A 57,671-nucleotide genomic window follows, 5' to 3' on the forward strand; every position below is an offset into this window, starting at 1 on the left:
CTGCCGCTTGGGGCGAGCTCGAATCAGCAGCGCGGCTGGGTGTTTCAGAAAGACGGCAAGGTTGTGCAGATGCGGGTCTCGGGCACCATGGAATGCTCGGACGGCGCTGTGCTGCATGAGTGGTGTCTCGCCGGATACGGGCTGGCGTGGCGCTCATGGTGGGAAGTCGGCGATGACATCGCAGATGGGCGGCTTGTCAGCGTGCTCGATGCTTTCGCAGCACCGCCTATCGGGATTCACGCAGTGTTTCCGCAGCGCCGGCATTTGCCGCTGAGAGTGCGTCTGTTTCTGGACCTGCTCAAACACACGTTCGGCGCGCCAGGGTATTGGGGCTGATTTGCAGGCTGCCTGCCTTGATTCAGTTACTACAATGAAAGTGCACGAGTGCCACTGCCAAGGAGTCGACCATGTTCAAGCACATTCTGGTTCCGACGGATGGATCAGTCCTTTCACAGAAAGCGATTGATGGGGCAATCGATCTTGCCCAGTCGGTGGGTGCGCGGCTTACGGCTTATGCGTGCTTGCCGCTTTACCCGTATTCACCTTTCGCCGATGTCGCCGTCGAGCCGCCCGGAGATTTTCATGAGCGCGCCGAACGAGAAGCGCGGGAACATCTTGGCGCTGTCGAACAAGCCGCTGCCGCCGTCGGCGTTTCCTGCAATTCCGTTACCAGCGTTGAATCCGCGCCGTATATTGGCATTATCGATATTGCGGAGCGAGATGGCTGCGACGTGATTTTCATGGCGTCGCATGGGAGGAGGGGGTTGGGGAGTTTGCTGATCGGCAGCGAGACTCAACGCGTGCTGACCCACACGAAGATTCCCGTGATTGTTTATCGGTGAAAGGCGGGTATTCCGAATCGACCAGGCTGGTCAGCTTTCGCGCCAACGCGAGGGAAGCGAGCACTGCGCGGTCTGATCAGCACGCTCGTTCCCTCAGCCGGAAGGTGTTATGCGGCCGTGATCTTGGTATGGTTCAGGCAATGCGCATAAATCTTATACATGAAAATGATATAGCCAAAACCCAGTGTGACAATGCTGATAATTGCCCAAATCACAATGTTCCCAATGATGCTTGCCAGATCAATGGTGCATTCCAGCCGGCCAATCCGCATGCCGCTTGCATCGACTACGATGGTCCGGCTAATGATAAAGCGCGCCATATAATAGGGGAAAACAAACAAAGCCAATCCGCACGTTACGATTGATAAAATTATCCAGATAATCGCATGTCCGATAATATCTCCGACAGATAGATCGGATTTCAAAATTCCAGCTTGCATGCTTAACCCCGTGGTTTTATTGTTACGTTTTGTAAGAATTCGGAATAATACATGATCATTGCGAAATTCGAACATCATTCATGTCATTTTTTAAATCACTGTGGAGTTATTTTCTAACCGCAGGGAAGTGCGAAATCATGTTGACGTTCCATCTACAAAAAAAGGCGCATGGCCAATGGCCATGCGCCTTATACCCGCTTAAAGCAGCTGCAGCTTATTAAGCGACTTTCTTTTCGAAGAACTGTTCGTCTTCGGTTGAACCATGCAACGCGGTCGTCGATGCGTCTTTTTCAACCGCTTGCGTCACTGCATCAAAGTATCCAGTGCCCACTTCACGCTGATGCTTCACTGCGGTAAAACCCTTCTCAGCCGCCGCGAATTCCGCTTCCTGCATCTCGACGAACGCACTCATCTGATTACGTGCATAACCGTGCGCGAGATTGAACATCGAGTAATTCAGCGCATGGAAACCGGCCAGCGTGATGAACTGGAACTTGTAGCCCATCGCGCCAAGTTCTTTCTGGAATTTGGCGATAGTCGCATCGTCCAGGTTCTTCTTCCAGTTGAATGACGGCGAGCAGTTATACGAGAGCAGCTTGCCCGGGAATTCACGATGAATCGCCTCGGCAAACTTCTTTGCGTACGCCAGGTCCGGCTTGCCTGTTTCGCACCAGATCATGTCGGCATACGGTGCGTAGGCGAGGCCACGCGACACGGCTTGTTCCAAGCCCGGTTTCGTGCGGAAGAAGCCTTCAATGGTGCGCTCGCCGGTCAGGAACGGCCGGTCGTTTTCATCGACGTCGGACGTCACCAGATCTGCCGCTTCCGCATCGGTGCGGGCGAGCAGAATGGTCCGCGTACCGGAAACGTCAGCCGCGAGACGCGCAGCCGTGAGTTTCGCGATGTTTTCACGCGTCGGCACCAGCACCTTGCCGCCCATGTGCCCGCATTTCTTCACCGATGCCAACTGATCTTCGAAGTGCACGCCCGCGGCGCCGGCTTCGATCATCGCCTTCATCAGTTCGAACGCGTTCAGCACGCCGCCGAAACCGGCTTCAGCGTCGGCCACGATCGGCTGGAAGAAGTCGAGATACCCTTCGTCGCCAGGATTCTTGCCTTCCGACCACTGGATCTGATCTGCACGCGTCAGCGTGTTATTGATGCGCTTGACCACCAGCGGCACCGAATTTGCCGGATACAGCGACTGGTCCGGATACATTTCACCCGCGACGTTGGCGTCGCCTGCCACTTGCCAACCGGACAGGTAAATCGCCTTCAAACCGGCCTTGACCTGCTGCATGGCCTGATTGCCGGTCAGCGCGCCGAGTGCGTTGACGAACGGCTCGTCATGAATCGATGCCCACAACTTCTCCGCGCCCCGTTTCGCCAGCGTGTGCTCGACAGGCACCGAACCGCGCAGCCGCACGACATCGTCGGCGGTGTAGCTACGCTTGATGCCCTTCCAGCGCGCATCCGTGTCCCATTGCTTTTGAAGTTCCTGAGCTTGTTGTTGGCGCGACATGGCGTTTCTCCTTTGAATACCTGACTGATGACTAATGGTGGGTCGTCCAGTTGAGCAGTCGATAAGTCTCGGTGCTTCTTGTTGCTCAACTCTTATATAAGAGTCTAGGGAAAGGAGGATAGGGGAGCCAGTCGTTTAGCGAAGTTTTTGAATATAAATTATTGTTTTAAATCAATGGCTTGATATTTGCATTTCACAATGTAAAACGATCTTTCCTATGCTGGGAAGAGCTGACTTGTGCCATGCACCAACAATTTCGCGCCGCAAAAGGTCTTTTCACATTGTGAAGTTCGGGGTGTGGACGAAAAAAAACCGACGCATGAGGCATCGGTTTTCTTTTTGCTGGCGCGCAAGAAGCGCGCCGTACTCACTAAGACTTAGCTGCCACGACGCGGAGCGCGCGGGCCGTCGTTGCGACGTGCTGCATAGCCGTCACGCGAACCGCCACCGAAGCCCGAACCACCGTCACGCGATCCACCACCGCTGCGATAACCGTCACGCGAGCCACCGTCGCGCGAATCGCGAGCACCACCGGCGCTTGCCGGCTTGTTGCCCCAGCCGCCCGGCTTAGCCGTTCCGCCGTTGCCAGCACCGCCGCTACCGAAGCGACGACCTGCGCCACCCGCACCAGCGCCACCGCCCGGACGGCCGCGGCCGCCAAAGCCAGGACGACCACCGCCACCGCCGGCCGGAGCCGAGCGACGCGGTTCAAAGCCAACAATCACGCTCACATTGAGCGGCACGCGAACGAAACGCTCAATGCGCTTCAGCGCGCCTTGCTCAGCGTGGTGCACGAGGCTGATAGCCGTACCCGTACGGCCGGCACGGCCCGTACGACCGATACGGTGAACGTAGTCTTCCGCAAACTTCGGCAGATCGTAGTTGAACACGTGCGTGATACCGGGGATGTCAATACCGCGAGCGGCGACATCGGTTGCCACCAGCACGCGCACTTTGCGCTCGCGCAGTGCACGAATCGTGCGGTTACGTGCGCCTTGCGGCAGATCGCCGTGCAGTGCAGCCGATTCAAAACCTGCGTCCGACAAACGGATAGCCAGTTGGTCAGCGTCGTTCTTGGTTGCCGTGAAGACGATAGCCTGATCCAGGCCGGCGTCGCGCAACAGATGGTCGAGCAGACGATCCTTGTGATCGCGGTCATCGACGTAATGCACGGTTTGCGCGATGTTGTTTTGCGCTTCGAGCTTCTGAATGATCTCGATGCGTTCCGGGTTCTTCAACAGGCGGCCGGTCAGCGAGCTGATCTTGCCGTCGATGGTTGCCGAGAACAGCAGCGTCTGACGCGTGGCCGGCGTAGCAGCAACAATAGTTTCGATATCGTCGATGAAACCCATGTCCAGCATACGGTCGGCTTCGTCGAGCACGAGGATTTGCAGTTGCGACAGATCAATACGGCCGCGTTCCAGGTGATCGAGCAAACGGCCCGGCGTAGCAACCAGGATTTCCGGGTTCTTTGCGAGCAGCATCAATTGCTGGCCATACGCGACACCGCCGAGAATGCTGACCGTGCGCAGACGGCGCAGGTGCTTGCCGTACGTGGTGGCGGCAGCGGTAACTTGCATCGCGAGTTCGCGGGTCGGCGTCAGAACCAGCATGGTCGGACGAGCAACCGGCTGGGTGCGGCGGGCCGGGCGGGCGTTCGGGTCATGCGGCTCACGCGGAGCTGAAGCCTTGGCCTTTTCGAGCTGCGAGAAACGTTCGATAGCCGGCAACATGAATGCTGCGGTCTTGCCCGAGCCGGTCGGGCTGGAAACCAGCAAGTCGCGGCCGGCGAGCGCTGCGGGAATCGCGCGCTGCTGAACCGGCGTCGGCACTTGATAGCCAGAGGCCGTCAACGCAACAATGATCTCAGGCGAGAGGCCGAGCGACTCGAAGCTCGGGCCAGTCTGCACAGCGATAGCAGCGGCGACAGGCGCAACTGAAGAAATAGGGGCGGGAATTGCGGGATGAGCAGATGCGGCCGGCGAAACAGATGCTGCCGGCGCGGCGGGTGCGTCTTCGCCGAGTGCCAGTGCAGCGATGGAGTCCAGCGGGCTATGGGTGTTGCTCGAAGTCATGTCGATCCTTGAAACGGGGAATAAGGCGTATGGCGCCAATCGGCATACCCAAGTCGTCAGATTCAGCGAGCAAAGAAGCAGCGAGCAAATCGAAAAACGGGGGCAGCTCGCAACAATAAAGGCGAGCTTTTCGTTAGAAGCTGTATCGGATTCGACAGGCCGAGGCGGCGTTGTCGTCAGCCTGATGCATGATCGGCCGCGAAAGGCCTAGCAGGGAGGGGACAGTTTCTAAACTGGATTGGAGCAAAACGCTACGAGGCGCCGCGCTGCGTGCGATGAATCGACTAAAACCACCAATTCACCCGGTCACAGTGAAGCGCAGGCAACAGTATAGCGGCAATTGTTGCGCTGCGCCAGATTTTAAGACAGTTTGATTCAACTTGCAGTTTGCCGGCACGCGGGATGTCAGCTTGATCTATTTTGCCGACCTCTTAATAAAGCGCCGCAGGGCGCTCAACCCGCTCAAACAGCGCCGGCTGGCGCTGAAAGGCCCGTTTTTACGCCGATGCGCCGCTTTTCAGCGATTCCACCAGCCCGATATATTGCTGCTTTGCGGTGTCCTGCGGCGTGCCCGCGAGAGCGCCCCAGGCGTCATATTTGTATTTCCCGGCGATATCGGCGAAACCCGGCTTGTCGCCTTGCACATCGCCCAGGCTCGCTTGTTTGTAGAGCGCGTAGAGGCGCAGCAGCGTCAGGTTGCCCGGACGTTCGGACAATTCCTTGACGTCGGCCTGGGCAAGCGCAAATTGCGCATCGAGTTCGTTGATTCCGCTCATTCGGTTCTCCGGACATGCTGGTTTAGGATCGGCGATCATAGCAAGCCGGTTGCGCGCGCTTGTCGAGGGTTTCTTCCAGAATTCCCGGGCACGCGGCTTAGGTCCCGCACGAGCGGGCATTGTCCGCGGCGCGCATTGGAACCTCACGGCTCACGCGTTACCGCGGTTCACGTTACATCACGCATTACAATAGCGGCCATGACACGTACCGTTTTGCTCGCCCTCGATACCTCGACCGAATTCTGCTCAGTCGCGCTGCTGATCGCCGACGCGACGGCCGCAGGCACCGCGACCGCCGCACCAACCGCCTGCGAAAGCGCGCCGCATTACTCGGCCGGTGAAGTTCACGTCTGGTTCAGCCATGAATTGACGGGACCGGTTTCCAGCACGCGCTTGCTGCCCGCAATCCGCGAATTATTCGATACCGCCGGCCTGACGCTCAAGGATTGCTCCGCGATCGCGTTCGGCGCCGGGCCGGGCTCATTTACCGGTTTGCGCACGGCAACCGGCGTCGCACAAGGACTGGCGTTCGGCTTGAGCGTGCCGGTGGTGCCGATCGGCACTTTGCTAGCATGCGCGGAGTTCGCGCGCTTGCATGACCCATCGGCGACGCGCGTGCTCGCGGCACTCGACGCGCGCATGAACGAGGCGTACTGGGCCGATTTCCGCTGGGAGGTTTTGACGGGCGCGGTGGGAGAGTGGACCACGGTCCGGGCGGCATCGCTTGATCTGCCCGAGGCAATTGTCCGGCCGGACGAGCCATATACGCTGGCGGGCAACGCGGCGGCGGCTTTTGGCGAACGGTTGCCGATGCCGGCTGCCCCGGCATGCCGCATCGATTTCGACGCGCTGCCGCATGCGTTGCCCGTGGCGCTTGCCGGATTGCGCGCGCTGCGTGCTGGCAGGACGGTCGCGCCGGATCAGGCCGCGCCGGAGTACGTACGCAATAAGGTCGCACAGACCACCGCCGAGCGGATGGACGCGCGTGCAGCCAAAGCAGCGACCGCCGCTGCGGAAGATCAAGCCCATCATGCCGCCACGGCCGCGCCGGTCGTTCAAACGACGGAGCCTCTACGGTGAGCGGCGTGTTGATGGCGGATCGTTATCTGTCGTCGATGACGGAAGCCGATCTCGATGAGGTCGCCGCCATCGAAAAGCTCGCTTATGAGTTTCCCTGGACCCGTGGCAATTTCCAGGACTCGCTGCGTAACGGCTATTTCGGCTTGTGCCTGCGTCATGTCACCGGGACCTTGCTGGGGTATTGCGTGCTGATGCCGGTCGTCGATGAAATGCATTTGCTGAACCTGTGCGTCGCGCCCCAGGCACAACACGCCGGCGCCGGGCTCACGTTGTTGCGTGAAGCGGTGCGGGTTTCGCGGCAGCAGAAACTCGAGGGCGTGCTGCTGGAAGTGCGGCCGTCGAATCCGCGCGCCATCCAGCTTTACGAGCGCTTCGGTTTCGCCACCATCGGACGGCGCAAAAACTATTACCCCGCGCGGCACCGATCGCGCGAGGATGCACTCGTCATGCGTCTGACGTTTTCAAAGGAGGCCGTGGATGGCGCTGCATAAGTCGATACTGGAAGAGTTCGGGCTGGGGACGGTCTGGGTGACGCGGGGGGCGGCTTCGGCTTCAGCTTCAGCTTCGGTTGATGCATCCGCCGCTGTGCCTGCTCAGTCGACAGACTCGACGGCGATCGCGTTCGAGCGTAAAGCGGCGCCTGAGGTGCAGCAGCCGGCTTCGCGCCTGCCGGTCGAAGAAGCGCCCGCGTCCGTGGCCCGGAAAGCTGATCCCGTCGATACCCTCACGGCGCTCGATGCCGCTCTTTCCGCCGCGCAGGCGAATCAGGGCAACGCGCATCAAACACCGTCTGCAAAGATCGACTCGCCCCGGATCGATGCCGCCGAACCGCCTGTCTTCGATGACCTCCCCTGGCTCGACGATGTGCCGCCGCAATCACTTGCTGCTTCGGAAACCGTCGATGACACGGCCGCCGATATCGCGACCCTCGACTGGGACACGCTGGCCGCTCGCGTCGCCGTGTGCGAACGCTGCCGTCTGTGCGAGCGTCGCACGAACTCGGTGTTCGGCGTGGGTGACCGGGACGCGGACTGGATGCTGATTGGTGAGGCGCCCGGTGAGAATGAGGACAAGCTGGGTGAACCGTTCGTCGGCCAGGCGGGCAAGTTGCTCGACAGCATGCTGCACGCGGTGGCGTTATCGCGTGAGGACAATGTGTTCATTGCAAACGTGATCAAGTGCCGGCCGCCCGGTAACCGCAATCCGGAACCGGATGAAGTCGCGCGCTGCGAGCCGTATTTGAAGCGGCAGGTCGAGCTGGTGAAACCCAAGCTGATTGTTGCGCTTGGACGGTTTGCCGCGCAAAGCCTGCTCAAGACGGAGGCGAGTATTTCGTCGCTGCGTGGACGGGTGCACGACTATCAAGGTGTGCCGGTTATTGTCACGTATCACCCGGCCTACTTGCTGCGCAGTCTCCCCGATAAAGCCAAGGCGTGGGCCGATCTGTGTCTCGCCCAGACTACTTATCGCAAGTCGTTGCAGGCGGCAGACGGCCCGTGACGGCCGCGGACGCAATCACGTCATTCCACGATCCCGCCGTGCGCGATCTCGCGTGGCTGCTGTTCTCGCCGGACTTGCTGAGCGCGTCGCGTGCGGGCGCGCCGCTCGCATGTCCTGCGGCAACCGAGAAAGAGCGCGAAACCACGCTAGTCTGGCTCACCGCGCTCGACCGCGACCCCGCTGCGCTTCATGCACAGGTTCACAAACCGTCGCTGACGCGGCTCGGCTTCTACGCCGAAGCATTGCTCGAACACTTCCTGACGCATGGCCCGCACGCGCGGCTGATCGCGGCGAACATCCCATTGCGCACGGCTGAACGTACGCTCGGCGAAGTCGATTTCCTGCTGGAGAACGTGCGCGGCGAACGGCTGCACTGGGAACTCGCTGTGAAGTTTTATCTGCATATCGGCGAGGGTGACGGGGCCGCTACCCTCGCTCACTACGTCGGCCCGAATCTGCAGGATCGCTTCGATTTGAAGCACGCGCGGCTTTTGAATCATCAACTGGGTTTGAGCGCGCACGATGAGTTTGCATCGCTCGGTTTCGAGGGCCCGTGGCGCGCCGAGTTGTTCGTCAAAGGGCGCTTGTTTTATCGCGATGACAGTCTCGGTTCCGGTCTCAGTCGCAATCTCGCGTTGAACCCGCCGCCCGAACTTGCTGTCGATCATCTGCGAGGCTGGTGGAAAACGGCGTCGGAGTGGCAGGATTCGAAGGCGGACGGAGTGTTTGCTTCGTTGCCCAGATTGGGATGGATGGCAGAACGAACGTTATCGGCGCAAGAGGGTGAAGCGCTCGCTGCGCAGACGGCGGTCTTGTCCGAGCGCGTGGCAACGCTGACGTCGCCGATCATGGTCGCGCGTTATGAACGTTACGAGGGTGGTGAGCGTGACGCATGCGCGACAGGCGATGTCTGGCGCGAGCATTCGCGCGGTTTTATCGTCCCCGATGAATGGCCGGAGCGCGCGGCTGACTTTGCGGGTTAAGCGGGGTTTAGCCAGCCTAGTCGAGGCTCGGCAAAGCGAACCTCACCACCACCTGAAAAAATGATGCACCGGGCCAACCCCGTGCCCGACGTCCAGTCGCACGCTCTGTTCGATCGCGCCGGTCAGATAGAGCTTGGCATCGGCGGTGGCGCCGGTGAGCGATTCGCGTTGGGGCAGCAAAGCCGCAATCGATGACGACAACGTGCACCCCGTCCCATGCGTGTTCTTCACCGGCACACGGGGGCCGCCGAGCCGCAACGGGCCGCTGTCCTCGATCAGCCAGTCCGGGCTATCGGCGGAATTCAGATGGCCGCCTTTCATCAACACCGCCCGCGCGCCCAATGCGCGCAGCGCTTCGCCCTGGCGCACCATCGCGTTTTCATCTTCGGCTGGTGCCACGTTCAGCAACGCAGCCGCTTCCGGCAGGTTTGGCGTGATCAGCGTCGCGAGCGGCAGCAGTTCATCGCGCAACGCAGCCACGGCATCCGGTGCAAGCAAAGCGTGATTGCTCTTGGAAATCATCACGGTATCAAGCACCACATGCACTGGCCGATATCGACGCAACGCCGCCGCTACCGCGCGCACTACATCGGCATTGGCGAGCATGCCGATCTTCACGGCATCGATGCGGATGTCATCGAAAACGGCGTCAAGCTGAGCGGTCAGGAATGAGGCGTCGGGCGTATGGATGGCCGTCACGCCGCGCGTGTTCTGCGCGGTGAGGGCGGTGACAACGGACAAACCGTAAGCGCCGAGCGCCGAAAACGCCTTGAGGTCGGCCTGGATGCCCGCGCCGCCACCGGAATCGGAACCGGCGATGGTGAGGACGTTGGGGATCGGATGGGTCATGAGCTTTTCAGGAAGATGCCAGCAATTGTTGCGCGGCGAGACGCGGGTCGGCAGCGGTGCAGATCGCCGATACCACCGCGATACCGCCCGGTCCCGCGCGTTTGACATCGGCGGCGTTGTGCAACTGGATTCCGCCGATAGCCACCGTCGGATGAAGTGAGCGCGCGCACAGCGCGGCGAGGCCGTCGACACCACATGCCGCCGATGCGTCAGGTTTGGTCGGTGTATCGAATACCGGTCCCACGCCGACGTAATCGATCATGGCGCCCAGCGTATTGGCGTGATCGACCTGCAGCGCATCCGATACCGACAACCCGATCAGCGCGTGCGCCCCCAACAGCTTCCTGGCGACATCCGGCGGCAAGTCGTTCTGGCCGATATGCACGCCATCGGCGCCGGCCGCGAGCGCGACATCCAGATGGTCGTTGATGATGAGCGGCGCGCCGTACCGGCGCGTGAGCGGCAACAGGTCGAGCGCGAGATCGAGCCACGCACGTTTGTGCCACTCGGGCGCGCGAAGTTGCACGATCGTGACGCCGCCATCGAGCGCGGCCCGGGTCACATCGAGCGCGCGTGCATGGCCGCCGCATTGGACGGGATCGAGGACGAGATACAGCGCGAGGTCGAGGTTCATCACGCAGTTGGCGCGATGTCGCGTGACACGAGCGTCGCGGCGAACAGGTTGGCATCGAGCGAAGCCAACCGGTCGAGATACGCGACCGCAAAACTGCCGGGCAACGCAGCGTCGCACGATGCCAATTCACCCGCAATGCTCGAATAGGCGATCGCGGCGACTGTCGCGGCCCAACGGTCATCGTTATCGGCCGCGCCCACAAACGCCGCGACCGTCGCTGATAACGCACACCCAACGCCCGTCACGCGCGTCATCAACGGCGATCCATTCGATAACGCGACTGTCCGGCGGCCATCGGTGACGTAGTCGGTTTGACCCGTGACCGCGACCACAGCGCCGGTATTCAACGCGAGGAGTTGGGCGGCGTCGAGCGCGGCTTCGGCTAAAGCGGTGCTATCGACGCCGCGTGCGGTCGATTCACCGCCCGACAAGCTGATGATCTCCGACGCGTTGCCGCGAATCACGGTCGGATGTGCATCGAGCAGATCGAACGCGAAGGCGGTGCGAAAACTCAGCGGGCCGACCGCGACGGGATCGAGTACCCACGGTTTATGCGCACGATGCGCGGCCTCGACGGCGGCGCGGATCGCCTTGCTTTGCGGCAAGTCGAGTGTGCCGAGATTCACCGATACCGCGTTGGCGAGCGGCACGAATTCGCCCACTTCCTCGCGGGCGATGACCATCGCAGGCGCGGCGCCCAGCGCGAGCAGCACGTTCGCCGTGAAGTTCGTGACGACGAGATTTGTCAGGCAGTGGACGAGCGGCGCGCGTTCGCGCACGCGCACGGCGAACGAATAGAGATCGGCGGCGAGCATGGTCGGGGTGTAAATAAAATGGTGATAAACGGGATTATCGCGCGCCGGGCGGCTGAGCGCCCGGTGTGATTTCAGGCTTTGTCTGGTCCGGCCAGGCGTGATCCAGACGCACTAGCCACCGTTCAAAGCCACCGCTCAATGCCTCGACTCGCCGATCAGCGCGACCGAATCGAAGGCCCGCTGATTCGCCTGATGCCGCCGCATGACAAAGTACATCATCAGGCAGACGAAGGTGCCGAACAGCACGATCACGAATTGAATCGGTACGTCGAGCCAGACGAGGACCGCATACAGGCACAACATCACGAGCACCGAGAGATTCTCGTTGAAATTTTGAACGGCGATAGAGTGACCCGCCGACAACAGCACGTGGCCGCGATGCTGCAGCAGCGCATTCATTGGCACCACGAAAAAGCCCGAAAGGCCGCCCACGATCATCAAGAAGATATACGCGACGATCAGATAACCCGGGATGTGCATCCGGCCGAAATAGATGCCCCAGTGCACGGGAAACAGATGCTTTGAATAGAACGCGAGCAGCATCACCGCAATGCCCATCATGATGCCGACCGGCAGCACGGAAAGTGACTTCTTCAGCGGCACGCGGGCGGCTGCAAGAATAGCGCCGACCGCCACACCGACCGCGATGATCGCCTGCAAAATGGCCGCCTCGGACAACGACATGCCGAGCGAGACTTCTGCCCATTTCAGCACGATGAACTGCAGCGTCGCGCCCGCGCCCCAGAAAAGCGTAGTCACGGCGAGCGAGATCTGGCCGAGCTTGTCGTGCCAGAGCGCGTTGAAACAATCGGCGAAATCGGTGATCAGTTTGATCGGACGATGTTCCTGCTTCGGATAACGCGCGCCGGTGTCGGGAATCCGCAGGTTGAAGAGGGCGGCGACAATGTACATGAGCACGATCACGAGCATCGCGGCTTCGGCGGGGGTTTCGACCTTGGGGATGTGCAACTGAAGAATGTGCGAGGCAATGTGCGGACTGATCAACGCGCCACCCATGACGGTGCCGAGAATGATCGAACCTACCGTCGTGCCTTCGATCCAGCCGTTCGCCGCGACCAGACGGTCAGCGGGCAATAGCTCGGTGAGAATGCCGTATTTGGCGGGCGAATACGCAGCGGCGCCGAATCCGACAATGCCGTAGGCGAGCAACGGATGCGCACCGACCAGCATCGTCAGGCAGCCGACGACCTTGATCGAGTTGGTGACGAACATCACGTGGCCCTTCGGTCTCGAGTCTGCAAAGGCACCCACGAAAGCGGCCAGAACTACGTATGACAGCACAAAAAACAGCTTGAGCAGCGGTGTCATCCAGTTCGGAGCGTGAAGATCTTTCAGCAGTGCGATCGCAGCGATCAGAAGGGCGTTGTCGGCCAGCGACGAGAAAAACTGCGCGGCCATGATGGTGTAAAAACCTTTTTTCATCTGATCCGATGCTAGTCCGCACTGCGGGTAATCCGCCCCGTTCGCACACGGCGCGCTCGTCGCTCGCGTCCGGCTTTGCGCTCAGGCTCCCGTTCAGGCAATTTCTGTTCGAAATGGGTTGTGTGCACGGCTTTATAACACGAAAATAGGCGCATTCTGACTAGCAGTAACCTGCATGACAATTCGCAGACGTACAGGCCCGAACGTCACCGGTCTGCAAGGTAGCGATAAGGTATTGATTCGGGTACTGATTCAGCTATTGGCTCGCCAAATCGGGTATTTTCGAATTTATCACCGTGTGCACGGTCTGTTACCAACCGGCCATCATATGCAATGATGGATCGCTGACTGATCGACCCCAAGCCGCGATTGTTTTCCATAGATCATGCTTCCAAGAGATGATGAATAGGGCACGATCGGCCGCCTCCGTTCCGAGTTAAAGCGCGGCCCTCAGGTACCTTCAGGCAACCGTCAACTGCGGTCCGTTCTTGCATAATCACCTGTTTTTTCCAACCGAACTCCCATGCCGCGCCCCATATCCGCCACGATCCACACCGCAGCACTTGCCAGCAATCTCGCCGTCGCACGCCGTCACGCGCCGAAATCCAAGATATGGGCCGTGGTGAAGGCCAATGCATATGGCCACGGTGTGGCGCGAGCGTTCCCCGGATTGCGCGCAACGGACGGCTTCGGTCTTCTCGACCTTGAAGAAGCAGTTAAGTTGCGTGAACTGGGTTGGGCCGGCCCCATCCTGCTGCTCGAAGGGTTTTTCCGCCCAACGGATATCGACGTGATCGATCGCTACAGTTTGACCACGGGCGTGCATTGCGATGAACAGTTGCGGATGCTTGAAATGGCGCGGCTGTCGAAGCCGGTCAATATCCAGCTGAAAATGAACAGCGGCATGAATCGGCTCGGTTATACGCCGGAGCGTTTCCGGGCAGCGTGGGAAAGGGCGCGGGCCGTGCAAGGCATCGGCCAGATCACGCTGATGACGCATTTCTCCGACGCCGACGGTCCGCGCGGCATCGATCATCAACTCGAAGCGTTCGAACGCGGTGCCGAAGGCATTTCGGGCGCGCGCAGCCTCGCCAATTCCGCGGCCACGCTGTGGCATGCGGCGGCGCATTTCGACTGGGTGCGGCCCGGTATCATTTTGTACGGCGCTTCGCCTTCGGGCAAAACCGCTGACATAGCCACCGCTGGATTGAAGCCTGCCATGACGCTTGCTTCCGAGCTGATCGCGGTGCAGACGGTGCCGGCGGGTCACTCGGTCGGCTACGGTTCGGTGTTCTCAGCCACAGGTCCTATGCGGATCGGCGTAGTGGCGTGCGGTTATGCGGACGGTTATCCTCGAGTGGCGCCTGAAGGCACACCGGTTATCGTCGATGGTGTAGCAACGCGGATTGTCGGCCGTGTTTCGATGGACATGCTGACCGTCGACCTGACCCCGGTCCCAACTGCGGGAATTGGTACGGCCGTGGAGCTGTGGGGCGCGAAGCTGCCGATCGACGACGTGGCCGCTGCGTGCGGCACGATCGGTTATGAGTTGATGTGCGCGGTGGCGCCGCGTGTGCCGATGCGGGCAGAGTAGAGCGTTCGCTGGTTTGTTTCAGTAGGTAGCGACGGAAATAACGACGGAATTCAGGAAGGCGAGTGGCGAAAGTAGCGAAGGTCAAGACACTGTACGTATGTACCGAATGCGGCGGCCAGGCGCCGAAATGGCAAGGTCAATGTCCCGCATGCGGAACGTGGAACACGCTGGTCGAGTCGGTGGCGGAGACGCCGTCGGCGCACCGCTTCCAGGCGCTCGCAAAGACCTCGCCGGTGCAGCGCTTGTCCGAGATCGAAGCGTCGGACGTGCCGCGCTTTACCACGGGTATTGGTGAATTCGACCGGGTGCTGGGCGGCGGTTTGGTGGCCGGCGGCGTCGTGTTGATCGGCGGTGATCCGGGTATCGGAAAATCGACGCTGTTGCTGCAATCGCTGGCGGAGATCGCCCGTGAGCGGCCCGCGCTTTATATCAGCGGCGAAGAGTCCGGCGCGCAGATCGCATTGCGCGCGCAGCGGCTCGGCCTGCTCGGCGAACCGGGCAAAGCCGCGCCTGATTTGCGTTTGCTGGCGGAAATCCAGCTTGAACGAATCCAGGCGACTATCGATACAGAACGGCCGGAGGTTGCGGTCATCGATTCAATCCAGACTGTTTATTCCGAAGCGCTGACCTCGGCGCCGGGATCGGTCGCCCAGGTGCGCGAATGCGCGGCGCAACTCACGCGGATCGCAAAGCAAACGGGCACGGCCATCATCATGGTCGGGCACGTGACGAAGGAAGGCAATCTCGCTGGACCGCGCGTGCTTGAGCACATCGTGGACACGGTGCTGTACTTCGAAGGCGACACTCATTCATCGTTCCGGCTCGTGCGCGCGTTCAAGAACCGTTTCGGCGCGGTGAACGAACTCGGCGTATTCGCGATGACCGAGCGCGGTTTGCGGGGCGTGGCGAATCCATCGGCGCTGTTTTTATCGCAGCATGAGCAGAGCGTACCGGGTTCGTGCGTGCTGGTGACGCAGGAAGGCTCGCGGCCGTTATTGGTGGAAGTGCAAGCGCTTGTCGATACCGCGCATGTCCCGAATCCGCGCCGTCTCGCCGTAGGGCTGGAGCAGAACCGGCTCGCATTGCTATTGGCCGTGTTGCATAGGCATGCGGGCATTGCGTGCTTCGATCAGGATGTGTTTTTGAACGCGGTGGGCGGCGTGAAGATCACGGAACCCGCGGCCGATCTGGCTGTATTGCTCGCGATCCATTCGTCGATGCGTAACAAGGCGCTGCCCAAGGGTCTGATCGTGTTCGGCGAAGTAGGGCTGGCGGGTGAAATCAGACCGTCGCCGCGGGGTCAGGACCGCCTGAAGGAAGCCGCGAAACTGGGGTTTTCGATCGCGCTGATTCCAAAGGCGAATGCGCCGAAGCAACCTATCGAAGGGCTGGAAGTGATCGCGGTGGATCGGATTGACGAGGCGATCGATCGCGTGCGGTCGCTGGCCTGAAGTTGCTTAGCAGCGCGCGGGGGTCACGTTGCGAGGGCGTCGTCGATCAGTCCCTTAGTAATGTCGTGTAAAAAACCGCGAGGTTCGTGTAACCCACGCGGGGCGTGCTTTTTCTATCCTTGTATCGCGACAAACCCGGATACGAGCGGAAAAGGAAAAAGGACCACGCCTTGAAACACGCAGATCAAACTTTGTCTCGCCCAACATTCCATCTGCGCGGCTGCCGTGTCTCCGCGCCCATCCAGCAGCCATGGGGCGGCGGTTGCCGGATTGTCGAGTGGATCGACGCTGAAGGACAGATATCGCGTCGGGTCGTGGCCGAAGACGTGACCGAAGATGAAGTGGTGGCGACCATCCGGTGCCACGTGAAGGGTCGCAAACACGTACTGGTCGACGACGAAGGAATGCCGCGGCAAACGCTGCCGCGACGTTAGTTAGCGTGGAGCGAGAACGGCGGCCTTTCAGCCAATCTGCTCCAGTTCCTCGTGCGCCTCTAGCCATTGCGCTTCGAGCGCTTCTAGCTGACCGTTCACATCGGCCTGACGGCGAATGGCTTCTGTGAGTCGTGTCTTCATGGCGGGCTCGTAACTGGCGGCATCGGCCACGAAAATATCGAGCTGCGCTTTCTCGGCATTCAGCTTGTCCATCTCCTTCTCGATCTTCGAAATCCGCGATTGCAGCGGCTTTTTCAAATGCGAGAGTTTCTGCCGCTCTTGTGCCTCCAGGCGCCGCTGCTCCTTGCGGTTCTGTCCTGATTCCAGCGAATCGTCCGCTAATCCACCATTGCCGTTGCTGACCATCTCCTTGGCGGCAGCCCGCTGCTCGGCCGCGTGTTGCAGCAGCCAGTCGCGATAGTCGTCGAGATCGCCGTCGAACGGCTGCAGCCGATGTTTCGCCACGAGCATGAAATTGTCCGTGGTGGCGCGCAGCAAATGCCGATCGTGCGACACCAGGATCAAGGTGCCTTCGAACTGCGCAAGCGCCATGGTCAGCGCATGACGCGTTTCGAGATCCAGATGGTTCGTCGGTTCGTCGAGCAGCAGCAAATTGGGCTTTTGCCAGATGATCAGCGCAAGCGCGAGCCGGGCCTTTTCTCCTCCGGAAAACGGCGCGATCTTCGCGGTCGCCATTTCGCCGGAAAAATTGAAGCCACCGAGGAAATCGCGTAATTCCTGTTCGCGTGTGTCGGGCGCGAGCCGTGCCACATGCTCTAGCGCGGAGTCTTGAGGGCGCAGGGTTTCCAGCTGATGCTGCGCGAAATAGCCGATCCGCAAGCCCTTGCCCTCGCGTACCTTCCCGCTCAGCGCTTCAAGCGTGCCCGCCAGCGTCTTGATAAGCGTCGATTTCCCCTGTCCGTTCGCGCCCAGCAAGCCGATTCGCTGACCGTTCTGGATGGACAGCGTGACGCCTTCCACGATCGGCACTTCACCGGCTTCCGTGTGATAGCCGCAGCGCACGGATTCCATCACCATCATGGGGTTCGGCGCGGCATCGGGCGTGCGGAATTCGAACGTGAAAGGCGAAGAAGCATGCGCCGGCGCGATGAGTTCCATGCGTTCCAGCGCCTTCACGCGGCTTTGCGCCTGCTTCGCTTTGGTGGCCTGCGCCTTGAAGCGGTTGATGAAGCTTTGCAGATGCTCCACCGTCTTTTGTTGCTTTACATACGCGCTTTGCTGCAACGCGATCTGCTGCGCGCGCAGGATTTCGAACTGACTGTAATTGCCGCCGTAACGCTTGATCTGCCGGTTCTCCAGATGCAGCGTCACGTTGCAGACGGAATCGAGGAATTCGCGATCGTGAGAAATCACAATCAGCGTTCCCGGATAGCGATGCAGCCAGTCTTCCAGCCAGATGATCGCATCAAGATCCAGGTGATTCGTGGGCTCGTCCAGCAGCAGCAGGTCCGAGCGGCACATCAGCGCTTGCGCCAGGTTCAGGCGCATGCGCCAACCGCCGGAGAAGCTCGCCACGGGGTCCTGGGTTTGCGCGAGCGTGAAACCCAGGCCGATCAGCAGGGTTTCGGCGCGGGCGGGCGCGGTGTAACCGTCGGCGTCGGCGAACGCGGCGTGTGCGTCGGCTTCAGCTGCGCCATCGTGGGCCGCCGATGCCGCCGCAATCCGCGCTTCGATGCGCCGCAATTGCGTGTCGCCGTCAAGCGTGTAGTCCAGCGCGGTGCGGTCCACGGCCGGCGTTTCCTGCGCGACGTGCGCGATTTGCCACGACGGCGGCATCGAAAAATCGCCCCCGTCCGAGTGCAGATCACCGCGCAGCACGGAGAAGAGCGTGGACTTGCCCGCGCCATTAGCGCCGATGAGCCCCGCCTTTTCGCCAGGATTGAGCGCGAACGTGGTCTGTTCGAAGAGCGGTTTGGTGCCGCGGGCAAGGCTGAACTGGTTGAAGCGAATCACGGCGTGGAGACCCAGACATGTACGGGAAAACGCTATTTTAGACCGGCCCGGGTGCGGGCCGCCCGCTCATTGACGTTGGTGCGCCGTTAGCCGTTCGGTCAGATGTTTTTTAACCCGCGTTTCGCTTAGACTGGATTTTTTCAAGCGGAGCATCGAATGAACCCTATCTACTCGTTTTCAGCGGACACCCTCGGCGGTGAAACCGTCAGCATGGAAAACTATCAGGGCAAGGTGCTGTTGATCGTGAACACTGCGAGCGAGTGCGGATTCACGCCGCAGTACAAGGGTTTGCAGGAGCTGTACGAACGTTACGCGGATCGCGGCTTTGCAGTGCTGGGCTTTCCGTGCAACCAGTTCGGCAAGCAGGAGCCGGGCGACGCGGCTCAAATTGGCAGCTTTTGCGAGCAGAACTACGGGGTCACGTTTCCCATGTTTGCGAAGATCGACGTGAACGGGGCGAACGCGCATCCGCTATTCCGTTATCTGACCGAGGAAGCGCCGGGCGTGCTGGGGACCGAAGGCATCAAGTGGAACTTCACAAAGTTTCTGGTCGACAAGGAAGGTAACGTGATCACCCGATTCGGCTCGGTGACGAAGCCGGATGCGCTTTCCAGCGATATCGAAAAGCTGCTCTAACGCCTGATTTGCGTCAGCGACTTGATCCGACTGGCGTGAAGACGCCGGTCGAGTGCGTGGTCGCATTGTCTGGTTTCTAAAAGGGCGCCGTCCGGCCGGGCGACGCCGATCAACATTTTTTACTATGCGTTCCCGGGCAAACCCCCGGGCGCTTTTGCACGCCTGTACCGATCGGGCGGTTTGCGTCTCAGGGGCGGGTTATAGGTGGCTCAACGACCTCGCCAGACAGCCTGCTGCGATCAGTAACCGCTTTCGTCCGTTACTGTAAATGTGAAATTATGTCGTACATATTCCGTGTACTTCCGGGAATTATGTATGATTTAACTTTCCCGCCAACACCCGTTTGCCGCCGCGATGAAACCAGAAACCGCAGGCTCGCCAACCATGACGAAGCTGCATGAGGCGATTGTTGTCCATCTAGTCGACGCGATTGTCTCGGGCGTCTACCCGGTTGGCGCGTCCTTGCCGAACGAAATGGAACTCGCCGCCGCGCATGGCGTCAGCCGCACGGCGGCGCGCGAGGCGATGCAGAAGCTCGCTTCACTCGGGCTGATCGAGAGCCGGCGACGCAAGGGCGCGACCGTTCTCGCGCGAGAGTCGTGGAAGTTACTGGACGCGTCGGTGTTGGGCGTGGCGGTCTTGCGCGTGGAAGATGTGTCGTTTTTCCAGGCACTGGTCGAGGCGCGTCTTTTGATCGAACCTCGTGCCGCCGAACTTGCTGCGGCAAGGGCGTCCGAACGTGATCTTGACCGTATCGAAACCTCGCTGAACGCTATGGCCAGCGAGGCCGACGGCACGCGCGGTGCGGGCTGGGCGGCAGCGGATGTCGCTTTCCACGCGGGCATTATCGAAGCGGCCGGGAATTGGGTTTTCACGCAATTGATCGGCACGGTGCGGGCCGCGCTGGACGCAGGTATTCGCCTGACCGGCAAGCAAGCGCTGTCGGCACAGGCGTCGCTGGAACAGCATCGGGAGGTGTTCGATGCAATCCGGCGCCGCCAGCCCGCCGAGGCGCACGCTGCAATGATGCGCTTGCTGCTTGCCACCCAACGTGATTTCAATGCATTGGAGAAGGGCGCAGCCCGTGCTGCGGTTTCGGCCGGTGATCAGGCGACCAGCCAGCCGGACTCACAGAAACACAAAATTGGGTGATCGCGCGTAGTCCTCGAACCGGCGCATCCATCCTTAACAACAACCCACAACAATCCATAGCCACCCACAACGGCCCCACGCGCCAGGAGACACGGCATGCGCAAGCTTCGCTCGCAACAATGGTTCGGTACACACGGCAAGGATGGTTTCATTCACCGCTCGTGGATGAAAAACCAGGGCATTCCGCACGACAATTTCGATGGCCGCCCCGTCATCGGCATCTGCAACACCTGGTCGGAACTGACGCCCTGCAATGCGCATTTCCGCGAGCTGGCCGAGTACGTGAAACGTGGCGTTCGGGAGGCGGGCGGACTGCCGCTCGAATTCCCGGTGATGTCCCTCGGCGAGTCGAACCTGAGACCGACCGCCATGCTGTTTCGCAATCTCGCGTCCATGGATGTGGAGGAGTCCATTCGCGGCAACCCGCTTGACGGCGTGATCCTGCTTGTCGGCTGCGACAAGACCACGCCTGCGTTGCTGATGGGCGCGGCATCGTGCAACTTGCCTGCGCTCGCCGTGTCCGGCGGACCGATGTTGAACGGCCGGTATCGCGGCAAGCCGATCGGCTCGGGCACCGGGGTGTGGCAGATGTCGGAGGAAGTGCGGGCGGGAACCATGACGGAAGAGGAATTCACTGAAGCCGAGTCGTGCATGAACCGTTCGCGAGGACATTGCATGACGATGGGCACCGCTTCCACCATGGCGTCGATGGTCGAGGCGCTCGGCATGGGCTTGCCGCATAACGCAGCCATTCCTGCCGTCGATGCCCGCCGTCAGGTGCTGGCGCATATGGCGGGCCGACGTATTGTCGATATGGTGCACGAAGACCTCACCATGGACCGTATTCTCACGCGTGAAGCCTTCGAGAACGCGATTCGCACGAATGCCGCAATTGGCGGATCGACGAACGCGGTGGTGCATCTCATCGCACTGGCCAAGCGGATTGGCGTGCCGTTGACGCTCGACGATTGGGAACTCGGTTCGGACGTGCCGTGCCTCGTAAATCTCCAGCCGTCGGGGGAGTACCTGATGGAGGACTTCTACTACGCAGGTGGTTTGCCTGCCGTGCTGAAGCAGCTTGGCGAACAGGGATTGCTGCACAAGGACGCGCTGACCGTGAACGGCAAGACGATCTGGGACAACGTGTCCAGCGCTCGCAATGATGACGAAAAAGTCATCACGCTGTTTGCTACGCCGTTCAAGCCGAAGGCGGGTATCGCCGTGCTGAGGGGAAATCTCGCGCCGAATGGCGCTGTGATCAAACCATCGGCGGCGACGCAACATTTGCTCAAACATCGCGGCCGCGCAGTCGTGTTCGAGACCGTGGAGGAGTTGCACGCGAAGGTGGACGACGAAACGCTCGATATCGACGAGCACTGCGTCATGGTGTTGAAGGGCGCTGGGCCGAAGGGTTATCCGGGGTTCGCTGAAGTCGGCAACATGCCGCTGCCAAAAAAAGTGCTGCAAAAGGGCATTACAGACATGGTTCGCATCTCCGATGGCCGGATGAGTGGTACTGCGTACGGCACGGTTGTGTTGCACGTGTCGCCGGAAGCGGCGGCGGGCGGTCCGCTTGCTCTGGTGCAAACCGGCGACATGATCGAACTTGATGTCGAGGCGCGTCGCCTGCATCTTGAAGTCTCCGATGAAGAACTCGAACGGCGACGAGCGTTGTGGTCCAAGCCGGCTTCGCCGCTGCGCGGTTATGTGAAGCTCTACGTCGATCATGTGCTGCAGGCGGACGAAGGCGCAGATCTCGATTTCCTGGTCGGTTCAAGCGGCGCAGCCGTACCGCGCGACTCTCATTGAACCCCTCTCATTGAACCACTGAACATTGAAGATCAGGTTCGACGAATATGACTTTAAAGACCGACACGTCCCCCGCCGGCATCTGGCCGGTCCTCTACGCCTATTTTGATCAGTACAACCAGCTTGATCGTGACGCCATGCGCGTGCAGGTCGAGCGGACCATTGCCGCCGGTGCGCCCGGCATCGTGATACTCGGTCTTGCAACCGAGGTGCAGCGGTTGTCGCGCCCTGAGCGTGAGCAGCTTGTGAACTGGGCGCGCGAGGATATCGCGGCTCGCGTACCGCTGGCGGTTACCGTCACCGGCGACACCGTCGTGGAGCAGACCGAATTCGGCAACTGGGCCGTGGCGCACGGTGCGCAATGGCTGATCCTGCAACCGCCCTCGACACGTACCGAACCCGAGCGTTTTTACTTCGATTTCTTCGCATCCGTCATGAAGGGTTTGACGGACACGGCCCGCGCGGGCATTCAAAACGCGCCCGAGTATCTGGGTGTCGGTTTGTCGCCGGAAGCGTTGGCCGAACTAGCGCAGCAATGCCCGAACTTTCGCTGGTTGAAGGGCGAGGGCGCGGCGACAGGTTTGCGTACGACCATCGACTGCCTGGCGGTGGCCGGCAGCACAATGCCCGTCTTCAACGGGCGCGGCGGTCAGGAGTTGCTGGACAACCTGCGCGCCGGCTGCGCGGGCATGATCGTCGCCCCGGATAGCTTCGATCATCAGGTGGAGATCTATCAGGCATTCGCGCACGATCCGGCCGAGGCGCAGCAGCACTATGAGGAGGTGTTGCCGGCGATTGTCTTCGTCATGCAGTCACTCGACGCGCTCACTTGTTACGGCAAGCGCATTGCGGCATGGCGGATGGGGTTTGAAGTCCAGCACGATCGGGGGATTGCACCGAGCGCATTCGGACTGGAATGTGCAAGACGATTCGCCGATAGCCTCGGACCGTACAAGGGCTAAAAGCGCTGGTTAAAACCACGTCAAAGAATGGGTGAAAACAAGCGCGCGACGTGCATCGCCATACGGCGCCATGCGGGTGCGCCGAGATAATCGTCGCGGCTGATTTCCCACGATTGCGCGAAGTCATCGAGTAGCATTTTCTCGACTTCGCTCGCAAAGCCGCGATCCACGGTCAGGACCATGATCTCGAAGTTGAGGCGAAACGAGCGGTTGTCGAGATTCGCGCTGCCGATAGCGGCAGACATGTCGTCCACCAGCACCACTTTCTGATGCAGGAAGCCCGGGCGATATCGAAAGATTTTCACGCCTGCGAGCAGCGCATCGTAGGCATAGAGTTTCGACGCGGCAAACACCACGCGATGATCGCGGCGGCTCGGAATCAAAATGCGCACGTCCACGCCGCGCAAAACGGCAAGCCGCAGCGCGGAGAACACGGCTTCGTCGGGAATCAGATACGGCGTCGTGATCCAGATCCGCGAACGTGCCGCGTTGATCGCCTCGACGAAAAACAGCGAGCACGTTTCCTGATGATCCGCGGGGCCGCTCGCGAGGACGAGGCAACTCATGTCGTGTGCCGATGTCTTCGACGCTTCCACTTCCGGAATGCGTTGCGTCGCCCAGTACCAGTCTTCGATGAACACAAACTGGATGCTGGCGACCGCTGGGCCACGCACTTCAATGTGGGTATCGCGCCAGGGTGACAGGCGCGGATTCGCGCCGAGATATTCCACGCCTACGTTGTGACCGCCGACGAATGCGCATTCGCCATCAACCACCACGATCTTGCGATGGTTCCGAAAGTTGATCTGGAAGCGATTGACGAACTTGCGTTTGGTCGCGAACGGGTGAGTCTGCACGCCGCCCGCGCGCAAGGCGGTGGTGTAGCGTTTCGGCAAATCGAAGCTGCCGATGCTGTCGTAGAGAAAATAAACTCGCACGCCTTGCTGTGCTTTTTTGAGCAGCAGGTCTTTCAGCTTTTCGCCGAGATCGTCGTCGCGGACGATGAAAAACTGCACGATCACATAGACCTTCGCCGCGTCGATAGCTTTGAAGATTGCGTCGAACGTGGCGTCGCCGTTGATCAGTACGCGCACGGAATTGCCGCGCAGGAACGGCATCCCGCTTAACCGCGTCAGCGCGCGGATGGTCGGATGGCCCAGATACTCCGCAGGATCCCCGGCCGCTGCGCCGCGCAGGCGGGCGGCTTCATCGGGGAAATTCCATTCCGTCGGGTGCGCACTTTTGCGCAGGATCTCGTTTTCCAGCCGGCGCGCGTCAATGTACCCGGCGAACTTGCTGCGCCCGAGAAAGAGATACGGGATCAGCGTGAAGTAGGGCATGGCGACCAGCGACACGGCCCACGCGACCGCGCCTTGCGAAGTGCGCGTGTTGAGCACCGCGTGACATGCGGCGGCCGCGCCCAGCAAATGCGCGATAATCACAAACGTGCCGAGATGAAGCCAGTCCTGCCACTGGAAGTGCATGTACGCGGTGCCTGAAGGTAAAGCCGTGCCGTCAGCCCGGCAAGTCGGCTGCCTGGATGAGGAATACGTTGTCGTCGCCGGCACTGGTCGAGAGCCAGACGATGTCGAGGCCACCGAGCGTCGCTTCCACGTTGGCCCGTTCGTTGCCGATTTCGACCACGAGCACGCCATCTTCGGTCAGCCACTTGCGCGCTTCACCCACGATCCGCTTCACGATATCCATGCCGTCGGCGCCACCCGCGAGCGCGAGTTCCGGCTCGTGCTTATATTCAGCGGGCAGGGTCTGCATGGCCAGCGCGTTGACGTACGGCGGATTCGTGATGATGACTTCGTAGCGGCCAACGGGCAGCGGCGCGAACAGATCGCCCTCATACAACGCCACGCGCGAATCCAGGTCGTAGTCGTCCACGTTCTTATGTGCGACTTCCAGCGCGGGCGCGGAGATATCGACAGCGTCAATGTCTGCATTCTGGAACGCCTGCGCCGCGAGAATCGCGAGGCAGCCGGAGCCAGTGCAGAGTTCGAGCACGCGTGACACTTCGTCGGGATCCTGCACATAGGGCTGCAGTCCGTCCTGCAGCAACTCGCCGATAAACGAACGCGGCACGATCACGCGTTCATCCACGTAGAAACGATGCCCGTGCATCCACGCTTCGTGCGTGATGTACGCCGCCGGCAGGCGATCGGTCGCCCGGCGCTCGATCACTTGCATGATGGCGTCGATCTCTGTGTCGAGCAGGCGGGCGTCGAGGAACGGATCGAGCGTGTCGATCGGCAAGTGCAGGGTATGCAGCACGAGGTACGCGGCTTCATCGAATGCATTCGATGAACCGTGGCCAAACGACAAGTCTGCTGCAGTAAAACGCGATACGGCAAAACGCAGCAGATCGCGAACGGTGGTGAAGGGAAGCGCCATCGCAGGCTCCTTATAAGAGTGAGTCGGATCAGGCCAGCAGGGTTTCAAGCACACGCCTATAGACGTTTTTCAACGGTTCGATAAACGCCACTTCAACGTGCTCGTCGATCTTGTGAATGCTGCCGTTCGGCGGTCCGAACTCGACCACCTGTTCACAGATGCGAGCAATAAAGCGGCCGTCCGATGTACCGCCCGTGGTGGACAGTTCGGTGCGCACGCCGGTTTCATCGAGGATGGCTTGCTCCAGCGCGTTCGACAACGTGCCGCGCGGCGTGAGGAACGGCAGGCCGCTGACGCTCCACGCGAGATCGTATTCGAGCGCGTGTTTATCGAGGATTGCGTGAACGCGGCTTTGCAAGCCTTCCACCGTGCTCGCCGTGGAAAAGCGGAAATTGAACATCAGCTCGATGTGACCCGGGATCACGTTCGTCGCGCCCGTGCCGCTATGCAGGTTGGACACTTGCCACGTGGTTGGAGGGAAATATTCGTTGCCGTCGTCCCAATGCGTGGAGACCAGTTCAGCCAGCGCCGGTGCAAGCAGATGAATCGGATTCTTCGCGAGATGCGGATAAGCAATATGACCTTGCACGCCTTTCACGACCAACTTGCCGGACATGGAACCGCGCCGGCCATTCTTGACCATGTCGCCAAGCGTACTGCTCGACGTGGGCTCACCGACAATGCAGTAGTCCAGCCGCTCGCCACGCGCTTTCAACGCTTCGATGACCTTGACGGTGCCGTCAGTGGCGGGGCCTTCTTCGTCGCTGGTGATCAGGAACGCGAGCGAGCCGCGATGTGCCGGGTGCGCCGCGACGAACTCTTCGCTCGACACAACAAACGCGGCTATGGACGTCTTCATGTCCGCTGCGCCGCGGCCGTACAGCTTGCCGTCGCGGTGGGTCGGCACGAACGGCGGTGACGTCCATTGTTCCAGCGGACCGGTCGGCACAACGTCGGTGTGGCCGGCGAACGCGAGCAACTTGCCGTCAGTGCCGTCCGTGCCGCGTTTCACGGCCCAGAGATTCGTGACGCCACCGGACGCGATCGTTTCGCACTCAAAGCCGATCGCCGATAACCGCTCGATCAGCAGGTTCTGGCAGTGCTGGTCGTCGGGCGTGACGGACGCGCGCGCGATCAGTTGTTCCGAGAGAAGAAGGGTGCCGGACATGGATTCGAGCCACTTTCAATAAAAATGCCGGCGCGGCGGCCGGCAGGAAATGAAGATCCGCGAAGATTCGTGCGCCTTTTATCAGGGGCGCGCGATGCTGCGCTTAAAAGCTTAAAGCACACACCTCAAACGAACAGCGTTTCGTACTTATCGGCATCGAAACCGAGCGATTTCACGCGGCCGTTGACCACGAGCACAGGCCGTTTGATGATCGACGGCTTGTGGATCATCAACGCGATTGCGCCGGCCGTGGAACCGGCTTCGTCCTTATACGTATCCGACAGGCCGCGCCAGGTCGTGCCGCGCCGGTTGATCAGTTCGTCGAGCGTGACGTCCTTCAGCCAGTCCTGCAACAAGAACGTCGATACCCCGGCTTTCTTGAAGTCATAGAACTCGAACGGCACATCATGTTCTTCCAGCCACACGCGCGCTTTTCTCACGGTGTCGCAATTCGGAATCCCATACACGACGATCTTTTTCGCGGCCATGGATTAATCGCCTCGCAGCAACTCGTTCAAACCAACCTTGGCGCGCGTTTTCGCGTCCACCTTCTTCACGATCACCGCGCAGTACAGGCTGTGCGAACCGTCCTTCGAAGGCAGGTTGCCCGCGACCACCACCGAGCCCGCCGGAATGCGGCCATACGTGACCGAACCCGTTTCGCGGTCGTAAATCTTGGTGCTCTGGCCGAGATACACGCCCATGGAAATGACCGAATTCTCTTCCACGATCACGCCTTCCACCACTTCCGAACGCGCGCCGATAAAGCAGTTGTCTTCGATGATCACCGGGTTCGCCTGCAGCGGTTCCAGCACGCCGCCGATGCCCACGCCGCCCGACAAATGCACGTTCTTGCCGATCTGCGCGCACGAACCGACGGTGGCCCAGGTATCGACCATCGTGCCTTCATCCACATACGCGCCGATGTTCGTGTACGACGGCATCAACACAACGTTCTTAGCGATAAACGCACCCCGGCGCGCGATGGCCGGCGGCACGACGCGGAACCCGCCTGCGGCGAAATCTTCAGCCGTGTAATTGGCGAACTTCGACGGCACTTTGTCGTAGAACTGGCTGTATCCGCCAGCCGGCATCGGCGCGTTGTCTTCCAGGCGGAACGACAGCAATACCGCTTTCTTCAGCCATTGATTGACCACCCATTCGCCGTTCTGTTTCTCAGCGACGCGCAATTGGCCCTTGTCGAGCTGCTCGATGGCGTGAGCGACGGCGTCACGCACGTCGGCGGGCGCCGCTTTCGGCGACAGCTCGGCGCGGTTGTCCCAGGCGGTATCGATGATCTGCTGAAGTTGTTGCGACATGGTCATGACTTAAGTGAGTGCTGCGATTTAAGGAGGGGTTAATGTGGCAGCCAATGCTGCGGCAGCCGACGCTATGTAGCGTACTAAGCGAGCGTGCTGCAAAATTCGACGATACGCCGTGCACCTTCCACACATTCGTCGACATCGGCGACCAGCGCAATGCGAATGAAGCCGCTGCCGGGATTCGTGCCGTGGGCGTCGCGCGCCAGGAACGAGCCCGGCAAAACCGTCACATTATAGTCGGCGTAAAGGCGGGCGGCGAACTCGGTGTCGGTCAGGCCGGTGCGCGCAACGTTCGCCCACAGGTAGAACGCGGCGTCTGGCAAACGGACGTCGAGCACCTCGGCAAGCATGGGCGTGACGGTCGTAAATTTCTTCAGGTACAGCGCGCGGTTGTCGCGCACATGCGCTTCGTCTTTCCACGCAACGACGCTCGCCGCCTGGAACATGGGCGAAAGCGCCGCGCCGTGATAGGTGCGGTAGAGCAGGAATTGCTTGAGTATCGACGCATCGCCAGCGACAAAACCCGAGCGCATGCCGGGCACGTTCGAGCGCTTGGACAAGCTCGACAGCATCACCAGCCGATCGAACCCGCGGCCAAGCTTGTGCGCGGCTTCCAGACCGCCCAGCGGCGGTGTGGCTTCGTTGAAATAGATCTCGGAATAGCATTCATCGGAGGCGATCACGAAGCCATGCCGATCCGAGAGTGCGAACAGTTCGCGCCAGTCATCGAGCGTCAGCACGGCACCGGTCGGGTTGCCGGGCGAGCAGACAAAGAGCAATTGAGTGCGTGCCCAGACGGCGTCGGGGACGGCTGCGTAATCACAGGCGAAGTTGCGCGCCGGATTGCTGTTCACGAAGTACGGCTCGGCGCCGGCAAGCAAGGCTGCGCCTTCGTAGATCTGATAGAACGGATTCGGGCAGACGACAACGGGCGGTTCACTTGTGCTGCGGCTGTCGATCACGGTCTGCGCCAGCGAGAACAAGGCCTCGCGCGAGCCCGAGACAGGCAGGACTTCCGTGGCGGCATTGACCCCTGGCAAGCCGTAGCGCTCTTTGGTCCAGTCCGCAATGGCCTGACGCAACGGCTCGCTGCCGGCGGTGGCGGGATACGACGCGAGGCCGGACATCGCATTCACGACTGCCTCGCGGATCAGCGCCGGCGTCGCATGTTTCGGCTCACCGATACCAAAGCTGATCGGTGCCAGATCCGCGCGCGGCGTGACGCCTTTAAATAGCGCGCGCAGTTTTTCGAATGGATACGGCTGAAGTTTCTGGAGAAGTGGATTCACGGCGAAGTCGGTGCAGACGATGAAACGACAAGGCTCGGATTATAGCCCTCCGTAGGCCCGTGGTTGGGTTTGCTGGCGCTTTGAAGGGGTTACTGCTGGTTGCCGGACGACCGGTTTCTACCGTATGCCGCCGTTGGAACACGGCCGCCGTCGGCAGGCCGAAAAACGACGGTCATTGGCCCCTGCAGAACCCCGGCCGGCCCACCGTTGCGAGCAGAAACCCCCGTGTCAGCAAACCAAAAGAATTCAAGACTGGCGATGGTATGATTGTCACCGTTCGCCGGGTTGCGCGCTCGCCGTTGCTTGTAGTTATCTATATAAGCCGTCGAGCAAGAGCACCACGGGTTGCGCACCGCCGCTTCAATTCGACGGCGTTCGACCCACCGCCCGAGCGTTTTCGACCGGCGTTAGTCGTTATCTCCTGCCGCACAAGCATCACGGCTCGGAGGCCCCGCCGGCCCGTTCTCCCGAATTCTTTTCAATCAGCGATATCGCCGTGCGTCTGACCTCGATAAAACTCGCTGGCTTCAAGTCCTTCGTCGATCCCACCCATTTCCAGGTCCCAGGCCAGCTTGTCGGCGTGGTGGGCCCGAATGGCTGCGGCAAATCCAACATCATCGACGCCGTGCGCTGGGTGCTCGGCGAATCGCGCGCTTCCGAGCTGCGCGGCGAGTCGATGCAGGACGTGATCTTCAACGGCTCCACGGCGCGCAAGCCGGGCAGCCGTGCCAGCGTCGAACTCATCTTCGATAACGCCGACGGCCGCGCCGGGGGCCAGTGGGGCACCTACGCCGAAATCGCCGTCAAGCGCGTCCTCACGCGCGACGGCACGTCGAGCTACTACATCAACAACCTGCCAGCCCGGCGCCGCGATATCCAGGACATCTTCCTGGGCACGGGCCTCGGGCCGCGTGCCTACGCGATCATCGGGCAGGGCATGATTTCGCGGATCATCGAAGCGAAACCGGAAGAACTGCGCGTGTTCCTGGAAGAAGCAGCTGGTGTTTCCAAGTACAAGGAACGCCGCCGCGAAACCGAGAACCGCCTTCACGATACCCGCGAGAACCTGACCCGCGTGGAAGACATCGTGCGCGAGTTGAGCGCGAATCTGGAGAAGCTTGAGGCCCAGGCGATTGTCGCGACGAAATACAAGGCGCTGCAGGCCGACGGCGAAGAAAAACAACGGCTCCTGTGGTTGTTGCGCAAGAACGAAGCGGGCAACGAGTCGGAGCGCCAGCAGCGTGCGATCAGCGACGCGCAGATCGAACTCGAAGCACAAACCGCCAAGCTGCGCGAAGTCGAAGCGCAACTGGAAACGTTGCGCGTGGCGCACTACAGCGCGAGCGACGCCATGCAGGGTGCTCAGGGCTCGCTGTACGAAGCGAACTCGGAAGTGGCCAAGCTCGAGGCGGAGATCCGCTTTATCGTGGAATCGCGCAACCGGGTGCAGGCGCAGATTGCCGCGTTGAGCGCTCAGCGCGATCAATGGCAGATGCAAGCCGAGAAAGCCCGCGGCGAGATCACGGATGCTGAAGAGGCGCTGGCTATCGGCGAGGAAAAGGCGGCGATCGCGCAGGAAACGGCTGCCGCGAAACATGACGAATTGCCCGCGCTCGAAGCGCGTTTCCGCGACGCCCAGGCCGAGTTGAACGCGGAGCGCGGCGGTATCGCGCAGACTGAGCAAGCGTTGAAACTCGAGGCCGCGCATCAGCGCAACGCCGATCAGCAACTGCAGCAATTGCAGCAGCGCCACGAACGTTTGAAAAGCGAAGCGGGCGGCCTGGATGCGCCCGATGAAGCGCAGCTCGAAGAGTTGCGCATGCAGCTGGCCGAACACGAAGAAATTCTCGCTGAGGCTCAAGGCCGCCTCTCCGACGCGCAGGACACGCTGCCGCGCCTGGATGGCGAGCGGCGCGCGGCACAAGAGAAAGTGCAGGCCGAAAGCGCGCAGAATCACCAGCTCGAAGCGCGGCTCGCGGCGTTGAAACAGTTGCAGGAAAACGTCCAGACCGAAGGCAAGATCCAGCCGTGGCTCGACAAACACGAGCTCGGTTCGTTGCCGCGCCTGTGGAAAAAGCTGCACGTTGAAGCGGGCTGGGAAACGGCGCTGGAATCGGTTTTGCGTGAGCGGATCGCGGCACTGGAAGTATCGAATCTCGACTGGGTGAAGGCGTTCGCGACCGACGCTCCGCCTGCCAAGCTCGCGTTCTATGCACCGCCCAACGCCGGCCGTCCGCAGGAAACGCCCGCTGGCTTGCGGCCGCTGCTTGCGCTGATCCGTATTGACGACGCTGGTCTGCGCGCCGTCCTGACCGACTGGCTGAGCAACATTTTTGTCTCCGATGACATCGCCCAGGCGCTGGCGTCGCGTTCGCAATTGCCGGACGGCGCTGCGTTCGTGGTGAAAGCGGGCCATGTGGTGACGCGGGTTGGCGTGCAGCTCTACGCCGCCGACTCCGAACAGGCCGGCATGCTCGCCCGCCAGCAGGAAATCGAAAACCTGACGAAGCAAGTGCGTGCGCAAGCCCTGCTCGCCGATGAAGCCAAAGCTGCTGCTGTACGAGCGGAAGCGGCGCACACGCAGGCGGCGGGAAGTCTGGGCGATGCCCGCTCCTCCGCCGAGCGCGCGACTCAACGCGTCCACGCGCTGCAAATGGACGTGTTGAAGCTTGCGCAGGCGCAAGAGCGCTACATGCAGCGCAGCACGCAGATCCGCGAGGAACTGTCCGAAATCACCGCGCAAATCGATGAGCAGCGCGCGTTGCGTGCTGAATCGGAAGCAAATTTCGAGCGCCACGACGGCGAACTCGCCGAGTTGCAGGCGCGCTTCGAAGATCATCAACTGGCGTTCGAAGCCCTCGACGAAGCGCTGACCCACGCGCGCCAGGAAGCGCGCGACCTCGAACGCGCAGCCACCGACGCCAGTTTTGCGGCACGTGGGCTGGCGGCGAAGATCGAGGAATACCGGCGCAACATCGACACGGCGAAGGATCAGAGCGAACGCGTGGCTGGTGCACTGGAAGACGCGCGCGCCGAACTCGAAACGATCAACGAGCAAACGGCGCATACCGGTTTGCAGGACGCGCTCGAATTGCGCGCGGAGCGGGAAGCGGCGTTGCAATCGGCCCGCATCGAACTCGACGATCTCACCGCGCGACTGCGTCAGGCCGACGAATTGCGGCTTATCGCAGAACGTTCGCTGCAGCCGTTGCGCGACAAGATCAATGAATTGCAGTTGAAGGAGCAGGCGGCACGGATCAGCGGCGAGCAGTTCATTGAGCAATTGGCGGCGGCCGGTGTCGATGAAGCCGAGTTGCAGGCCAAGCTCACGCCGGATCTGAAACCTTCGTATCTGCAAGGCGAAGTGACACGGCTGAATAACGCGATCGCGGCGCTTGGCGCCGTGAACATGGCGGCGCTCGACGAACTCGCCGCGGCCAGCGAGCGCAAGGACTTCCTTGACGCGCAATCGGCGGATTTGAACGACGCCATTGGCACGCTGGAAGACGCGATCCACAAGATCGACCAGGAAACGCGTGCGTTGCTGCAAGGCACGTTCGACGAAGTGAACCGTCATTTCGGCGAGCTTTTCCCGCGTCTGTTCGGCGGTGGTCAGGCGAAACTCGTGATGACCGGCGACGAAATCCTCGATGCCGGCGTGCAGGTGCTCGCGCAACCGCCGGGCAAGAAGAATTCGACTATTCACTTGCTGTCGGGCGGCGAAAAGGCACTGACCGCCACCGCGCTCGTGTTTGCGATGTTCCAGTTGAATCCGGCGCCGTTCTGTCTGCTGGACGAAGTGGATGCGCCACTCGACGACGCCAACACAGAGCGCTTTGCGAATCTGGTGCGGGCGATGTCCGAGAAGACGCAGTTCCTCTTCATCTCGCACAACAAGATCGCGATGGAAATGGCGCAACAATTGATCGGCGTGACGATGCAGGAACAGGGCGTCTCGCGGATTGTTGCCGTGGATATGGAATCCGCGGCGGGTTTCGCCCAGAATGCTTGAACGTTTGGCCGGGCTTTTTTAGAACGGACAGCAGAAAAGTGGGGAAAACCGGCCTGGGAGGCCGGTTTTGGCGCGCAGGCGCGGAGTGACTCGCGCAGTTCGGACGACAATCCGGAAGTGCGTGGGGCGCAGATCGCGCAGCGTAAGCTCAACAAGCGCTCAATCGAGCGCCGGATGCCTCAATAGCGCTCGCCAAGCGCGCTGAGAGCGCAACCAGAAAAGAATGACGGAGAGTGCATGGACGAGTTGACGCTCGGGTTGATTGGAGCAGGAGCCGTGGTGGTAGGCGGCGTGGTGGTGTACAACGCGTGGCAGGGCGCCAAAGTGCGCCGCAAGATGCCGCGCCCGATGCCTGACGAAGCGGCGGAGTTGCTTGCACGCAGCGACGCCGACGAGGAGCAGCCGTTCATCGAACCTACCCGCCCGGTGCGGCGTGAACCCGCCATGGGCGAGGGCGATGGCGAGGCGGCGGACACGCGGGTCGAGCCGAGTTTCGGCGGTGCGCCGCTCTCGACTGTCGCGCCGGCCGATACCGCGGTGGATATCCAGGCTGAATCGACCTCGGTGAATGGCGATTTCCCGCAGACGGATTCGTCGGCTACGTCGCCTATTTTGGCCGACGATGACGACCCCGTTTTGCCCGCCGCGACCACGATTTCATCGGCGCCGCCGGCTATTGTCGACCGTCGGATCGATTGCGTGGTGCCGATCCGTTTGCTTGCCCCCATTCCCGCTGAGAAGCTCATCCCGAGCGCGCAGAAGCTGCGCCGCGCGGGCGCGAAGCCCGTGCATATAGAAGGCAAGCCGGAAGGCGCCACGACCTGGGAATTGCTCAAGAACGGCGCGCGTTATGAAGAGTTGCGCGCAGCGGCGCAGTTGGCCAATCGCGGCGGCCCGCTGAACGAACTGGAGTTCTCGGAGTTCGTCACGGGCGTGCAGCGTTTCGCCGATGGTATCGACGGTTCGCCCGAATTTCCCGACATGCTGGAAACGGTCGGCATGGCGCGCGAACTCGACGCGTTCGCGGCTCAATGCGACGCACAATTGTCGATCAACATTCTCTCCGACGGCGCACCGTGGTCGGCCAACTACGTGCAGGCGGTGGCCTCGCAGGATGGTTTGCTGCTGTCGCGCGACGGTACGCGCTTTGTCAAACTCGATGCGCGCCAGAATCCGGTGTTCATGCTGCTTTTCGGCGATACCAACTTCCTGCGCGACGACCTGACCTACAAGGGTGGCCAGATGATCACGCTGGTGCTGGACGTGCCGGTGGCCGACGAAGACATCCTGCCGTTCCGCCTGATGTGCGATTACGCGAAGTCTCTCTCCGAGCGCATCGGCGCGCGCGTGGTGGACGATCAGCGCCGGCCGTTGCCGGAATCGTCGCTGCTGGCGATTGAAAAGCAGTTGATGACGCTGTACGCGAAGCTCGAACAGGCGGGTATTCCGGCTGGCTCCCCCGCCACGCGGCGCCTGTTCAGCCAATAAATCTTACGGCGGCACCGGTTAATTAGTTAGCGATTTTCGTAAGGCATCGGCCACACGGCCGATGCCACGATCAGCCGATCTCTGAGACAATCAACAGGTCGGTTTCTTCTAACTTTCTAGCCTGTCTCGCCGCATGTCTGCCAAACCGAAAGCTGCTTCCAAAGCTGATTCCGCTGCCTCTGCTGCTTCCGCAGCACACGGCGCGCCCATCGCCAGTGCCGAGCGGCCGGCTGAGCGCGCTGTCTGGCTGCGCACCGAGCTCGAGCGCGCCAACTACGCGTATTACGTTCTCGATCAGCCGGATCTGCCGGACGCCGAATACGACGTCCTGTTCAAGGAACTGCAGCAGATCGAGATCGATCAGCCCGAATTGATTACGCCGGATTCACCTACACAACGCGTCGGCGGTCAGGTTGCAACGGGTTTTCAGCCGGTCACGCACGACGTGCCCATGCTCTCGCTGAATAACGGTTTCGCCGACGAAGACATTATCGCGTTCGATAAACGCGTCGCCGACACGCTGGGTCACACGCCCGTGGAATACGCGTGCGAACTGAAATTCGATGGCTTGGCCATCTCGCTGCGTTATGACGACGGCATCTTCGTTCAGGCGGCCACGCGCGGCGACGGTGCGACGGGGGAAGAGGTCACGGAAAACGTCCGCACGATCCGTTCGATTCCCCTGAAACTCAAGGGCAAGAACGTACCGAAGCGGGTCGACGTGCGCGGCGAAGTGCTCATGTTCAAGCGCGATTTCGCGAAGATCAACGCGCGGCAGCGGGAGGCTGAACAACGCGAGTTTGCGAATCCGCGTAATGCGGCGGCGGGTGGTTTGCGGCAACTCGATCCCAAGATGACCGCGGCGCGCCAGTTGTCGTTTTTCGCGTATGGCATCGGCGTGCTGGATGGCGCCGCGATGCCGCCGTCGCATTCGGCGCTGCTCGACTGGTACAAGGAAATGGGCCTGCCGGTCAACGCGGAGCGCGGCGTGGTGCAAGGCGCTGAAGGTCTGCTCGAGTTCTTCCGCAAGACGGGCGAGCAACGCGATGGTTTGCCGTATGACATCGATGGCGTGGTTTATAAGGTCAACCAGCGCGACGAGCAGGACAAGCTGGGTTTCGTTTCGCGCGCACCACGCTTTGCGCTCGCGCACAAGTTTCCCGCGCAGGAAGCGCTCACGCAGTTGCTGGCTATCGACGTGCAAGTCGGCCGCACGGGCGCCATTACACCGGTCGCGCGGCTTACGCCGGTGTTCGTCGGCGGCGCGACGGTAACGAATGCCACGCTGCATAACGAGGACGAGGTTCGGCGCAAGGACATTCGTATCGGCGATACGGTGATCGTGCGGCGTGCTGGCGATGTCATCCCCGAAGTGGTCGGTGCGATCCTCGACCGCCGTCCGGACGATGCCCGCGAATTCGTGATGCCGACCGAGTGCCCGGTATGCGGATCGAAGATCGAAAGGCTTCCTGACGAAGCCATTGCGCGATGCACGGGCGGCCTGATCTGTCCCGCGCAACGCAAGCAGGCTTTGTGGCATTTCGCGCAACGGCGCGCGCTGGATATCGACGGGCTGGGTGAGAAGATCATCGACCAGCTGGTCGACGAGAATATTGTGCGCACGCCGGCGGACCTGTTCAATCTCGGCGTGGCCACGCTTGCCGCGCTGGACCGTTTCGCCGATAAATCTGCCCAAAATCTGTACGATTCGCTCGAAAAGGCGAAGCAGACCACGCTGCCGCGTTTTCTGTACGCGCTCGGTATTCGTCACGTCGGGGAATCGACGGCGAAGGATCTGGCCAAGCATTTCGGCTCGCTCGATCCGATCATGGCGGCGAGCGTCGAGGAATTGCTGGAAGTGAACGACGTAGGCCCGGTCGTGGCCGAGTCGCTGCACAATTTTCTCAGCGAAGAACATAACCAGATGGTGATCGAGCAGTTGCGCGCGCCGGGAAAGGTAACCTGGCCCGAAGGCCCGCCCGCGCCGAAGGCGCTGCAGGGCGTGCTCGCCGGCAAGACTGTCGTGCTTACCGGCACGCTGCCTACTCTCTCCCGCGAAGACGCAAAGGAGATGCTGGAGGCGGCGGGCGCGAAAGTGGCGGGATCGGTGTCGAAGAAGACGGATTACGTGGTGGCGGGGGCGGAGGCGGGCAGCAAGCTCGTGAAGGCTGAGGAACTCGGCGTCCCGGTGCTCGACGAAGAGGGTATGCGCAAGCTTTTGGAGGGAGAAACACCATGATTCACGAAATCCTCAAGATGGGCGATCCGCGCTTGTTGCGCATCGCCGAACCGGTCGATCACTTCGATACCCCGGAGCTGCACGCTCTTGTTGAAGACATGTTCGACACCATGCGCCACGCAAACGGTGCAGGGCTGGCCGCACCGCAGATCGGCGTGGATTTGCAGGTCGTGATCTTCGGTTTCGCGCACAACGATCGTTATCCGGAGGCCGTTCCGGTGCCGGAAACCGTGCTGATCAACCCGATCATCACGCCCGTCTCGCATGACATGGAGGAAGGTTGGGAAGGGTGTTTGTCGGTGCCGGGCCTGCGCGGCGCCGTGCAGCGGTATTCCATGATCCGCTATCAGGGATTCGATCAATACGGCTCACCCATCGAACGGCTGGCTGAGGGCTTTCATGCACGCGTCGTGCAGCACGAATGTGATCACCTGATCGGAAAGCTTTATCCCATGCGCGTCACGGATTTCTCGAAGTTCGGCTTCACCGAGGTCCTGTTTCCAGGACTCGATCCGAAAAGCGACGATTGATCGATAGAGGGGGTGAACGGCTGATTTGACAGGCTGTTCAGCCGCTGGACGAAATGAGGGCCGCGAAGAATCGCGGCCCTTTTGTTTAGCGAGGTGGTTGGGCGAGGTGCAGCTTTTGTCGCGGCGCATGATCAATTGGCGACGTGCTCACCCGTGCCGCACAGGATCCGACCATTTAGCCGGATCGATCATGCATCAAGGAATCGAAAGAGATCAACACCCGCCAAAGCCCGGCGGCTTCATTCTCAAGCGAAGCTTTTCTTCGGCCCCGACGCCATTTCCGGCTGGCGAAACAAAGCAATGTGCTCCGGATTCGCCGATGCCTGCAAGCGGCCATCCGGCAAACGCGCGATGACAACTTCACCCACGCCCGGGCTCGTCACGACGACTTCGTCGCGCACGGCGAGCAGCGCATCGAGTCGACGTCGGCCGCTGACGATTTCGAGGCCGGTTTTGGTTTCGCGAACAATGATCTCAACGGACATGGCAATTCTCCAGTAGCTCAACGCCCAAGCACACGCGACTCAAAGCGGTAAATTGCGCGTGTACCTGACTAACGGTCATGCGTCATATTTTCTTTAGCCAAAAAGTTGGCCAAAAAAAAATCGATGCGATCGGCGGGTGCCGTTCGCATCGATTGGTAACAATTTCATCGTTTTTCCGCGACGTTTTGAGGTGCGCGGAGAAGACGGCGAGGTTGTTTTAGAACGCTTCGTCCGCGCCCAGATAACGCCACTGGCCCGGCGGCAGGGCGCCGAGCGTTACATGGCCCATCCGGATCCGCTTCAGGCCAACCACTTCCAGCCCAACCAGCTCGCACATCCGGCGGATCTGGCGCTTTTTGCCTTCACGCAACACGAATCGCAACTGTTCACCATTTTGCCAACTGACCTGCGCCGTTTTGAGCGGCACGTCGTCGAGCGAGAGTCCATGACGGAGCAGCGCGAGGCTTTCAGGCGGGAAGTGCGGTTCGATATCGACTTCGTGCTCGCCGAATTTCACGCGCACCAGGTATTCCTTATCGACGTCCGAATGGCCGCCAATCAGTTGCTTCGCCACCCGGCCATCCTGGGTCAGGACGAGCAGGCCGGTCGAATCGATATCCAGACGGCCCGCCGGTGCGAGCGTGCGCAGATGCAGCGGCGTGAAGCGGATGCCGGACTGGTCGTCGGCCCAATGGTTGGACGGATTGACCAGCGTGACAGCCGGTTGATAACCGTCTTCCGCCTGACCCGATACGTAGCCAACCGGCTTGTGTATCAGGATAGTGACCTGCTGCATTTGGGCCGCGTGCGCGGCAGGTGCAATTTCAACGTTCTGGTCGGGACGAATCTTGGTGCCGAGCGTATCGATGACCTCGCCATCGACCAGAACCCAGCCCTTTTCGATCCATTCATCGGCTTCGCGGCGCGAGCACAGGCCGAGCTCCGACATCACCTTCGACAAGCGCACGAGTCCTTCTTCATTTTCACGTGCGATGCGCGCGGGTGAGGGAGGGGCGTCGGCGTCACGCGGTTTTGACGGCTTCGATACCGGTTTGCGCGGGGCGGGTTTGCGATCGTCTCCGAACCGTCCAGATGTGTCGCGTGCTACGTAAGGGCTATCGCTCGAAGGCCGTTGGCGATCGGTGGGAGCCGGACGCGGGCTGCCATCGTGCGCGTGGTTGCGTTCGCGAGGAGCGCCACGGTCGCCGCGGTCATTAAACGATGGGCGGGGCGTGCGATCGCTGCCCGGGCCGCGCGAATCATCGCGGGGTTTGAACGGACGGCGTTCGGTATCGCCTGACGGGCGGTCGCCGCGCGGAGCGCCGCGGTCGCCGAAGGACGGACGCGGACCACGGTCGCCGCTCGGACCACGCGGCGCATCGCCACGCGGCGTAAACGGACGGCGTTCACCATCGCCGGAAGGCCGATCACCACGCGGAGCGCCACGATCGCCAAACGAAGGCCGCGGACCACGGTCGCCGCTCGGACCACGCGGCGCATCTCCACGGGGCGTGAACGGACGGCGTTCGCCATCGCCGGATGGACGGTCACCACGCGGAGCGCCGCGATCGCCGAAGGACGGACGCGGACCACGGTCGCCGCTCGGACCACGCGGAGCATCACCACGGGGCGTGAACGGACGGCGCTCGCCATCGCCGGAAGGCCGGTCACCACGCGGAGCGCCACGGTCGCCGAAGGACGGACGCGGACCACGGTCGCCGCTCGGACCACGCGGCGCATCGCCACGTGGTGCGTACGGACGGCGTTCGCCATCGCCAGACGGTCGATCACCACGCGGAGCGCCACGATCGCCAAACGAAGGCCGAGGCCCACGATCACCACTGGGACCACGCGGAGCATCCCCACGCGGCGTGAACGGACGACGTTCGCCATCACCGGAAGGCCGATCACCACGCGGCGCACCACGGTCCCCAAACGAAGGCCGAGGCCCACGATCGCTGCTCGGACCACGCGGCGCATCGCCACGCGGTGTAAACGGGCGACGTTCGCCATCACCAGAAGGCCGATCACCACGCGGAGCACCACGATCCCCAAACGATGGCCGCGGCCCGCGATCACCCGCACCATCGCTACGCGCCTTGAAGGGCTTTCGCTCACCCGCACCCGCCGGCCGTGCACCGCCTGCCGGTTTATCGCTACGCACTGGCCGATCGCCGGGCGCCATCTCGGCGCGTGGTGGCTTTTTCCGTCCGGCAGCGCTGCCGGTACGAACGGGGGAACGTGCCGGCGATGCCGGGCGCGGGTGCTTCGCTGTCAGTTTGACGCGCATATATTCTCAGGCTGCGATCGCGCGCAGCAGTTCGGTTTCGACCTGGATCTGCGTCCGGTTGTCGGATAGGGTTTTGCCGTCGAGCAAGAACACGTCTTCCACGCGTTCGCCAAGCGTATTGATCCGCGCCGCGTGGACGCCGATCCGGTGCTGGGCTAGAACCCGCGCGATCGAATAAAGGAGGCCCTGCCGGTCGTTAGCAGACACGGACAGGATGTAATACTGACCACGTTCGTCGGGACGCAAATCCACGCGCGGAGTGATCGGAAAAGTGCGCACAAGCCTGGAAACGCGTCCCTTCGACGGTTCCGGCAAGATGCCCTCAGCGGTCAACAGCGTACTCAGCTGCTGTTCGACGAGATTCGCAATGTCGCGATAATGCCCGTCATGGTCGGGATGCGCGACCAGAAAATTGTCCAGCGCGTAGCCATGCCGCGTAGTCGTGACGCGTGCGTCAAGCACGGACAGGCCGTTTTTGTCGAAATACGCGCAAATTCCGGCGAACAAATCGGGCCGATCCTGCACGTACACCAGCACCTGGAGCGCGGCGCCAATCGGCGACGGTCGCGCCCGCACGATCGGCTTTTCGCTCTCCACGTGCTTATACAGCACGCGGGTTTGCCAGGCGATATCGGCGGCGTCGTGGCGCAGGAAATAGCCGACATCGAGCTTGTCCCACAACGCTTTCTCAGCGTTTTCAGGCACGGTTTCAAGGCGCAATAACGCGAGCGCGTCTTCCTGGCGCGACTTGAGTTCCGAGTGCGCGTGTAATTCGGCGCCGCCGAGCACAGCCCGTGTGGCGCGGTACAAATCCTCGAGCAGCTTGCCTTTCCACGCGTTCCAGACTTTGGGACTGGTGCCGCGGATATCGGCGACGGTCAGCAGATACAGCGCGGTCAAGCGGCGCTCGGTATTAACCATCGATGCAAATTGCTTGATGACTTCCGGATCGCTCGTATCTTGCTTTTGGGCCACCTGGCTCATGGTCAGATGCTGTTCCACCAGCCACACGACCAGGTCGCTGTCGTCCGCGCCAACATCGTGTTCACGGCAAAAACGCCGTGCATCCGCCATGCCGAGCACGGAGTGATCGCCGCCGCGGCCCTTGGCGATATCGTGAAAAAGCGCCGCAATATAAAGCACCCATGGGCGCTCGAAATTGCCCATCAACTGACTGCAGAAGGGGTATTCGTGCGCGTGTTCGGCCAGCGCAAAGCGCCGTAGATTGCGCAAGACCATCAGGATGTGCTGATCGACGGTATAGACGTGATACAGGTCGTGCTGCATCTGGCCGACAATGCGCCGGAAGTTGAGCAGATAACGCCCCAGCACGCTTGTCTGGTTCATCAGCCGCAGCGCATGCGTGATGCCTTCGGGCTGCTTCAGGATCTCCATGAACAGACGCTGGTTCTCGGGGGCCCGCCGCCAGTCGCGGCCCATCAGGTCGCGTGCGTTATAGATTGCCCGCAGCGTTCGGGCGGATAAACCCTTGATGCCGCGCGTCTGTTCGTACAGCAGGAACGCTTCGAGAATAGCGTTGGGTTCACGTTCGAAAACGTCGTCGCTGGCGATTTCCAGCATGCCCTGCTTCTCGACGAAGCGCTCGTTGAGCACACGCGTAATGCCGCTCGTCGATGGAAACAGTTGGGCTTCCACGTTCTGGATCAGGATGGTGGCAAGCTGCGTCACGGCTTTGGCGGCCCAATAATAGCGGCGCATGAGCTGTTCGCTTGCGCGCTTGGACGACGTCGCTTTGTAGCCGAGGCTTTCGGCCAGCGCCGTCTGCAAGTCAAAGACGAGGATGTCCTGGCGCCGCCGGGCAATCACGTGCAGCCGTGCGCGCAGGGTCTTCAGAAAGCCTTCGTTGCGGCGCAGTTCGCTGGCTTCGCGTTCGGTGATGAGCTCGCGCGAATCCAGTTCGCGCCAACTGCTGCCGAAACCGGCCGCGCGCGAGATCCATAAAATGAGCTGCAAATCGCGAAGTCCGCCCGGGCTTTCCTTGATATTCGGCTCAAGGCTGTACGGCGTGTCCTGATACTTGGCGTGCCGCTGGCGCATCTCCAAAACCTTCGCCTGGAAGAACGCGCGCGGATCAAGCGTCTGCCGATACCGCTGTTCGAACGTCTCGAACAGGTTTTCGCTGCCTACTATCCGTCGCGCTTCCAGTAGTGAGGTCTGGATGGTGATGTCGTTGCTGGCTTCATCGATGCACTGCGTCACCGATCGCACGCTGCTGCCAATGTCCAAGCCAAGATCCCACGCCATACCAATCAACCGTTCAATGCGCGCGGCCTGCGAAGCGGTGTGCTCGGGCGTTTCATCGTCGGGCAGGAGCACGAGGATATCGACGTCAGAATACGGAGCAAGTTCGCCGCGTCCGTAACCGCCGACCGCAATCAGCGCTGCTGAGTTCGGCATCGCGCAGGCTTCCCATGCGCCTCGAAGCGCGTCGTCGGTCGCGCGCCCGAGGGCGTGCATCAGGCCGTCGACGTTGGTCGCGCTCTGGAAGCGCTCGAGCAGGGCGGCCTTGGCCGTCTTGTACGAGGCTTTCAACGAATCAGCGCGGGTTGGGGCGTCGGCAGGTACGCTCATGGGTAGGCGGGTCGTCAAGTCAGTGGGTGAAAATTGCTCGTAGCGAACAGAGGGTTCGCCGGTTTTTAATCAGGTCACGGTAATGCGGTCAGTGCGTACCTCGACACGGGCTGCATGCGGCGTGCAACGAAGCTGCTTTCTGACCCGCTTTGACCGCAAGCTTGAGTGGTTGGGGGCGGATCAAGGCGCGATACCGCGGGCTCCCTGCACCACTCTATACAGCAAGCTTAATCTGTCTTTAAACCGGGCGAAATAACTGGCTTGATCCGACACGACTCAAGATCAGGCACAACTCAACGACAACAATTCGCGGCGTGAAAAGCACCCGATGGGCGGAGCACACCCCACGGAGCGAAACCCAAATAGCGAGATTCGACTCGCTTGGGTACCGGCGATATCGGCCGAAACACGATGCGCGCACGGCTCGGCCACCCCCTGCAGTGTCAAAAACCGGGCCTTTCAACGGCAGACCACGTGCTCCGCGTTTTCCATCAAGCCCGCTTCATGCGCTTCAAGCCGCTGCGGCGATCAGTTCCGAAGGTGCTTGCGTGCCCGCCGACACGGTCAGCACTTCATAGCCCGTCGGCGTAACCAGCACCGTATGTTCCCATTGCGCGGACAGGCTGCGGTCGCGCGTCTTGACGGTCCATTGGTCAGGCATGGTGCGGATATCGCGGCGACCGGCATTGATCATGGGTTCGACGGTAAAGATCATGCCCGCCTGCAACTCGATGCCCGTGCCGGGCCGGCCGTAGTGCAGCACTTGCGGATCTTCGTGAAATACCTTGCCCACGCCGTGGCCGCAATACTCGCGCACAACGCTGTAGCCTTGCGCTTCGGCATATTTCTGGATGGCGTGCCCGATATCGCCCAGATGCGCGCCCGGCTTGATCTGGTCGATACCGAGCCACATACAGTCGAACGTGGTTTGCACCAGACGTTTCGCGAGAATCGAGCCTTCGCCGACCAGGAACATCCGGCTGGTATCGCCGAAATAGCCTTCCTTGATCACGGTGATGTCAATATTCAGCGCGTCGCCGTTTTTCAGCGCCTTGTCACCAGGAATGCCGTGGCAAATCACGTCGTTCACGGAGATGCAGGTGGCCTTTGGGTACGGCGGATAGCCCGGCGGCTGGTAATTCAGCGGGGCGGGCACCGTGCCCTGTTCCTTCGACATGTACTCGTGGCAGAGGCGATCGAGCTCGCCCGTCGTCACGCCTGCAACAATATGCGGCGTGATGAAGTCGAGCACTTCGCTGGCAAGTCGGCAGGCGACGCGCATTTGCGCGATATCGTGATCGTTTTTCAGCGTAATGGACATGACTTGTATCGAGAATGCGTGTAAGCGGCTGTTATCGCCAATCGACCATTATCGCACCTTACAGGGCTCGCCGCACCCGGGCGCGGGCCGGCGCAGCGGTTTTAGAGCAGTTGGCACACGAATTTACCGATCACATGGGCAGCCGCGATACACGGTAGGGCGGTTGGAGAAAGCCAGTCCGGTCGCATATCCGAGTGAGCAGGCATCTTGAGTCGTGCCATTTGAGCGTGATATACTCGCTGGCTAAGTCTGCATCTACTTTGTAATCGTCTTCTCAATGCGACTTTCCTGAAAACCATGCGTTTTTACGGGGAGCCGGTGGAAAAGGCGTGAAGGAAGATCGGACTTGAATCGCAAGCCGGCGCACCCAGGGTGTCCGGCGCTCCGAAAAGCTAAGAAACACGGGGCGCCCGATGCGGCAGCCGGCTTAAGACCTAACCCTCGCGGAGAAATTCTCATGGCAGTAACAATGCGTGAAATGCTGGAAGCCGGTGTCCACTTTGGTCACCAAACTCGCTTCTGGAACCCGAAGATGGCCCCGTTCATTTTCGGTCATCGCAACAAGATTCACATTATCAACCTCGAAAAAACGCTGCCGATGTACAACGACGCGCTGAAGTACGTGCGTCAACTGGCAGCAAATCGCGGCACGATTTTGTTCGTTGGCACGAAGCGCCAGTCGCGTGACACGGTGGCAGAAGAAGCGCAGCGCGCGGGTATGCCTTTCGTGAATGCACGCTGGCTCGGCGGCATGCTGACCAACTTCAAGACGCTCAAAGTATCGATCAAGCGCCTGAAGGACATGGAAGCAGCGCTGGAAGCGGGCGAAACGGAACGCATGAGCAAGAAGGAAGCGCTCCTGTTTGAACGTGAAATGACCAAGCTGATCAAGTCGATCGGTGGCGTAAAAGACATGGGCGGCATTCCGGACGCAATTTTCGTGGTTGACGTGGGTTACCACAAGATTGCCGTGACCGAAGCCAAGAAGCTGGGCATTCCGGTTATCGCTGTGGTTGATACGAACCACTCGCCGGAAGGCATCGACTACGTGATCCCGGGTAACGACGACGCCAGCAAGGCAGTCATGTTGTACACGAAGGGCGTGGCCGACGCGATCCTGGAAGGCCGTTCGAGCGCCGTGAACGAAGTCGTGCAGGCAGTTCGCAGTGGTGACGGCGACGACTTCGTGGAAGTCAACGCAGAAGCGTAAGTCTCTGCATACGACGCCGACGTGATGTATCCGGCAAGAAAGGGGGCTTTGCGAAAGGCCCCCTTTTTTTAACCGGCCGCAACTGCAGCGTAAAGTAACAACGGCAGTATTCGTGAGCAGCTGAACGCGAAACAGTCGTGACGTATTTGTGAAGTATCGGGCAACACCCCAGGCAGCACCCCCATTCTGGCCGCGGGCATTTCTCGCCGGCGGCGCGTGTCAATAGTGCGATACGTGTGAAAGCACGGCACAGACTCAAGGAGCAAATGATGGCGGCAATTACCGCAAGCATGGTGGCAGAACTGCGCGCAAAGACCGACGCGCCCATGATGGAATGCAAGAAGGCGTTGACGGAAGCTGAAGGCGACATGGAGCGCGCTGAAGAGCTGCTGCGCGTGAAGCTGGGCAACAAGGCAAGCAAGGCGGCGTCACGTGTGACGGCTGAAGGCATCATCACGGCGCACATTGACGGCGGCGTGGGTTCGCTCGTCGAACTGAATTGTGAAACCGACTTCGTCGGCAAGAATGACGACTTCCTGGCATTCGGCAAGACCGTTGCCGAGATCGTGGCGAAGAACAATCCGGCCGATGTCGCCGCCCTCGGCGCGCTGCCGCTGGAAAGCTCGACGGTTGACGCCGTGCGCCTCGCGCTGGTCGGCAAGATTGGTGAAAACGTGTCAATTCGCCGTTTCGTGCGTTTTGAATCCGCTAACAAGCTGGCTTCGTATCTTCACGGTACGCGTATCGGCGTGCTGGTTGAATTTACGGGCCCGGACGAGCAGGTCGGCAAGGACATTGCCATGCACGTCGCTGCAATGAAGCCGGTTTCGCTGTCGTCGGACGACGTTCCGGCGGAATTGATCGCGAAGGAACGCAGCATCGCCGAGCAAAAGGCCGCGGAATCGGGCAAGCCGGCTGAAATCGTCGCCAAGATGGTTGATGGCAGCGTCCAGAAGTACCTGAAGGAAGTGTCGCTGCTGAACCAGACGTTCGTTAAGAACGACAAGCAAACGATCGAACAAATGTTGAAGGCAGCAGGCGCGTCGGTTCAGAAGTTTGCGCTGTTCGTGGTCGGCGAAGGCATCGAAAAGCGTACGGACGACTTCGCTGCCGAAGTGGCCGCGCAAGTTGCCGCCGCCAAGCAAGGCTAAAGCTTCAAAACGGCGGTCAGCGCTGCGCAGCATCAGCCGGCCCGTTCAACCGGGCCGCTCGATGCAGCCGCGCTGGCCGCCGAGTCAAAAATGCAGTGAAAAGCAGCTAAATGCGAGTCCGGCGTTCCCGAATGCGGAACGTCTGTCTCGCGCCCTCATGGCGGTCAAAACCGTGCCGGACGGGCAAACCGGGGTTAATTCAAGTTCACTCCCGGGTTAATCCGTTACGCCGCCGCGGCTTGTCCAATATGGGATGCTTGCCGGAAATATCGTTTCACCCCTACAGTTCTACGTTGTTGCACTCCCTCTCGGCGCGATCGGAACCCTCATATGCCCACAGCCTACAAACGCGTACTCCTCAAACTCTCCGGCGAAGCACTAATGGGCGACGATGCCTTCGGCATCAATCGCGCGACAATCGAAAGGATGGTGGCAGACGTCGCGGAAGTGGTGCGCATGGGCACGCAACTCGCAGTGGTTATCGGCGGCGGTAATATTTTTCGCGGCGTGGCGGGCGGTGCGGCCGGTATGGACCGTGCGACGGCCGACTACATGGGCATGCTCGCAACCATGATGAATGCGCTCGCGTTGCAGGACGCCATGCGCCACGCCGGTATCGAAGCGCGCGTGCAGTCCGCGCTGCGCATGGACCAGGTGGTCGAGCCGTACATCCGCCCGCGCGCCATCCGCCAGCTCGAGGAAGGCAAAGTGGTCATTTTCGCGGCGGGTACGGGCAACCCGTTTTTCACCACCGACACCGCCGCTGCGTTGCGCGGCTCGGAAATTGGTGCAGAAGTCGTGCTGAAAGCGACCAAAGTGGACGGTGTATATTCCGCCGATCCCAAGAAAGACCCGACCGCCACACGCTACAGCACGATCAGTTTTGACGAAGCGATCGGCAAGAATCTGCAGGTAATGGACGCGACGGCGTTTGCGCTGTGCCGCGACCAGAAGCTGCCAATTCGCGTGTTTGCGATCAATAAGCCGGGCGCGCTCAAGCGCATCGTTCAGGGCGACGACGAAGGTACGCTCGTCCACGTGTAAACTCTCGCGGTGACAAAAGGGCGAGGGCGGGCGCGCTCCGAAGGAACTGCGCCGCCACCGCCAGCACTGCACGCAATAAAAGTACGGAGGCTCAAATGAGTGTGGCTGACATTAGGAAGAGCGTCGATCAGAAGATGCAAAAGTCGATCGATGCGTTCAAGAACGATCTCGCAAAGATCCGTACGGGCCGTGCCCACACGGGCTTGCTGGACCATATCCAGGTGGATTACTACGGCTCGAGCGTGCCCATTTCGCAAGTCGCGAACATGACGCTGGTCGACGCTCGTACGATCGGCGTGCAGGTGTGGGAAAAGAAGATGGTGCCGGTGGTGGAAAAGGCGATCCGTGATTCGGATCTCGGCCTGAACCCGTCGAACCAGGGCGATCAGATCCGCGTGCCAATGCCCGCGCTGACCGAAGAACGCCGCCGCGAACTGACGAAGGTCGTCAAGAGCGAAGGCGAAAACGCCAAGATTGCCGTGCGCAATCTGCGTCGCGACGCCAACGAGCAGTTGAAGAGGCTCGTGAAGGACAAGGAAATCTCCGAGGACGACGAACGTCGTGCAAGCGATGACGTCCAGAAGCTCACCGATAAAAACGTCGCCGAAATCGACAAGCTGGTTGTGTCGAAAGAAGCCGAAATCATGACGGTTTGAGGCCGTTTCCGGTCTCTTGCGTCGTGCCGGCGCGTCACTCTGTCGATACTTAGATTCAGCGGCCATGACCTATACCAGCTCTACCGTTCGCGTGCCCGATGTCGCGGCTGTCCCGCGCCATATCGCGATCATCATGGACGGCAACGGCCGTTGGGCAACGCAGCGGCGCCTGCCGCGCGTGGCCGGCCATACGCGCGGCGTGGACGCCGTGCGGGCAACGGTCGAAAGCTGTGCGCGCCAGGGCGTCGAATTCGTGACGCTGTTCGCTTTCAGTTCCGAAAACTGGCGTCGTCCAAACGACGAAGTCTCGTTCCTCATGCGCCTGTTCGTGACGGCGCTGGAGCGCGAAGTCGGCAAGCTGCACGCCAACGGCATCCGTTTGCGGGTGGTCGGCGACACCTCCATGTTCGACGACCGCATCCGTGCGCTGATCCAGCGCGCGGAAACCAAGACGGCGCGCAATACACGCCTGACTCTGACCATCGCGGCGAATTATGGCGGCCGCTGGGACGTCATGCAGGCGGCGAAAAAGCTGGCCGAGCAGTCGGTTCAGGAAGGCCGCGTCGTTCCGGTCGACGAAGCTTCGTTCGAGCAGCACCTCGCCATGGCCTATGCGCCGGAGCCGGACCTGTTCATCCGGACGGGCGGGGAGCAGCGCATCAGCAATTTCCTGCTGTGGCAGATGGCGTACACCGAACTCTATTTCACCGATACCTACTGGCCCGATTTCGACGCCGAAGCACTGGCTCGCGCGATCGAATCGTATGCTGAGCGCGAACGCCGCTTCGGGCGGACCAGCGCGCAACTCGAACCGCAATCGCAGAAGGCCGACACCCTTTCATGCTAAAGACCCGTGTCATCACGGCAATCGTCCTGCTGGCAGTGCTGCTGCCAATCACGTTTTTCGCGCCGGTGGGCGTTTTTGCGGCATTAATTGCCGTTGTGGTTATCTTCGCTGCCTGGGAATGGGCGCGGCTGCTCAAGCTTACCGGCAGGTCGCCGGTGGTGTACGCGGTGATTGCCGGCATGGCGCTGATCGCCAGCACGCGGCTCGGGCTGGGTTACAAACCGCTGTATCAGATGGCAGCCATATTCTGGGTGCTGGCAGGCCCGTTCGCGCTCGTGCGCAAGCCGGCGCTTGCCGACGGCGCGTGGCGCGTGTTCCTGCTGTTTGCCGGCATTGTGACGTTCGTGGCCTGCTGGCACGCGCTGGTTGCAGCCCGTACGGTGGGGGTGGCGTTTGTGATATCGCTTCTCCTAGTCGTATGGCTGGCCGACATTGGCGCATACTTCGCCGGAAAAGCGTTCGGTCGTCACAAACTTGCGCCGTCCATCAGCCCCGGTAAAACCCGCGAAGGCGCGTTGGGTGGCTGGCTGGCAGTGATGATCGTAGGCTCGGCGGGCGCGGCTACGCTGGTTTTCGCGCCAACATTGTTTTCGGCGCTGGTGCAGCACCTCGGCTGGGCTGGCGCGCTCCTTTCGTTAACGGTGCTGACCGTATTCAGCGTAATTGGCGACCTTTTCGAGTCTCTGCTGAAACGCCAGGCCGGCGTCAAGGATTCGAGCGGATTGCTGCCCGGGCACGGTGGCGTCCTTGACCGGATCGACGCATTGTTGCCTGTATTGCCGATCGCACTCCTGTTGCTCGGTCCTGTTGCCCAGTCAATCGGCTAATCGGCTAAAGAAGGATTTATGCAAAAACGTCTGACTCTGCTCGGATCCACGGGCTCGATCGGCGAAAGCACGCTCGACGTCGTGGCGCGGCACCCGGATCGCTTCACGGTCTACGCGCTGACCGCGCATCGCAACGGCGACAAGCTCGTCGACCAATGTGTGCGGTTCCAGCCGGAAGTAGCGGTGGTCGGTGACGCCGATACGGCCGCGAAGGTCGCCGCCGCGTTGCGCGCCCAGGGCTGCAAGACCGAGGTCAGCTACGGCCCGCAAGCGCTTGTGGACGTCTCGGAGAGCGCGTCCTGCGACACCGTGGTCGCCGCTATTGTTGGCGCTGCGGGCCTGGCGCCCACGCTGGCGGCCGCGCGCGCGGGCAAGCGCATCCTGCTGGCCAACAAGGAAGCGCTGGTCATGTCGGGCAAGATTTTCATCGACGCGGTGCACGACAACGACGCAATCCTGCTGCCGGTCGATAGCGAGCACAACGCGGTGTTCCAGTGCATGCCGCGTGAAGTAGCGCTGCACGGCGGGGTATCGAAGATCATTTTGACGGCATCCGGCGGACCGTTCCGCACCCGCGAGCCGTCGACGCTGCGCCACGTCACGCCCGATGAAGCCTGCAAGCATCCGAACTGGGCAATGGGCCGCAAGATTTCCGTCGATTCCGCCACGATGATGAACAAGGGTCTCGAAGTGATCGAGGCGCATTGGCTCTTCAACGTGCCGGGCTCGCGCATTGAAGTACTGATTCATCCGCAAAGCGTGATCCATTCGCTTGTGTCCTACGCGGACGGTTCCGTCCTTGCGCAACTCGGCAATCCCGACATGCGCACGCCGATCGCCTATGCACTGGCGTTCCCGGAACGTGTGGATTCAGGCGTCGCGCAACTTGATCTTGCACAAATTGCATCGCTCACCTTCGAGAAGCCCGACCTGAAACGTTTCCCTTGCCTGGCGCTCGCGCTGAAGGCGCTGGAAGCCGGCGGCACCGCAAGCGCGGCGCTCAACGCGGCCAACGAGGTCGCGGTGGAGGCGTTCCTTGCTCGCCGTATCGGCTTCATGGCGATCGGCGAAGTGGTCGAGCGCGTGCTGAACGCGTTGCCGAACGGCAGTGCATCCACACTCGATGAAGTGCTCGCCGCCGACGCCGAAGCGCGTCGCCTCGCAGGCGAGTTTGCCGCTTTGTTGACCGCCGACGCGCCGCACTCCGAACGCGTCCTGCACTGAGGTCGCCATGAACTTCCTGATTGAAATCGTTGCGTTCGTGGTGGCTATCGGCGTGCTGGTCGTCGTCCACGAATTCGGCCATTACAGCGTCGCGCGGCTGTGCGGCGTTAAGGTCCTGCGATTTTCAGTCGGATTCGGCAAGCCGCTCGTGAAATGGGTCAGCAAGCGCACCGGAACCGAGTGGACGATCTCCGCGCTGCCGCTCGGCGGCTACGTGAAGATGCTCGACGAACGCGAGGCGGAAGCGAGCATTCCTGAAGCCGATTTGCCGCGCGCGTTCAACCGTCAACCGGTGTTCAAGCGGATCGCGATTGTTTTAGCGGGTCCGGTGGCGAACTTCATTCTCGCCATTTTGCTGTTCGCCGGCGTGTTCGCGGGTGGTGTCTCTGAGCCGGCTGCGATTCTCGCGGCGCCGGCGCCCAACACTGTTGCCGCCAAGGCGGGCTTCGAGGGCGGCGAGACGATCGTTTCAATGCGCGATGTGCAGGGCAGCAGCGACGCGAGTGGCGAGACGCACACGGTGCGCTCGTGGTCCGATCTGCGCTGGAAACTGCTCGACGCGTCGTTTGATCATCGCCGCGTGGTGCTGACGGCCAAGACGAACAACGGTACGTTCGATTTCCCGGTGAGCGTGGGCAAGATCGACGATCAGGACGTCGACCAGGATTTCATGGATAAACTCGGCTTCGAGCCGGGTGGCGGCACGCTGGCGGTAGCCGGTGTAGAAGCGGGCAGCGCGGCGGCAAAAGCGGGCTTGCAGGCCGGCGACGTGCTGCGCGCTATCGACGGCAAAAAGATCGATAACGCGATGGGTTTTATCGATTACGTGCAGCATCGTCCGGGTACGCCAGTCTCGCTGACAGTCGAACGCGACGGCGTGCAGCGCGCGGTGCAGATCGTGCCGGAGCTCAAGCAGGACGCTGCCACGCATCGCGATGTCGGCCGGATCGGCGCGTCGCTCGCGACCCGGATTCCGGCAGTCGACGTGCGTTACGGTCCGGTCGAAAGCCTGCAGTTGGGCGTCAAGCGGACCTATGACATCAGCATTTATTCGCTGCGCATGTTCGGACGGATGATCACGGGCGAAGCGTCGCTGAAAAATCTTTCGGGGCCGGTGACGATCGCAGACTACGCCGGCAAGAGCGCGCGGCTTGGATTGTCGGCGTTTCTTTCATTCCTCGCGCTCGTGAGTATCAGTCTCGGCGTCTTGAACTTGTTACCGATTCCGGTTCTGGACGGTGGGCATCTGTTATATTATTTGGTTGAAGCCGCAACCGGCAAGGCCGTGTCAGATCGCTGGCAGCTGGTTTTGCAGCGGGCGGGTCTTGTTTGCATCGTCGCCTTGTCGATGATTGCGCTCTTTAATGACCTTGCCCGCCTGATCCGCTTTTGATCTGGCTTGGCCGTAACCTTGATCCTTTTTCATCCTGTCTGGCGGCGCTTGAACGAACGCCGTCGGGCTTGATGCAGCTATACACACTGGGGAAGCACGTTGTTCAAACCTCATCGCTTTGTTCCTAAGTCGGCTGTGGCCGCAGCATTGGCCGCAACCGGAATGGCGGCGCACGCGACAACGCCGTTTGTCGTGCAGGACATCCGGATTGACGGCCTTCAGCGCATTGAACCCGGTTCGGTATTCGCCTACTTGCCTATCAAGCAGGGCGACACGTTCACCGACGACAAAGCCTCCGAGGCAATTCGCGCGCTTTATGCAACGGGCTTCTTCAACGACGTCCAGATCGCCACACAGGGCAACGTGGTGGTGGTGCAGGTGCAGGAGCGTCCGGCCATTTCGCAAATCGACTTCTCCGGGATCCACGAGTTCGAAAAGGACAACCTGGCGAAGGCGTTGCGTGCGGTAGGCTTGTCGCAGGGGCGCTCGTATGACAAGGCGCTCGTCGACAAAGCCGAGCAGGAACTCAAGCGTCAGTACCTGACGCGCGGGTTCTACGCGGCCGAAGTCACGACTACCGTGACGCCGGTCGACCGCAACCGCGTGCAGATCCTGTTCTCGGTGGCGGAAGGTCCGAGCGCGAAGATCCGTCAGATCAACTTCATCGGCAATAAAGCGATCAGCACGAGCACGCTGCGCGACGAAATGCAGTTGTCCACGCCGAACTGGTTCTCGTGGTACACGAAGAACGACCTGTACGCGAAGGACAAGCTCACGGGCGACCTTGAAAATGTCCGCTCGTACTACCTGAATCGCGGTTACCTCGAGTTCAACATCGACTCGACGCAGGTGTCCATCTCGCCCGACAAGAAGGACATGTACCTGACGGTCGCGCTGCACGAAGGCGAACCGTACAAGATCAGCGCGATCAAGCTCTCGGGCAATCTGCTCGACCGCCAGGCCGAGTTGACGAAGCTCATCAAGATCAAACCAGGTGACCGTTTCTCGGCCGAAAAGCTGCAGGCGACCACGAAGGCGATCGTCGACAAGCTCGGTGAATATGGTTACGCGTTTGCGCAGGTCAACGCACAGCCGCAGATCAATCAAGCCGATCACACCGTCGACCTGACGCTGAATGTGGATCCGAGCCGCCGTGTGTACGTGCGCCGGGTGAACATCATCGGCAATACGCGTACTCGTGACGAAGTGGTGCGCCGCGAAATGCGTCAGCTCGAAAGCTCGTGGTTCGATTCGAGCCGGCTGGCGTTGTCGAAGGATCGCGTGAACCGTCTTGGCTACTTTACCGATGTCGACGTGACCACGATTCCGGTCGAAGGCACGAACGACCAGGTGGACGTGGACGTGAAGGTCGCGGAAAAGCCGACCGGCGCAATTACGCTTGGCGCGGGTTTCTCGTCGACGGACAAGGTGGTTCTGTCGGCTGGCGTGTCGCAGGACAACGTGTTCGGTTCAGGTACCAGCCTCTCGGTCAATATCAACACGGCCAAGACGTACCGGACATTGACGGTGACGCAAGTCGATCCGTACTTCACCATCGACGGTATCAAGCGCATTACCGACCTGTACTACCGCACGTATCAGCCGCTCTATTACTCGACCGATTCCAGCTTCAAGATCGTTACCATTGGTGGTGACCTGAAGTTCGGTATTCCGTTCTCGGAGCAGGACACGGTGTACTTCGGCGCGGGCCTTGAGCAGAACACGCTCGATATCGATTCCGCTACGCCGCAAAGCTATATCGACTACGTGAAGGAATTTGGTCGCGTAGTGAACAACGTGCCGGTGACGGTTGGCTGGTCGCGTGACAATCGCGACAGCGCCTTGGTCCCGAGCCGCGGTTATTACACGCAGACGAACGCGGAATACGGCACGCCGGCGGGTAACACGACGTACGTCAAGGTTGACGCCCAGGCGCAGTATTACTACTCGTTCGCGCGCGGCTTCGTGCTCGGCCTGAACTTGCAAGGCGGCTACGGTAAGGGCCTGCAAGGCCAGACATACCCGATTTTCAAGAACTACTATGCCGGCGGTATCGGCTCGGTTCGCGGTTATGAACCGAGCTCGCTGGGTCCGCGTGACTCGACCACGGGCGACCCGATCGGCGGTTCGCGTATGGCGGTGGGTAACATCGAGTTGACGTTCCCGTTGCCGGGTACGGGTTATGACCGCACGCTGCGCGTCTTCACCTTCCTCGACGGCGGTAACGTCTGGGGCGATCCGGGTCAGGGCGGCACAAGCACGGGTGCGAACGGCCTGCGGTATGGTTACGGTTTCGGCCTTGCCTGGATCTCGCCAATCGGCCCGCTCAAGTTGAGCTTGGGTTTCCCGGTGACGAAGCATACCGGCGACCAGTATCAGAAGTTCCAGTTCCAGATCGGTACGGCGTTCTAAGTCCCGATCAGGATGTGTCGGCGGCCCGGTTTTCCGCTTTTATCGCGGAACCGGGCCGCCTGACGCAGTGGCTTGGCTGAGTGATCTGATTCAGTGACCTGACCGAGCGACATCAGTCAGTGGTGTAAATAAGTAACGTGAGGAAGACTTTGCGAACCGGTAAGCTTTCGAAACATGTAGCGTTGGCGCTTGTTATGTCGGTGACGCTCGGCCTGATGGGTGCCGCCAAGGCAGAGGCGCAGGAGACCCGGATTGCAGCCGTCAACTCCGATCGCATCTTGCGTGAGTCCGCGGCGGCCAAGGCGGCGCAGACGAAGCTCGAACAAGAGTTTTCGAAGCGAGACAAGGCGTTGCAGGACATGGCAGCGCGCCTGAAGACCATGTCGGACGCAATGGACAAGAACGGCGCCACGATGGCGCCTGCCGACCGAGCCGCCAAGCAACGCGATTTGTCGCAGCTCGACCAGGACTTCCAGCGCAAACAACGCGAATTTCGTGAAGACTTGAACCAGCGCCGCAACGAAGAGCTTGCTGCAGTGCTGGACAAGGCTAACAAGGTCATCAAGCAGATTGCCGAAGCGCAGCATTACGACCTGATCGTGCAGGAAGCGGTGTACGTCAGTCCGCGCATCGATATCACCGATCAGGTGCTGAAGGCGCTGGCCGCGAATCAAGCGAGCCTCTCGGCCAATCCAGCTAGCAGTTCGAACTGATCGGGAGCGGTACCGCATGGCATCAGACAGCGCGATCACGCTTGGTGAACTGACACAGCGCTTTGGCGGCGACATAGCAGGCGATGCAGCGCATCGCGTGAACGGCCTCGCGCCGCTCGACAAAGCCGGCCCCTCACAACTCGCGTTTCTCGCGAACCAGAAATATCTGTCGCAAGTGGAAAGCACGCAAGCTGGTGCGGTGTTGATTTCACCCGCGGACCTGGAAAAAGTGACGTCGCCGGAAGGGCGTAACTTTATCGTCACGGCGAATCCTTACGCTTATTTTGCGCGTGTGGCGCAGGTTTTCATCGACCTCGCGACGCCGCCGGTCGAACCCGGCGTGCATCCCACGGCGTTTATTCATCCCGGCGCGAAGGTGGCGGCCAGTGCTGTGATCGGACCGCATGTGAGCGTGGAAGCGGGCGCGGAGATTGGCGAGCGCGTGAAGCTGGATGCGGGCGTGACGATCGGCCGGGGCGTAAAGCTGGCTGACGACGTTCATCTGTATCCCAACGTGACCGTCTATCATGGCTGTAAGCTCGGCGCGCGCGTGATCGTGCATGCCGGCGCGGTGATCGGTGCGGACGGTTTTGGTTTTGCGCCGGATTTTGCCGGCGACGGCGATGCGCGCACCGGCAGCTGGGTCAAGATCCCGCAAGTCGGCGCGGTGGTCGTGGCGCAGGACGTGGAGATCGGCGCGAACACCACGATCGACCGGGGCGCAATGGCCGATACGGTGATCGAGGAAGGCGTCAAGATCGATAATCAAGTCCAGATCGGGCATAACTGCCGGATTGGTGCGTACACGGTGATTGCAGGCTGCGCGGGCATTGCGGGCAGCACGAACATCGGGCGGCACTGCATGATTGGCGGCGCGGTGGGCATTGCGGGCCACGTGACGCTGGCGGACTACGTGATTGTCACGGCGCAGTCCGGCGTGTCGAAGTCGCTGCTGAAGCCGGGCATGTACACCAGTGCGTTCCCCGCCGTGAACCACGCCGACTGGAACAAAAGCGCTGCCATTGTGCGTAATCTGGACAAAATGCGCGAACGCATCAAGACGCTTGAAGCGGCTGCAGCCGCGGGCACTAACCCGGATAACACTGCGGACAACATCCCGGACAGCACTTCTGGCAAGCATTAAGACGGTAAAAACCGGCATCCCACGTGAAATCGCTTGTTAGCTTCCTGGCAAGCGGTTTCGCAGTCAACACCCGCGCTGTGAAGCGCGCGAGCAGAACGACTATGAGCACCGAAAAAATCAATTTAGACATCCACAAGATTCTCACGTTGCTGCCGCATCGGTATCCGATCCTGCTCGTCGATCGTGTACTCGAACTCACGCCGCATCAGAGCATCAAAGCGCTGAAGAACGTGTCGATCAACGAGCCGTATTTTCAGGGTCACTTCCCGACACGGCCCGTGATGCCCGGCGTGCTGATTCTCGAAGCGCTTGCGCAGGCAGCCGCGCTGCTGACGTTCGCCGAGGAAAAGGAACCGCACGACCCGGAAACGACTCTGTATTACTTCGTGGGCATCGACAAAGCGCGCTTCAAGCGCGTGGTCGAACCCGGCGACCAGCTGATCCTGAACGTGAACTTCGAGCGCTACATGCGCGGCATCTGGAAGTTCAGCGCCCGTGCCGAAGTAGACGGTGCAATTGCAGCCGAAGCCGAGTTGATGTGCACCGTGAAAAACACGGCCGCCGACACGAAGTGATGCCCGCCGTGCCCTAGCAGCGCGGCAAACCCAGCAACAGGACACCAAGCGAGGGCGCATGAGCAAGATTCACCCTACCGCGATCATCGAGCCGGGCGCGCAGCTCGACGAATCCGTCGAAGTCGGTCCGTACGCGATCGTCGGCCAGCACGTGCAAATTGGCGCGCGCACGACTATCGGTTCGCATAGCGTAATTGAAGGCCATACGGTCCTCGGCAGCGACAACCGCATCGGCCACTACGCATCGGTCGGCGGCCGGCCGCAGGACATGAAGTACAAGGACGAGCCCACGCGGCTCGTGATCGGCGACCGCAATACCATCCGCGAATTCACCACGATTCACACCGGCACGGTGCAGGATACGGGCG

At 61.0% G+C, this 57,671-nt stretch carries 50 protein-coding genes (1 of these 50 only partly in view); 30 read left to right on the forward strand and 20 right to left on the reverse strand.

The window, feature by feature from the left end; all coding sequences use genetic code 11:
• Together GSQ93_RS38110 and GSQ93_RS16665 are read left to right on the forward strand one after the other, a co-directional pair.
• Positions 1-336: LysR substrate-binding domain-containing protein (locus GSQ93_RS38110; RefSeq protein ID WP_254073896.1), on the forward strand; the 336-nt coding region annotated here is incomplete at its 5' end.
• A gap of 71 nt (positions 337-407) precedes the next feature.
• On the forward strand, positions 408-842 hold the full coding sequence (locus tag GSQ93_RS16665) for a universal stress protein (RefSeq protein ID WP_158936736.1): 435 nt from the start codon (positions 408-410) through the stop codon (positions 840-842).
• Positions 843-949: 107 nt separating this feature from the next.
• Here GSQ93_RS16665 and GSQ93_RS16670 read toward each other — a convergent pair whose 3' ends face one another.
• From GSQ93_RS16670 to GSQ93_RS16685, 4 genes are all read right to left on the reverse strand, one after another.
• A complete protein-coding gene (locus GSQ93_RS16670) occupies positions 950-1,282 on the reverse strand; it encodes a DUF6693 family protein (protein ID WP_158936737.1) in 333 nt (110 codons plus the stop codon).
• Between the two features lie 217 nt (positions 1,283-1,499).
• Positions 1,500-2,804 carry an isocitrate lyase gene (gene aceA, locus GSQ93_RS16675; RefSeq protein ID WP_158936738.1) on the reverse strand — a complete coding sequence of 435 codons (1,305 nt, stop codon included), beginning with the start codon at positions 2,802-2,804 and terminating at the stop codon, positions 1,500-1,502.
• 377 nt (positions 2,805-3,181) lie between these two features.
• Positions 3,182-4,879 carry a DEAD/DEAH box helicase gene (locus GSQ93_RS16680; protein WP_158936739.1) on the reverse strand — a complete coding sequence of 566 codons (1,698 nt, stop codon included), beginning with the start codon at positions 4,877-4,879 and terminating at the stop codon, positions 3,182-3,184.
• Between the two features lie 497 nt (positions 4,880-5,376).
• The gene (locus GSQ93_RS16685; protein ID WP_158936863.1) at positions 5,377-5,646 is read right to left on the reverse strand and encodes an acyl-CoA-binding protein; all 270 of its coding nucleotides are present in this window, start codon (positions 5,644-5,646) and stop codon (positions 5,377-5,379) included.
• 207 nt (positions 5,647-5,853) lie between these two features.
• Between GSQ93_RS16685 and tsaB the strand changes: the two genes are divergently transcribed.
• The 4 genes from tsaB to GSQ93_RS16705 are packed head-to-tail and all read left to right on the forward strand — an operon-like array spanning position 5,854 to position 9,218.
• The gene (gene tsaB, locus GSQ93_RS16690) at positions 5,854-6,735 is read left to right on the forward strand and encodes a tRNA (adenosine(37)-N6)-threonylcarbamoyltransferase complex dimerization subunit type 1 TsaB (RefSeq protein WP_158936740.1); all 882 of its coding nucleotides are present in this window, start codon (positions 5,854-5,856) and stop codon (positions 6,733-6,735) included.
• A complete protein-coding gene (rimI, locus tag GSQ93_RS16695; protein WP_158936741.1) occupies positions 6,732-7,226 on the forward strand; it encodes a ribosomal protein S18-alanine N-acetyltransferase in 495 nt (164 codons plus the stop codon). The genes tsaB and rimI overlap by 4 nt, the downstream gene beginning before the upstream one ends.
• A complete protein-coding gene (locus tag GSQ93_RS16700; RefSeq protein ID WP_158936742.1) occupies positions 7,213-8,235 on the forward strand; it encodes a uracil-DNA glycosylase family protein in 1,023 nt (340 codons plus the stop codon). Before rimI ends, GSQ93_RS16700 begins: the two co-directional genes overlap by 14 nt.
• Positions 8,232-9,218 (forward strand): DUF1853 family protein, encoded by a 987-nt coding sequence (locus GSQ93_RS16705; RefSeq protein WP_158936743.1) that lies wholly within the window; start codon positions 8,232-8,234, stop codon positions 9,216-9,218. The genes GSQ93_RS16700 and GSQ93_RS16705 overlap by 4 nt, the downstream gene beginning before the upstream one ends.
• A gap of 42 nt (positions 9,219-9,260) precedes the next feature.
• Here the strand turns inward: GSQ93_RS16705 and thiD are convergent, their stop codons facing one another.
• From thiD to lplT, 4 genes are all read right to left on the reverse strand, one after another.
• Entirely contained in the window at positions 9,261-10,067 is an 807-nt protein-coding gene (gene thiD / locus GSQ93_RS16710; RefSeq protein ID WP_158936744.1) for a bifunctional hydroxymethylpyrimidine kinase/phosphomethylpyrimidine kinase, read from the reverse strand.
• A 7-nt stretch (positions 10,068-10,074) separates the two neighbouring features.
• Positions 10,075-10,701: a thiamine phosphate synthase gene (thiE, locus tag GSQ93_RS16715; RefSeq protein ID WP_158936745.1), complete on the reverse strand. Its 627-nt coding sequence runs from the start codon at positions 10,699-10,701 to the stop codon at positions 10,075-10,077.
• Entirely contained in the window at positions 10,701-11,516 is an 816-nt protein-coding gene (thiM, locus tag GSQ93_RS16720) for a hydroxyethylthiazole kinase (RefSeq protein WP_158936746.1), read from the reverse strand. The genes thiE and thiM overlap by 1 nt, the downstream gene beginning before the upstream one ends.
• Positions 11,517-11,651: 135 nt before the next feature.
• On the reverse strand, positions 11,652-12,959 hold the full coding sequence (lplT, locus tag GSQ93_RS16725; protein ID WP_158936747.1) for a lysophospholipid transporter LplT: 1,308 nt from the start codon (positions 12,957-12,959) through the stop codon (positions 11,652-11,654).
• A 523-nt stretch (positions 12,960-13,482) separates the two neighbouring features.
• Here lplT and alr point away from each other — a divergent pair.
• The 3 genes from alr to GSQ93_RS16740 all read left to right on the forward strand — a co-directional run bounded on the left by alr (position 13,483) and on the right by GSQ93_RS16740 (position 16,438).
• A complete protein-coding gene (alr, locus tag GSQ93_RS16730; RefSeq protein WP_158936748.1) occupies positions 13,483-14,553 on the forward strand; it encodes an alanine racemase in 1,071 nt (356 codons plus the stop codon).
• 62 nt (positions 14,554-14,615) lie between these two features.
• Positions 14,616-16,004, forward strand: a complete 1,389-nt coding sequence (gene radA / locus GSQ93_RS16735; protein ID WP_158936749.1) for a DNA repair protein RadA — start codon at positions 14,616-14,618, stop codon at positions 16,002-16,004.
• A gap of 170 nt (positions 16,005-16,174) precedes the next feature.
• Positions 16,175-16,438: a DUF2866 domain-containing protein gene (locus GSQ93_RS16740; RefSeq protein WP_158936750.1), complete on the forward strand. Its 264-nt coding sequence runs from the start codon at positions 16,175-16,177 to the stop codon at positions 16,436-16,438.
• 27 nt (positions 16,439-16,465) lie between these two features.
• Here GSQ93_RS16740 and GSQ93_RS16745 read toward each other — a convergent pair whose 3' ends face one another.
• Entirely contained in the window at positions 16,466-18,412 is a 1,947-nt protein-coding gene (locus GSQ93_RS16745; RefSeq protein ID WP_158936751.1) for an ATP-binding cassette domain-containing protein, read from the reverse strand.
• Between the two features lie 156 nt (positions 18,413-18,568).
• Here GSQ93_RS16745 and GSQ93_RS16750 point away from each other — a divergent pair, with 156 nt between their 5' ends.
• From GSQ93_RS16750 to GSQ93_RS16765, 4 genes are all read left to right on the forward strand, one after another.
• Positions 18,569-19,048 carry a glutathione peroxidase gene (locus GSQ93_RS16750; RefSeq protein ID WP_158936752.1) on the forward strand — a complete coding sequence of 160 codons (480 nt, stop codon included), beginning with the start codon at positions 18,569-18,571 and terminating at the stop codon, positions 19,046-19,048.
• Between the two features lie 384 nt (positions 19,049-19,432).
• On the forward strand, positions 19,433-20,200 hold the full coding sequence (locus GSQ93_RS16755) for a FadR/GntR family transcriptional regulator (protein ID WP_158936753.1): 768 nt from the start codon (positions 19,433-19,435) through the stop codon (positions 20,198-20,200).
• A gap of 96 nt (positions 20,201-20,296) precedes the next feature.
• Positions 20,297-22,009 (forward strand): IlvD/Edd family dehydratase, encoded by a 1,713-nt coding sequence (locus GSQ93_RS16760; RefSeq protein WP_158936754.1) that lies wholly within the window; start codon positions 20,297-20,299, stop codon positions 22,007-22,009.
• A 47-nt stretch (positions 22,010-22,056) separates the two neighbouring features.
• A complete protein-coding gene (locus GSQ93_RS16765; protein WP_254073897.1) occupies positions 22,057-22,971 on the forward strand; it encodes a dihydrodipicolinate synthase family protein in 915 nt (304 codons plus the stop codon).
• A 20-nt stretch (positions 22,972-22,991) separates the two neighbouring features.
• On the opposite strand, the gene cls is transcribed toward GSQ93_RS16765, so the two are convergent.
• The 6 genes from cls to dapC all read right to left on the reverse strand — a co-directional run bounded on the left by cls (position 22,992) and on the right by dapC (position 29,150).
• Entirely contained in the window at positions 22,992-24,455 is a 1,464-nt protein-coding gene (gene cls / locus GSQ93_RS16770; protein ID WP_158936755.1) for a cardiolipin synthase, read from the reverse strand.
• Between the two features lie 31 nt (positions 24,456-24,486).
• Positions 24,487-25,371 carry a 50S ribosomal protein L3 N(5)-glutamine methyltransferase gene (gene prmB, locus GSQ93_RS16775; RefSeq protein ID WP_158936756.1) on the reverse strand — a complete coding sequence of 295 codons (885 nt, stop codon included), beginning with the start codon at positions 25,369-25,371 and terminating at the stop codon, positions 24,487-24,489.
• Between the two features lie 28 nt (positions 25,372-25,399).
• Positions 25,400-26,539 (reverse strand): succinyl-diaminopimelate desuccinylase, encoded by a 1,140-nt coding sequence (gene dapE / locus GSQ93_RS16780; RefSeq protein WP_158936757.1) that lies wholly within the window; start codon positions 26,537-26,539, stop codon positions 25,400-25,402.
• A gap of 125 nt (positions 26,540-26,664) precedes the next feature.
• A complete protein-coding gene (locus tag GSQ93_RS16785; RefSeq protein WP_158936758.1) occupies positions 26,665-27,027 on the reverse strand; it encodes an ArsC family reductase in 363 nt (120 codons plus the stop codon).
• 3 nt (positions 27,028-27,030) lie between these two features.
• Positions 27,031-27,858 (reverse strand): 2,3,4,5-tetrahydropyridine-2,6-dicarboxylate N-succinyltransferase, encoded by an 828-nt coding sequence (gene dapD, locus GSQ93_RS16790; RefSeq protein ID WP_158936759.1) that lies wholly within the window; start codon positions 27,856-27,858, stop codon positions 27,031-27,033.
• A gap of 83 nt (positions 27,859-27,941) precedes the next feature.
• A complete protein-coding gene (gene dapC / locus GSQ93_RS16795; protein WP_158936760.1) occupies positions 27,942-29,150 on the reverse strand; it encodes a succinyldiaminopimelate transaminase in 1,209 nt (402 codons plus the stop codon).
• A gap of 496 nt (positions 29,151-29,646) precedes the next feature.
• Between dapC and smc the strand changes: the two genes are divergently transcribed.
• From smc to def, 4 genes are all read left to right on the forward strand, one after another.
• Complete coding sequence (smc, locus tag GSQ93_RS16800) at positions 29,647-33,162, forward strand: chromosome segregation protein SMC (RefSeq protein WP_158936761.1); 3,516 nt, start codon at positions 29,647-29,649, stop codon at positions 33,160-33,162.
• 237 nt (positions 33,163-33,399) lie between these two features.
• On the forward strand, positions 33,400-34,650 hold the full coding sequence (locus tag GSQ93_RS16805) for a cell division protein ZipA C-terminal FtsZ-binding domain-containing protein (RefSeq protein ID WP_158936762.1): 1,251 nt from the start codon (positions 33,400-33,402) through the stop codon (positions 34,648-34,650).
• A gap of 133 nt (positions 34,651-34,783) precedes the next feature.
• A complete protein-coding gene (gene ligA / locus GSQ93_RS16810; protein ID WP_158936763.1) occupies positions 34,784-36,889 on the forward strand; it encodes an NAD-dependent DNA ligase LigA in 2,106 nt (701 codons plus the stop codon).
• Positions 36,886-37,419, forward strand: a complete 534-nt coding sequence (def, locus tag GSQ93_RS16815; protein ID WP_158936764.1) for a peptide deformylase — start codon at positions 36,886-36,888, stop codon at positions 37,417-37,419. The genes ligA and def overlap by 4 nt, the downstream gene beginning before the upstream one ends.
• A 245-nt stretch (positions 37,420-37,664) precedes the next feature.
• Here def and GSQ93_RS16820 read toward each other — a convergent pair whose 3' ends face one another.
• From GSQ93_RS16820 to map, 5 genes are all read right to left on the reverse strand, one after another.
• Positions 37,665-37,904, reverse strand: coding sequence for a hypothetical protein (locus tag GSQ93_RS16820; protein WP_031364003.1), 240 nt, complete (start codon positions 37,902-37,904; stop codon positions 37,665-37,667).
• A gap of 217 nt (positions 37,905-38,121) precedes the next feature.
• Positions 38,122-38,871 (reverse strand): pseudouridine synthase, encoded by a 750-nt coding sequence (locus tag GSQ93_RS38685; protein ID WP_346730465.1) that lies wholly within the window; start codon positions 38,869-38,871, stop codon positions 38,122-38,124.
• A 137-nt stretch (positions 38,872-39,008) separates the two neighbouring features.
• Positions 39,009-39,992, reverse strand: a complete 984-nt coding sequence (locus GSQ93_RS38690) for a hypothetical protein (protein ID WP_367889757.1) — start codon at positions 39,990-39,992, stop codon at positions 39,009-39,011.
• A 208-nt stretch (positions 39,993-40,200) separates the two neighbouring features.
• Positions 40,201-42,786, reverse strand: a complete 2,586-nt coding sequence (locus GSQ93_RS16830; RefSeq protein WP_158936766.1) for a [protein-PII] uridylyltransferase — start codon at positions 42,784-42,786, stop codon at positions 40,201-40,203.
• Positions 42,787-43,297: 511 nt separating this feature from the next.
• A complete protein-coding gene (gene map, locus GSQ93_RS16835) occupies positions 43,298-44,107 on the reverse strand; it encodes a type I methionyl aminopeptidase (RefSeq protein WP_158936767.1) in 810 nt (269 codons plus the stop codon).
• Positions 44,108-44,564: 457 nt separating this feature from the next.
• Here map and rpsB point away from each other — a divergent pair, with 457 nt between their 5' ends.
• The 13 genes from rpsB to lpxA form a co-directional block, all read left to right on the forward strand.
• Positions 44,565-45,317, forward strand: a complete 753-nt coding sequence (rpsB, locus tag GSQ93_RS16840) for a 30S ribosomal protein S2 (RefSeq protein WP_158936768.1) — start codon at positions 44,565-44,567, stop codon at positions 45,315-45,317.
• Between the two features lie 269 nt (positions 45,318-45,586).
• Positions 45,587-46,468, forward strand: coding sequence for a translation elongation factor Ts (gene tsf / locus GSQ93_RS16845; protein ID WP_158936769.1), 882 nt, complete (start codon positions 45,587-45,589; stop codon positions 46,466-46,468).
• Between the two features lie 330 nt (positions 46,469-46,798).
• The gene (gene pyrH / locus GSQ93_RS16850) at positions 46,799-47,512 is read left to right on the forward strand and encodes a UMP kinase (protein ID WP_158936770.1); all 714 of its coding nucleotides are present in this window, start codon (positions 46,799-46,801) and stop codon (positions 47,510-47,512) included.
• Positions 47,513-47,607: 95 nt separating this feature from the next.
• On the forward strand, positions 47,608-48,168 hold the full coding sequence (gene frr, locus GSQ93_RS16855) for a ribosome recycling factor (protein WP_158936771.1): 561 nt from the start codon (positions 47,608-47,610) through the stop codon (positions 48,166-48,168).
• A 64-nt stretch (positions 48,169-48,232) separates the two neighbouring features.
• Positions 48,233-49,015 (forward strand): polyprenyl diphosphate synthase, encoded by a 783-nt coding sequence (gene uppS, locus GSQ93_RS16860; RefSeq protein WP_158936772.1) that lies wholly within the window; start codon positions 48,233-48,235, stop codon positions 49,013-49,015.
• A complete protein-coding gene (locus tag GSQ93_RS16865) occupies positions 49,009-49,842 on the forward strand; it encodes a phosphatidate cytidylyltransferase (RefSeq protein ID WP_158936773.1) in 834 nt (277 codons plus the stop codon). The genes uppS and GSQ93_RS16865 overlap by 7 nt, the downstream gene beginning before the upstream one ends.
• A gap of 18 nt (positions 49,843-49,860) precedes the next feature.
• Positions 49,861-51,066: a 1-deoxy-D-xylulose-5-phosphate reductoisomerase gene (locus GSQ93_RS16870; protein ID WP_158936774.1), complete on the forward strand. Its 1,206-nt coding sequence runs from the start codon at positions 49,861-49,863 to the stop codon at positions 51,064-51,066.
• A 7-nt stretch (positions 51,067-51,073) separates the two neighbouring features.
• Positions 51,074-52,459: an RIP metalloprotease RseP gene (gene rseP / locus GSQ93_RS16875; RefSeq protein WP_158936775.1), complete on the forward strand. Its 1,386-nt coding sequence runs from the start codon at positions 51,074-51,076 to the stop codon at positions 52,457-52,459.
• Between the two features lie 99 nt (positions 52,460-52,558).
• Complete coding sequence (bamA, locus tag GSQ93_RS16880) at positions 52,559-54,871, forward strand: outer membrane protein assembly factor BamA (RefSeq protein WP_158936776.1); 2,313 nt, start codon at positions 52,559-52,561, stop codon at positions 54,869-54,871.
• Positions 54,872-55,065: 194 nt separating this feature from the next.
• Positions 55,066-55,584, forward strand: coding sequence for an OmpH family outer membrane protein (locus tag GSQ93_RS16885; protein ID WP_158936777.1), 519 nt, complete (start codon positions 55,066-55,068; stop codon positions 55,582-55,584).
• Between the two features lie 16 nt (positions 55,585-55,600).
• Positions 55,601-56,728 carry a UDP-3-O-(3-hydroxymyristoyl)glucosamine N-acyltransferase gene (lpxD, locus tag GSQ93_RS16890; protein ID WP_158936778.1) on the forward strand — a complete coding sequence of 376 codons (1,128 nt, stop codon included), beginning with the start codon at positions 55,601-55,603 and terminating at the stop codon, positions 56,726-56,728.
• Between the two features lie 101 nt (positions 56,729-56,829).
• Positions 56,830-57,303: a 3-hydroxyacyl-ACP dehydratase FabZ gene (fabZ, locus tag GSQ93_RS16895; RefSeq protein ID WP_158936779.1), complete on the forward strand. Its 474-nt coding sequence runs from the start codon at positions 56,830-56,832 to the stop codon at positions 57,301-57,303.
• A gap of 58 nt (positions 57,304-57,361) precedes the next feature.
• A protein-coding gene (gene lpxA / locus GSQ93_RS16900) for an acyl-ACP--UDP-N-acetylglucosamine O-acyltransferase (RefSeq protein WP_158936780.1) crosses the window boundary here: on the forward strand, positions 57,362-57,671 show its 5' end (the start). Its footprint extends 479 nt past the window's final position; only the first 310 of its 789 coding nucleotides appear in the window; the start codon lies at positions 57,362-57,364; the stop codon falls past the right edge of the window.

Source organism: Burkholderia sp. S171, from assembly GCF_009766085.1.
Lineage (GTDB): Bacteria > Pseudomonadota > Gammaproteobacteria > Burkholderiales > Burkholderiaceae > Caballeronia.

Bases quoted from the DNA above. Each gene is read 5' to 3' on its own strand.
- dapD (WP_158936759.1), bottom strand. From the start codon at position 27,858: ATGTCGCAACAACTTCAGCAGATCATCGATACCGCCTGGGACAACCGC.
- GSQ93_RS16805 (WP_158936762.1), top strand. From the start codon at position 33,400: ATGGACGAGTTGACGCTCGGGTTGATTGGAGCAGGAGCCGTGGTGGTA.
- frr (WP_158936771.1), top strand. From the start codon at position 47,608: ATGAGTGTGGCTGACATTAGGAAGAGCGTCGATCAGAAGATGCAAAAG.
- GSQ93_RS16670 (WP_158936737.1), bottom strand. From the start codon at position 1,282: ATGCAAGCTGGAATTTTGAAATCCGATCTATCTGTCGGAGATATTATC.
- aceA (WP_158936738.1), bottom strand. From the start codon at position 2,804: ATGTCGCGCCAACAACAAGCTCAGGAACTTCAAAAGCAATGGGACACG.
- GSQ93_RS16750 (WP_158936752.1), top strand. From the start codon at position 18,569: ATGAACCCTATCTACTCGTTTTCAGCGGACACCCTCGGCGGTGAAACC.
- fabZ (WP_158936779.1), top strand. From the start codon at position 56,830: ATGAGCACCGAAAAAATCAATTTAGACATCCACAAGATTCTCACGTTG.
- GSQ93_RS16865 (WP_158936773.1), top strand. From the start codon at position 49,009: ATGCTAAAGACCCGTGTCATCACGGCAATCGTCCTGCTGGCAGTGCTG.
- GSQ93_RS16765 (WP_254073897.1), top strand. From the start codon at position 22,057: ATGACTTTAAAGACCGACACGTCCCCCGCCGGCATCTGGCCGGTCCTC.
- pyrH (WP_158936770.1), top strand. From the start codon at position 46,799: ATGCCCACAGCCTACAAACGCGTACTCCTCAAACTCTCCGGCGAAGCA.
- GSQ93_RS16755 (WP_158936753.1), top strand. From the start codon at position 19,433: ATGACGAAGCTGCATGAGGCGATTGTTGTCCATCTAGTCGACGCGATT.
- prmB (WP_158936756.1), bottom strand. From the start codon at position 25,371: ATGGCGCTTCCCTTCACCACCGTTCGCGATCTGCTGCGTTTTGCCGTA.
- lpxD (WP_158936778.1), top strand. From the start codon at position 55,601: ATGGCATCAGACAGCGCGATCACGCTTGGTGAACTGACACAGCGCTTT.
- GSQ93_RS16760 (WP_158936754.1), top strand. From the start codon at position 20,297: ATGCGCAAGCTTCGCTCGCAACAATGGTTCGGTACACACGGCAAGGAT.
- map (WP_158936767.1), bottom strand. From the start codon at position 44,107: ATGTCCATTACGCTGAAAAACGATCACGATATCGCGCAAATGCGCGTC.
- alr (WP_158936748.1), top strand. From the start codon at position 13,483: ATGCCGCGCCCCATATCCGCCACGATCCACACCGCAGCACTTGCCAGC.
- thiM (WP_158936746.1), bottom strand. From the start codon at position 11,516: ATGCTCGCCGCCGATCTCTATTCGTTCGCCGTGCGCGTGCGCGAACGC.
- thiD (WP_158936744.1), bottom strand. From the start codon at position 10,067: ATGACCCATCCGATCCCCAACGTCCTCACCATCGCCGGTTCCGATTCC.
- GSQ93_RS38690 (WP_367889757.1), bottom strand. From the start codon at position 39,992: ATGGTGCGGGTGATCGCGGGCCGCGGCCATCGTTTGGGGATCGTGGTG.
- lplT (WP_158936747.1), bottom strand. From the start codon at position 12,959: ATGAAAAAAGGTTTTTACACCATCATGGCCGCGCAGTTTTTCTCGTCG.
- uppS (WP_158936772.1), top strand. From the start codon at position 48,233: ATGACCTATACCAGCTCTACCGTTCGCGTGCCCGATGTCGCGGCTGTC.
- ligA (WP_158936763.1), top strand. From the start codon at position 34,784: ATGTCTGCCAAACCGAAAGCTGCTTCCAAAGCTGATTCCGCTGCCTCT.
- GSQ93_RS16785 (WP_158936758.1), bottom strand. From the start codon at position 27,027: ATGGCCGCGAAAAAGATCGTCGTGTATGGGATTCCGAATTGCGACACC.
- dapE (WP_158936757.1), bottom strand. From the start codon at position 26,539: ATGTCCGGCACCCTTCTTCTCTCGGAACAACTGATCGCGCGCGCGTCC.
- tsf (WP_158936769.1), top strand. From the start codon at position 45,587: ATGGCGGCAATTACCGCAAGCATGGTGGCAGAACTGCGCGCAAAGACC.
- GSQ93_RS16820 (WP_031364003.1), bottom strand. From the start codon at position 37,904: ATGTCCGTTGAGATCATTGTTCGCGAAACCAAAACCGGCCTCGAAATC.
- def (WP_158936764.1), top strand. From the start codon at position 36,886: ATGATTCACGAAATCCTCAAGATGGGCGATCCGCGCTTGTTGCGCATC.
- GSQ93_RS16830 (WP_158936766.1), bottom strand. From the start codon at position 42,786: ATGAGCGTACCTGCCGACGCCCCAACCCGCGCTGATTCGTTGAAAGCC.
- cls (WP_158936755.1), bottom strand. From the start codon at position 24,455: ATGCACTTCCAGTGGCAGGACTGGCTTCATCTCGGCACGTTTGTGATT.
- thiE (WP_158936745.1), bottom strand. From the start codon at position 10,701: ATGAACCTCGACCTCGCGCTGTATCTCGTCCTCGATCCCGTCCAATGC.
- rseP (WP_158936775.1), top strand. From the start codon at position 51,074: ATGAACTTCCTGATTGAAATCGTTGCGTTCGTGGTGGCTATCGGCGTG.
- GSQ93_RS16700 (WP_158936742.1), top strand. From the start codon at position 7,213: ATGGCGCTGCATAAGTCGATACTGGAAGAGTTCGGGCTGGGGACGGTC.
- GSQ93_RS16870 (WP_158936774.1), top strand. From the start codon at position 49,861: ATGCAAAAACGTCTGACTCTGCTCGGATCCACGGGCTCGATCGGCGAA.
- GSQ93_RS16665 (WP_158936736.1), top strand. From the start codon at position 408: ATGTTCAAGCACATTCTGGTTCCGACGGATGGATCAGTCCTTTCACAG.
- GSQ93_RS16680 (WP_158936739.1), bottom strand. From the start codon at position 4,879: ATGACTTCGAGCAACACCCATAGCCCGCTGGACTCCATCGCTGCACTG.
- GSQ93_RS16885 (WP_158936777.1), top strand. From the start codon at position 55,066: ATGTCGGTGACGCTCGGCCTGATGGGTGCCGCCAAGGCAGAGGCGCAG.
- rpsB (WP_158936768.1), top strand. From the start codon at position 44,565: ATGGCAGTAACAATGCGTGAAATGCTGGAAGCCGGTGTCCACTTTGGT.
- tsaB (WP_158936740.1), top strand. From the start codon at position 5,854: ATGACACGTACCGTTTTGCTCGCCCTCGATACCTCGACCGAATTCTGC.